The organism is Pseudomonas sp. H3_C08, assembly GCF_054669455.1.
In genome coordinates, this window is sequence record NZ_CP162803.1 from 1 (window position 1) to 57,075 (window position 57,075).

A 57,075-nucleotide genomic window follows, 5' to 3' on the forward strand; every position below is an offset into this window, starting at 1 on the left:
GTCAATCGCGAGCTTGAAGATCCGAGCGTCTGGAACAAACCTGAATACGCCCAGGAACTGGGCCGCGAGCGCGCTGCGCTGGCGCAGATCGTCGATACCCTCGATGAACTGAACGGCGGTCTGGCCGATTGCCGTGACCTGCTGGACATGGCCGTCGAAGAAAACGACGAAGGCGCAGTGGGCGATGTCGTCGCCGAGCTGGCCCGTCTCGAGGAGAATCTGGCCAAGCTGGAATTCCGCCGCATGTTCAGCCATGAAATGGACCCGAACAACGCCTACCTGGACATCCAGGCCGGTTCCGGCGGCACTGAAGCCCAGGACTGGGCCAACATCCTACTGCGCATGTACCTGCGCTGGGCGGATAAACGCGGTTTCGACGCGACCATCATGGAACTGTCGGCCGGTGAAGTCGCCGGTATCAAAGGTGCGACCGTGCACATCAAGGGCGAATACGCCTTTGGCTGGCTGCGTACCGAAATCGGCGTACACCGTCTGGTGCGCAAGAGCCCGTTCGACTCCGGCAACCGTCGTCACACCTCGTTCTCCGCGGTTTTCGTCTCGCCAGAGATCGATGACAAGGTGGAAATCGAAATCAACCCGGCAGACCTGCGGATCGACACCTATCGTTCCTCCGGTGCCGGTGGTCAGCACGTAAACACCACCGACTCGGCCGTACGTATCACTCACGTACCGACCAACACCGTGGTCAGCTGCCAGAACGAACGTTCCCAGCACGCCAACAAGGACACCGCCATGAAAATGCTGCGGGCCAAGTTGTACGAGCAGGAAATGCAGAAACGCAACGCCGCGTCGCAAGCGCTGGAAGACACCAAGTCGGACATCGGCTGGGGTCACCAGATTCGCTCGTACGTGCTCGATGCGTCGCGGATCAAGGATCTGCGCACCAACATCGAACGCAGCGACTGCGACAAGGTACTCGACGGCGATATCGACGAATACCTGGAAGCCAGCCTGAAATCCGGGCTGTAAAAGACGCATTACAGGATCGGCTGATTCAACCCGATCCCTGTAGGAGCCAGCCCTGCTGGCGATCCCCGGGCCGTAAGGCCCGGGGGCAACGAACCTGATGGAATATCTAAAGACATGAGCGACCAACAACTCGACCCGCAAGCCCTGCAACAGGAAGAAAACTCCCTGATCGCGCTGCGCAAGGAAAAGCTGGCTGCCGAGCGCGCCAAGGGCAACGCCTTCCCGAACGACTTCCGCCGCGAAAACTACTGCGAAGATCTGCAGAAGAAATACGCGGACAAGACCAAGGAAGAGCTGGCAGAGGCTGCAATCCCGGTCAAGGTTGCCGGTCGCATCATGCTCAACCGTGGCTCGTTCATGGTGATCCAGGACATGACCGGTCGCATCCAGGTCTACGTCAACCGTAAAACCCTGTCGGAAGACACCCTCGCCGCGGTGAAAACCTGGGACATGGGCGACATCATTGCTGCCGAAGGCACCCTGGCGCGTTCCGGCAAGGGCGACCTGTACGTTGAAATGACCAGCGTGCGTCTGCTGACCAAGTCGCTGCGTCCGCTGCCGGACAAGCACCACGGCCTGACCGACACCGAACAGCGCTACCGTCAGCGCTACGTTGACCTGATCGTCAACGAAGACGTGCGCCAGACCTTCCGCGTGCGTTCGCAAGTGATCGCGCACATCCGCAGCTTCCTGATGAAGCGCGACTTCCTCGAAGTCGAAACGCCGATGCTGCAGACCATTCCGGGCGGCGCTGCGGCCAAGCCGTTCGAAACCCACCACAACGCGCTGGACATGGAAATGTTCCTGCGTATCGCGCCAGAGCTGTATCTGAAGCGTCTGGTGGTCGGTGGTTTTGAAAAGGTTTTCGAGATCAACCGCAACTTCCGTAACGAAGGCGTTTCGACTCGTCACAACCCTGAATTCACCATGTTGGAGTTCTATCAGGCGTACGCCGATTACGAAGACAACATGGACCTGACCGAAGAACTGTTCCGTGAACTGGCGCAGCTGGTACTGGGCAGCACCGACGTGCCGTACGGCGACAAGGTGTTCCACTTCGGCGAGCCGTTCGTGCGCCTGTCGGTGTTCGACTCGATCCTCAAGTACAACCCTGAGCTGACCGCCGATGATCTGAACGACATCGACAAGGCGCGCGCCATCGCCAAGAAGGCCGGCGCCAAGGTGCTGGGCTTCGAAGGTCTGGGCAAACTGCAGGTGATGATTTTCGAAGAGCTGGTCGAGCACAAGCTGGAACAGCCGCACTTCATCACTCAGTACCCGTTTGAAGTGTCGCCGCTGGCGCGTCGCAACGACGACAACCCGAACGTCACCGACCGCTTCGAGCTGTTCATCGGTGGCCGTGAAATCGCCAACGCCTACTCCGAGTTGAACGACGCGGAAGACCAGGCCGAGCGCTTCATGGCGCAGGTGGCCGACAAGGACGCCGGCGACGACGAAGCCATGCACTACGACGCCGACTTCGTGCGCGCGCTGGAGTACGGCATGCCGCCAACGGCCGGTGAAGGTATCGGCATCGATCGTCTGGTGATGTTGCTGACCAACTCGCCGTCGATTCGCGATGTGATCCTGTTCCCGCACATGCGACCGCAAGCGTAAACGTTTCAGTTAAAAAGCCGCCTAAAACAGGCGGCTTTTTATTGCCTGTCTGGTACAAATGTATCAATTGGTTACTTTTGAATTGCAGAGGAAGTTCTGTCGTGATGGGTGCAATAGCTCAAGAAGGTGCAGCGGGTATCGCCACTGCGGTCGCTGAAAGCGTTCAGTACCAGGGTCGCAAGGCCAGCCGACAGGGCAGTGAGCAGCGTCGCCAGGACATTCTCGACGCGGCGATGCGCATTGTCGTGCGTGACGGTGTGCGTGCCGTGCGCCACCGCGCGGTGGCGGCCGAGGCCGGAGTGCCGCTGTCGGCGACCACCTATTACTTCAAGGATATCGACGACCTGCTCACCGATACCTTCGCTCAATACGTTGAACGCAGCGCGGCGTACATGGCCAAGCTGTGGGTCAACAACGAAGGTTTGCTGCGCGAAATGGTCGTCAGTGGGGACGGCAGCCCGGAGTCGCGCTCGCAACTGGCTGATGACATCGCGCGGTTGATGGCTGACTACGTGCATCGTCAGTTGGTTAACCGTCGTGAACATTTGATGGCTGAACAGGCGTTCCGTCAGGAAGCATTGCTTAATCCGCGTCTGGCGATTCTGGTGCGTTCGCATCAGCAGATTCTGTTGCAGGGCACCTGCCAGTTGTTCCAGGTGCTGGGCTCGCGTGAACCGCAACAGGATGCCAAGGTGTTGACGGCGATTATCGGTCGGATGGAATATCAGGGCCTGCTCAACGACGCCGAGCCTTTGGCCGAAGAGGACATGCTCGGCATTCTGACGCGCTATATGCATCTGGTGCTCGCGTCGGTCTGATCCTCTGGGGAAACATTGAACCCTGTTGGAGCGAGCTTGCTCGCGAAGACGGACTGACATTCAACATTAATGTTGGCTGTGCTGACGCTTTCGCGAGCAAGCTCGCTCCCACAGGTTCGGTGGCGTATTCAAGGGCGGCGAATGTTCATAGGGAGTATTGAATGAAAGCCTGGCGTGGCGTGCTGATCGCCTTGTCGTTCCTGCTGCTCAGTGGCTGTCTGGTGACCTTCAAGGAGCCGCTGACCGCCAGTGACCCGGCGCCCAAGGGCCTGCTCGGCAAATGGTCGAGCACCAACGCCTGGGGCGAGCCGATGAACCTTGAGTTGACGCGCCTGGGCAAGGACCGCTATCAGGCTGTCACGTACTTCAAGGCCAAACCCCGCGAACGCGAAGCCTATCCCTTCACTGTGTCGCGCCATGGCAGCCGCTGGTATCTGTCGGCGAAAGTCCCGGCGCAGTACGGTGGCCACTTCACCATCGCCGGCTTCGAACTCACCGACAAACACGAACTGGTGGTCTACAACCTCGATCTCGAGCAGATCAACCAGGCGATCAAACAAAAAGCCCTCGACGGTCAGGCCTTCCAGACCGACGATGGCGACGGCGTGCAAGTCGACAGTAACCTCGATAAGGTCTTTGCTTACCTCGATGATCCGGCCAATTCCGATGTCTTCGTGGAAGCCGTGCGCTACCAGCGCCAGGCCCGCGCCCAATAATTCATTACGTCAGGTTTTCTACAGGAGTTTCGGGTGGACGATTACCAGCAGACGATACGCATGTTGTCCGATCGCATTGTGCTGGCGCAGACGCCGATCCGTGTGCTCGACGCCGTCAAGTGGGACGAGAACATTCGCAAGGGGTTCCTCAAGGCCAAAGGCAAGGAAATGCCGGCGGTGGATCGCGACTATTACCTCAATCGGCCGCTGAGTTTCGATTCGAGCAAGGTCAAACTGGAGTTCCAGAACATCGAGCGCGACATCACCCGCCAGCTCGGTCAGTTCAACCCGGTCGGGCAGATCATGCGGCGCATGTGCAAGGAATACCGCATGGTGGTGCGCATGCTCGAAGCGCGCGGTACCGAAGATTTCGGTCTGATCTCCCAAGAGTTGTATGGCGCCGCGTCTGATGCGTTCCACGCCGGTGACCCGACCCTGGCCGACCTCGGCCTGATGATGTCCGACTACCTGAACAACATTGATGGCCGTGGCGATTTGAAGGACGAGCCGAAGATCCTCACCGCCAAGGACGCCGTGCATCTGCTGCAAACCCGTCTGAACAAAGTGTTCGGCGAGGCCGAAGAAACCATCCGCGTATTCGAGTCCGACGGCATTGTTGCCGACGCAGCGGCAGGCGCTGACTACATCAAGATCCGCACCGACGCGATGTTCAACGACCGTGACGTGCGCGCGCTGGAAGTCCACGAAGGCCTGGTCCACGTGGGCACCACGCTCAACGGTTTGAACCAGCCGATCTGCACCTTCCTGTCCAAAGGCCCACCGTCGTCGACGGTGACCCAGGAAGGCCTGGCGATCCTGATGGAAATCATCACCTTCGCCTCCTACCCGAGCCGCCTGCGCAAACTGACCAACCGCACCCGCGCCATTCATATGGTCGAGGAGGGCGCGGACTTCCTGCAGGTTTTCGAATTCTTCCGTGAGCAGGGCTTCGAGATGGCGGAAAGTTACGGCAACGCCAGTCGCGTTTTCCGTGGATCGACACCGACCGGTCTGCCATTTACCAAAGACTTGTCCTATCTCAAGGGCTTTATCATGGTTTACAACTACATTCAGTTGGCCGTGCGTAAGGGCAAGCTTGAGCAGATTCCGTTGTTGTTCTGCGGCAAGACCACGCTGGAAGACATGCGCACCTTGCGCCAGCTGGTGGATGAAGGATTGGTGGTGCCGCCGAAGTATCTGCCTGACCAGTTCCGCGATTTGAATGCGTTGTCGGCGTGGATGTGCTTCTCCAACTTCCTCAACCATTTGAGCCTGGACCGGATCGAAGCGGATTACTCCAATATCCTCTAGCCCACACAATAAACCCCTGTAGGAGTGAGCCTGCTCGCGATAGCGGTGTGTCAACCAACACAAATAGCGACTGACACACCGCTATCGCGAGCAGGCTCACTCCTACAGTTTTGATTTGTGTCTGACTCCCTATTTTCGCGAGGTTTCACCGGATGAGAATCCTCGGCATCATTTGCCTGCTCCTGACCCTCGGCGGTTGCAGTTCGCTGTTGTTCTACCCTGAGCCGGGCCAGATCTTCACCCCGGAAAAAGCCAAGCTCGAATACCGCACCGTCACCCTGGTCACGGCGGATGGCTTGAAGCTCAACGCCTGGTGGCTGCCGGCCAAACCCGGCGTAGAGGTCAAAGGCACCGTCCTGCACCTGCACGGCAATGGCGGCAATCTGCCTATGCATTTGGGCGGGAGCTGGTGGCTGCCAAAAAACGGCTATCAAGTGCTGCTGGTCGACTATCGCGGTTATGGCTTGTCCGAAGGCAAACCGAGCCTGCCGGCGATCTATCAGGACATCGACGCCGCGTTCGCATGGCTGGACAAGGCGCCGGAAGTCAAAGGCAAGCCGCTGATCCTGCTCGGCCAAAGCCTCGGCGGTTCGATGGCGGTGCATTGGCTGGTGCAGCATCCAGAGCGGCAAAAACAGCTGAAAGCGCTGGTGCTCGACGGCGTGCCCGCGAGCTATCGCAGCGTCGGCCAATACGCGCTCAGCACTTCGTGGCTGACCTGGCCATTTCAGGTGCCGTTGTCGTGGCTGGTGCCGGACAGCGACAGCGCGATCAACTCGATGCCGCAACTCAACGGCGTGCCGAAACTGATCTTCCACAGCATCGACGATCCACTGGTGCCGCTGTCCAACGGCATCTGTCTGTATCAAGCAGCGCCGCCACCGCGCGTGCTGCAACTGACCCGCGGCGGTCATGTGCAGACCTTCGGTGACCCGGTGTGGCGCCAGGTCATGCTGCGCTACCTCGACGATCCCGAGCACTTCAACGGCCTGCGCCGCCTCGGCGAAATCCCCAATTATCCGACACCCCCGAATTCTGAAGACGAGAGTCCGCAATGACTGAAGAACGTAACGCCATCCCGCTGATCATCACCGGTATCTGCAGCATCCTCGGCACCGTCGGGGCGCTGTGGTACTACGGCTACCTGCATTTCGCCAAACCCGAGGATGCGTTGCTGCTCAACGAATTCACCATGCTCAAGACTGTTCCGGGTGAGGATTACAAAGTCTCGCTGGACCCTGCGCCGCAAGTGGCGCAGTGCATTGATGGGGTGCTGGTGTTGTTCGATACCGAGCAGAAAGGTCTGACCGGTGTGTTGATCAACGCACAGAAAAAAGCCGTGCGCTGCATGGGCGAAGAAACCCCGCAGAAGCTTGAGCAGTGATTCTGCAGGACCAGCCCTCACCCTAACCCTCCCGAAACGTCGGACCGCCCAGAGGGAGAGGGGACTGACCGAGGTGTTCTTTCGCTATACGCCGACCTGAAAGATTGTGTCGATTACGGATTCAGCAAAGCACTCCCAGGTCGGCGTAGTTATTGAACATCCCCCAATAGGCTCCCTCTCCCTCGGGAGAGGGCTGGGGTGAGGGGCCACCATTTCAGCCCGCACAAAAAAGCCCCGCCTGACTCAGTCAGGCGGGGCTTTTGCGTTACAGCAGGGCGCTTAGTTCGAGCTAACAGCCGAACGTGGCATCACTGGCTGGTTGTCGTTGGAAATGGTCACTTCCACACGACGGTTCATCGCACGGCCGGAAGCGCTGCCGTTCTCGGCAACTGGGTATTCCTTGCCGTAGCCTTGGGTGACGATGCGCGCTGGATCAACGCCCATTTTCACCAGTGCGGTGCGCACGGAGTTGGCGCGACGCTCGGACAGCGACTGGTTGTGGCTGGCGGTCCCGGTGCTGTCGGTGTAACCCTCGACGATCACTTTGCGATCCGGGTTTTCCTGAAGGAACTGCGCCAGTTTGTTGATGTTGACCAGACCGCTGGACTTGAGGTCAGCACGGTCGGTCGCGAACAGTACGTCACCGAAAGTCACCAGCGTACCGCGATCGGTCTGCTTGGCGTTCAGGCTGTCCTGCAGCTGTTTGATCTGCTGATCGCGAGCATCCAGACGCGCCTGGGCACGTTGGGCGGCGGCGTTCTTCAGGTTATTTTCCGCAGTGCGCAGGGCGATGGTCTGCTTGGCCACTTCCACGCGCTGGTTGGTCAGGTAGGCCAGTTGGTCAACCTTGGCAGCGTCTTGCTTGTCCAGGTAGGCCTTGTCGGCCTTGTCCAGGTAATCGCTGGCGTCTTTGGTTTCCAGTGCCGCGACTTTGCTCGCCTGTGGGTTGGCTTGCAGGCCGGCGTAGTTGGTGCGCGCGTTTTCCAGGTTCGGATTAGGCGGGGTGGAGCAGGCAGCCAGAGCAACGCTTGCGGCGAGGAGAGCGGGGATCATCAGTTGCTTACGCATAATTTGTCGTCCTTTCTATCGGTAAGAGATTCAGCTTTGCGGTCGTGATGCGCGCTTACTGCACGGTGCGCTGACTTTCCTGACGCAGTTCCTGAACACCTTTCTGGGAATCCTTCACAGCCTGTTCGGCTTTAGCGGCCTGAGCCTTGCGTTCGGCGACGCGAGCGTCCCACTCGGCTTGCTCGGACAGGATGCGAGCTTCGTCATACTTCTTGTCGTGCATGGCGATTTCGGCTTGTTTCAGTTTGTCCTGCGCTTGCTTCATCTCAACCGCAGCGAACTCGGTACCGCCAGCGCTGACGGCGCTGTTCACCGCCGACTGGGTCACGGCGTATTGCTCGGTCGGTGGGTTACCGGCGCAACCGGCCAGTACGAAGCTGGTGCCGATGGCCAGAGCCGCCAGTTTCAGACCGCGCAGGTGGGTAAACGAGGTTTGGTTTTTCATGGTCTTCAACTCCATTAGGCATCTCCTGAAAACAACTGAATCCATCCTGGTCGAGGAGCCGAAAGCGTCGTGTGAAAGGCGTTTTTGAAACGCTCGTTCCAGGCGTGGTTACAGGTTCCGACCGGAGGCGTTTTTCAAAAGTTCAGAAAAGATGGCCTATCGCCAAAATATTTTTTGACCGAATGGACAAGGCTCTGGGCCGGGAACTTTGGCGGGATGAAGCGGTACGCGCGGAGTTTTCGGATCCCGAAAACACACTGATTTTGAACTGGAATACGATCTTTGTAGGAGTGAGCCTGCTCGCGATAGCGGTGTATCAGACAACAAAAATGTCGACTGAAAATCCGCCATCGCGAGCAGGCTCGCTCCCACAGTTTTGATCTGTGTGGTGTCAGTGTTTTTGCTTGCCTGCTGCGGCCGAGAGGTCATGCAAATGCCGGCGCGAAAGGGCCAGAAAACGCGGCGTAGGCCCGACATCTTCATACAGCGGATCACCTTCCTCATCGGTCGCCACCACCGTCGAACCTTTCACATACGGCAGGCTCGCTTCAAACTCTTCAAGCGCCGCGCCGATCAGTTCGCCAAGCAATTCTTCGACATGACGTTTGGGGTACATCTCGGTAATCGCTGCCAGACGCGCCGCAGCTTCAACGTCCAGATGAATCGCGTAGCCAGTGTCGGTCATACGACCTTTGGCGTTTTCTTCCCAATGCTGGGCGAGTTCACGAATTTTCATGATGACCTCATTTCGCACCTGCTCATGGCAGGTCTGGGTGAGTGTCCGCCGGGGCCGGCGGCAAGCCGTTGTGCGGCTTACTGTTGAGACTAGCTTTCGCCCACAAGGTTTAACGTCCCTTCGTCGGCTGCTTGTAAGAAGCGTCGTAGAGCGGCACTCTCTAGGTCATGCACTCGTTTCTAAGCCGTCCGGATTACTGCTGGGGAATTGCTGATGACCGATATTGATGCACGCTTGCGCGAAGACGTTCACCTGCTCGGAGAGCTGCTGGGCAACACCATTCGAGATCAGTACGGCGAGGCTTTCCTCGACAAGATCGAGCAGATCCGCAAGGGCGCCAAGGCCGATCGGCGTGGTTCTATGGACGCCGAACTGAGCGCCAGCCTCAATCAATTGAGCGAAGACGAATTGCTCCCCGTGGCGCGCGCGTTCAACCAGTTTCTCAACCTGGCGAACATCGCCGAGCAGTATCAGTTGATTCATCGTCGCGAGGAGTCGCAGCCGGCGCCGTTCGAATCCCGCGTGCTGCCGGAATTGCTCGCGCGTTTGCGCAGTGAAGGCCACAGCGCCGAATCGCTGGCCCGGCAACTGGCGCGGCTGGAAATCGAGCTGGTGCTTACTGCGCACCCGACCGAAGTGGCGCGGCGCACGCTGATCCAGAAGTACGACGCGATCGCCGGGCAACTCGCCGCGCAGGACCATCGCGACCTGACCAGCGCCGAACGCGAACAGATTCAAAACACCCTGCAACGGCTGATTGCAGAAGCCTGGCACACCGAAGAAATCCGCCGCACGCGCCCCACGCCAGTCGATGAAGCCAAATGGGGTTTCGCGGTGATCGAACACTCACTGTGGCAGGCGATTCCCAACCATATGCGCAAGGCCGACAAGGCGTTGTATGAAGCGACCGGTCTGCGTCTGCCACTGGAAGCGGCGCCGATTCGCTTCGCGTCGTGGATGGGCGGCGACCGTGACGGCAACCCCAACGTCACCGCTGCGGTGACCCGCGAAGTGTTGCTGCTGGCGCGCTGGATGGCCGCCGATCTGTACCTGCGTGATGTCGATCATCTTGCCGCCGAATTGTCGATGCAACAGGCCAGCGACGCCCTCAAAGCCAAGGCCGGCGACAGCGCCGAACCGTATCGTGCGGTGCTCAAGCAACTGCGCGAACGCCTGCGCGCCACGCGCAATTGGGCACACGCTGCGCTGACTGCACCGACGCCAGCGCCGACAGACGTGCTGCACAACAACCGCGATCTGCTCGATCCACTGGAGCTGTGCTTCAACTCGCTGCACGAGTGCGGCATGGGCGTGATCGCTGATGGTCCGTTGCTCGACTGTCTGCGTCGGGCGGTGACCTTCGGCCTGTTCCTTGTGCGTCTGGATGTGCGCCAGGACTCGTCGCGCCACAGCTCGGCGATGACTGAAATCACCGATTACCTCGGCCTCGGTCGCTACGAAGACTGGGACGAAGAGCAGCGCATCAGCTTCCTGACCCGCGAACTGAGCAATCGTCGGCCACTGCTGCCAGCGCATTTCAAACCGTCGGCCGACACCGCCGAAGTGCTCAACACCTGCAAGGAAATTGCCGCGGCGCCGGGCGCTTCGCTCGGTTCCTACGTGATCTCCATGGCCGGTGCAGCTTCCGATGTGCTCGCCGTGCAACTGCTGCTCAAAGAGTCTGGCGTGCTGCGGCCGATGCGCGTGGTGCCGTTGTTCGAAACCCTCGCCGACCTCGACAACGCCGGGCCGGTGATGGAGCGGCTGTTGCTGCTGCCGGGTTACCGCGCACGGCTGCAAGGTCCGCAGGAAGTGATGATCGGCTATTCCGATTCGGCCAAGGACGCCGGCACCACGGCGGCAGCGTGGGCGCAATATCGCGCGCAGGAACGCTTGGTGGAAATCTGCCGCGAGCAACAAGTCGAACTGCTGCTGTTCCACGGTCGCGGCGGCACCGTGGGCCGGGGCGGTGGCCCGGCGCATGCGGCGATTCTGTCGCAACCGCCGGGCTCGGTGGCCGGGCGTTTCCGCACCACCGAGCAGGGGGAAATGATTCGATTCAAATTCGGCCTGCCGGACATCGCCGAGCAAAACCTCAATCTGTATCTGGCGGCGGTGCTTGAAGCAACGCTACTGCCACCGCCGCCGCCGACACCAGAATGGCGTCACTTGATGGACGAGTTGGCGGCCGATGGCGTCAGCGCTTATCGCCAGGTCGTGCGGGAAAATCCGCAATTCGTCGAGTACTTCCGTCAGTCCACGCCAGAGCAGGAGTTGGGTCGCTTGCCACTGGGCAGTCGTCCGGCCAAACGCCGCGCCGGCGGGATCGAAAGTCTGCGGGCGATTCCGTGGATCTTCGGCTGGACGCAAACGCGGCTGATGCTGCCGGCGTGGCTGGGGTGGGAGTCGGCGCTGAGCAAGGCGCTGGAGCGCGGTGAGGGCGAGTTGCTCGGGCAGATGCGCGAACAATGGCCGTTCTTCCGTACGCGTATCGACATGCTGGAAATGGTCCTGGCCAAGGCTGATGCGGATATTGCGCTGTCCTACGATCAGCGTCTGGTCGAGCCTGATCTGCTGCCGTTGGGCGCGCAGTTACGCGACCTATTGTCGCAGGCGTGCGCGGTGGTGCTCGGCCTGACTGGCCAGTCGCAACTGCTGGCACATAGCCCTGACACCCTTGAATTCATCCGTCTGCGCAACACCTACCTCGACCCGCTGCATCTATTGCAGGCCGAACTGCTGGCCCGTTCGCGGCAGCAGGATGTCGAGCAGGGCAGCCCGGTGGAACAGGCGTTGCTGGTGTCTGTGGCGGGGATTGCCGCTGGTTTGCGAAATACCGGCTAAGGTTTTTGTCGGGTGCGCGGTAGCCGGACGAAGACTTGGCTGTCGCGTTGCCTGACCGGCGAAAGTGCCGCGAGGCGACAGTTAATGATGGGGTTGCGACTTGGGTTACCGCGTCGCGAGGTCGCGGGGGGCGTCGGTTTCTCCGACTTTTGGCGTCTTGTGTGGGCGCAGCCTGCTGTGTATCTTGATCAGCCTTTGGCCGTTTATGCGGCCACGACCCGTATTTTCAGGATTCGTCCCAAGAGGCGAATCCTTTGTTTTGTAAAAGCTTTTTATAAAAAAATTGAGGAGCACATCTAATGCGCGTCATTCTGCTGGGAGCTCCCGGGGCCGGTAAAGGTACTCAGGCTAAGTTCATCACCGAAAAATTCGGCATTCCACAAATTTCCACCGGCGACATGCTGCGTGCAGCGGTCAAGGCCGGTACTCCACTGGGCGTTCAAGCCAAGAGCATCATGGATGCCGGCGGCCTGGTGTCGGATGACCTGATCATCGCACTGGTTCAGGACCGCATCGCTCAGCCAGACTGCGCCAACGGTTTCCTGTTCGACGGCTTCCCGCGCACCATTCCGCAAGCTGAAGCTCTGGTTTCTGCCGGCGTCGAACTGGATGCAGTGGTTGAAATCGCTGTTGAAGACGAAGAAATCGTTCAACGCATCGCCGGCCGTCGTGTTCACGAAGCCAGCGGCCGCGTTTACCACATCGTCTACAACCCGCCGAAAATCGCAGGCAAAGACGACATCACCGGCGAAGAGCTGGTACAGCGCAAGGACGACACCGAAGAAACCGTGCGTCATCGCCTGTCGGTCTACCATTCGCAGACCAAGCCGCTGGTGGATTTCTACCAGAAGCTGTCGGCTGCCAACGGCAAGCCAAAGTACAGCCACATCGAAGGCGTTGGTTCGGTTGATGCAATCACCACCAAGGTGCTGGCAGCGCTGAGCTGAAAAGTCTGATCGGCTGCATCATCCACGGCCCGCTTGCGGGCCGTAGTTGTTTATACTGACGCCCTTTTTCCCACACCTGTTTTGGAAACATCGATGAGCACCTTGCTGGCCCTGGACACCGCGACTGAAGCTTGCTCCGTTGCCTTGCTGCATGACGGCAAGGTCACGAGCCATTACGAGGTGATCCCGCGCCTGCACGCGCAGAAACTGCTGCCGATGATCCAGCAACTGCTGGCCGACGCTGGCACCACGTTGCAAGCGGTCGATGCGATTGCTTTTGGTCGCGGGCCTGGCGCGTTCACTGGTGTGCGGATTGCCATCGGTGTGGTGCAGGGTCTGGCGTTTGCGCTGGATCGTCCGGTATTGCCGGTTTCCAACCTGGCCGTGCTGGCGCAGCGGGCGTTGCGCGAGCGTGGCGTGAGCCAGGTCGCGGCGGCCATTGATGCGCGGATGGATGAAGTGTATTGGGGCTGCTACCGCGAGACGGCGGGGGAGATGCGTCTGGTTGGTGCCGAGGCGGTGTTGCCGCCGGAAGTCGCGGCGCTGCCGGCCGATGCCAGTGGTGAGTGGTTCGGTGCTGGCACGGGTTGGAGTTATGCCGAGCGCATCGCGGTCAATCTGACCGGTTCCGATGCCGCCATGCTGCCCCACGCCGAAGACTTGCTGACCCTGGCGCGCTTCGCCTGGGAGCGCGGCGAGTCGATCCCGGCTGACGATGCGCAACCGGTTTACCTGCGCGATAAAGTCGCCACCCCGAAAGCCCGCTAACTCGCCACGAACCCTGTGGGAGCGAGCTTGCTCGCGAAGGCTTCGAGTCAGCCAATATCAATGTTGAATGTGCTGAACTCTTCGCGAGCAAGCTCGCTCCCACAGGGAATTAAGTCGCCCGCGAATCCGCCAATCGTCAGTTTCTAATCCCTCGCTTTAAACCTTTTGCGCTTTATGTGTTCTAGTTATCACTCGGCAGTTTGCTAAGTCGGTCAAGTGCCGCTAAATTGCCATCATCGATACCGAGCATGAAATTATGCGTATAGACGGCCTTTCCTCTCAGTCCTACCCCATCAAGCGCAAGCCTCGCAAAGGCCATGTGACTGTGGATGAGTCCGTCGATGACATCGACGGTGAGCTGGAATTTCCGACTGAAGAGCAACTGGCTGCCCGTGCTGCCGCCAAAGCCGCCGCGCAACGCCTGAGCAATCTGCCCGCCCGCCAACAAGACATGATTTACCACCGCGCCATGAGCAAAAGCGTAGCGATGGCCCTGGCCAGCTACCTGAGCACCGCCGGTTTTGTCGATTGGGATGCAGACGTGCTGGGCCTCGATCTGTATATCTGATGGGTCTGCCTTACTACCTCGGTTGTCCGTCCTGGAGCGAAAACGCCTGGCGCGAGTATCTGTACCCGGTAGACGCCAAAACCTCCGATTTCCTCGGTCTCTATTCCCAAGTGTTCAACGCCGTTGAAGGCAACACGACCTTCTACGCCAGCCCGTCGCCCGCCACGGTGCAGCGTTGGGCCGAGGTCATGCCCGAGCACTTCCGCTTCACCGCCAAATTCCCCGGCGACATCAGCCACAGTGGTGACCTGCGCGAGCAACTGACCGCCGCCGAAACATTTCTGCAATTACTCAAACCCCTCGGTGAGCGCGTCTCGCCGATGTGGTTGCAACTGTCGAAAAGCTTCACGCCGCAGCGGCTGCCGGAACTGGCGGCGTTTATTGATGCGCTGGATTGCCCGTTGGCGGTGGAAGTGCGCCATGAACAGTTCTTCGCCAAGGGCGAGAGCGAACGTCTGCTCAATCGCCTGCTGCTGGATCGTGGCGTTGAGCGCATCTGCCTCGACCCGCGTGCGCTGTTCAGTTGCTTGTCGACTGAATCTTCGGTAATCCACGCGCAATCGAAAAAGCCACGCGTGCCGACGCGCCCGGCGGCGTTCACCCAGTTCCCGCAAGTGCGTTTTATCGGCCATCCGGAACTGGAAGCCAACGACCCGTTCCTAGTGCCGTGGGTGGCGAAAATCGCCGAGTGGATCGAAGAGGGCCGCACGCCGTACATCTTCCTGCACACCGCCGATAACCTGCTGGCGGCGAAACTGGCGCAACGTTTTCACGCACAACTGATGCAACGTTTGCCTGGCCTGCCAGCGCTGCCTGCGCTATACAGAGAACCCGCCGCGGAGCAACTTGGCCTGCTCTGAAGCGGATTTTTTTCTGCCCAGGAGTCTGCCGATGGATGCCCAAGCCCGTAAAGCCCACGCCTTCAAAGCCCTGCATGACCAATCGGGGATTTTCGTGATTCCTAATCCGTGGGATGCGGGGTCGGCAAAAATGCTCGCCAGTCTTGGCTATCAGGCTTTGGCGACCACCAGTGCCGGTTATGCGTTTTCCCAAGGCAAGGCCGATGGCGCGTTGAGCCTTGATGAGACCTTGGCCAATGTCCGCGCGATTGTCGCTGCCACCGATTTGCCGGTAGCGGTGGATCTGGAAAACGGTTTCGCTGATGACCCGGCTGTATGCGCCAAGAGTCTGCTGCGTGCTGCCGAGGCCGGCGCTGTTGGTGGTTCGATTGAAGACGCCACGGGCCGCGCGGATGCGCCAATCTACTGCCTCGAACACGCTGTGGCGCGCATCGAGGCCGCTGTCGCTGCGGTGCGCTCGCTACCCTTTCCCTTCATTCTCACCGCGCGGGCGGAAAACTACCTGCACGGTAATCCCGATCTCAACGACACCATTCGCCGCCTGCAGGCCTTCGCCGAGGCAGGGGCCGACGTGTTGTATGCGCCAGGTTTGCGCAACGCCGAAGAAGTGCTGGCAGTGGTGCGTGCGGTGGCGCCGAAACCGGTCAATGTGCTGATGTCCGGCGGTTTGAAACTGACCGTGCAGGAGCTGCAAGAAATGGGCGTGCGGCGCATCAGTACCGGTTCGGCACTGGCGTTGGCGGCGTTCGGCGAATTCTTCCGTGCCGCTGAAGAAATCCAGCAATCCGGCACCTTCGGGTTTACCTCGCAGTCGATGCCGTACGCCAAAGCCAATCAATTCTTCAAAGGCTGAGCATGGGGCGGTGGATCGCACTGACCGTGTTGCTGATCACTGGCGGCGCATTGATCAGTGTGTGGCGCGGTTGGCTGGACGTGCCGCCGTCATGGAATCCATGGGCGCCACTGGACGTAAAAGCCGCGCCCAACTGGCTGACCGGCTACAAGCTGATGCGTTTGCGCAGTGACCCCGAACTCTGTGCCCAGGCGTTGAACAGCTCTGATCTTCGCGTCACGCGGCAAGCCGACAGTCCCGACGCCAAGTGCCCGCTGATCGGTGCCTTGCGCGTACAGGGCGGTGAGGTGGCGCTGAGCAGCAGTTTCCTCGCCAGTTGTCCGCTGGCGGTGGCCTACGCGATGTTTGAACAGCACACGCTGCAACCTGCTGCACAATCCGTGTACGGGCAGAAGGTCGCACGCCTTGATCACCTCGGCAGCTTCGCCTGTCGCAATATCTACAATCGCGAAAGCGGCGCGCTCAGCCGCCATGCCAGTGCCGATGCGCTGGACATCGCCGGGTTTCGTCTCGCCGACGGCCGCAGCATCAGTGTGCTCAAGGACTGGCCGAAGCAAAATCAAGACGCACAATTTCTGCGTCAGGTGCGCGATGGCGCCTGCGAGGCGTTCAGTGTGGTTTTGGGTCCGGATTACAACACCGCCCACCGCAATCACTTTCATGTCGATGTCGGGCGCTGGAGCGTGTGTCGCTGAGGCTTAGGCGGCGAGGCGCAGGTTCTGCAGAACGATCGGGCGGGCCCAGCCGTTATCAAAGTCCAGTGCTTTCTGTTGCTCGACGATTTCTTCCGGCGGGAACGGCGGGTAAGGCTTCTGCAGCAGATCCAGATCGAACTCGGCAATCGGCAGGTACAGCGGCTTCTTCTGCGGGGCCGGGCCAGGCTCTGGAACGGGCTGACCATTGTTGATCACCACCGGGCGAACCCAACTGCTGTCGAAATCCTGCTGCGCCTGCTGAGCTTGCAGTTCTTCTGGCGGGAATGGCGGGAACGGCTTGTCCAGCAGTTCCATTTCGAATTCGGCGATTGGCAGGAACAGCGGCTCTGGCGGACGCACTTCGGTTTCCACCACATCGCACTCGCGCTGGCTGACGATGTGCGCGTGCAGCTCGCTGCCGATGGTCGGTTCTTCCGGGCTGCTCAGGTCAACCGGCGGAAATGTACCGCAGGCAGGCACCACTTCACTCGTCTGTTCGGCCATCGCTTGGGCAAAGAAATCCTGCCACAGGTGACTGACGCCGCTCAGTGCTTGAGTGTTGTGACGGCTAAAGTCGCCATGGGGCGAGATGTAGCCAATCGATGTGGGAAGAATGCCTGACATTTTTTTCGGTTGACGCTCAGCTCTGGCAAAATGCGCGTTGAATGAATTATCGGCGGTTTTTGCCGATCCTTGAATTTTTGAGCGTGTTTTCCATGATCGAGCAACCCGCGGCCTGCCGCATCCATGTCCAGGCCCTCGGCCCGACGTTTGAAGCGCAAGCCGAGCAGTGGGCCGAACGCCTCGGTCTGCCGCTTGCAGTGGCGGACGGCGAGTTCGCCTTGCAGGTCGGCGACCAGGGTTTGCAGTTGCAACAGCTCGGCCCGGACGCACCGGGGCCGGTGCGGGTCGACTTTGTTGAGGGTGGCGCGGCGCATCGTCGGCTATACGGCGGCGGCAGCGGGCAGATGATCGCCAAGGCTGTCGGCATCGCTCAGGGCGTGCGCCCGCGGGTGCTGGATGCCACGGCGGGATTGGGCAAGGATGCGTTCGTGCTGGCCAGCCTCGGTTGCGAGATGAGCCTGATCGAACGCCAGCCGCTGATCGGCGCCTTGCTGGAGGATGGTCTGGCGCGCGCGGCGGAAGATTTCGACGTGGCGCCGATTGTGGCGCGGATGAAATTGCTCAAGGGCAACTCCATCGAGGTCATGCAGAACTGGGAGGGTGAGGCGCCGCAGGTGATCTACCTCGACCCGATGTTTCCGCACCGTGAGAAGACCGCGCTGGTGAAAAAGGAAATGCGTCTGTTCCGGCCGTTGGTGGGCGATGATCCGGATGCCCCGGCGTTGCTCGAAGCCGCGTTGGCGTTGGCGACGCACCGGGTGGTGGTCAAGCGACCGCGCAAGGCGCCGTGCATTGCGGGGCCGAAGCCGAGTCATGCGCTGGATGGCAAGTCCAGTCGATACGATATCTACCCGAAGAAAGCGCTCAAGCCTTAAACCGAGTTGCCCCCATTCGCGAGCAAGCTCGCTCCCACATTTGAAATGCATTCCAATGTGGGAGCGAGCTTGCTCGCGAAGGCGTCCCCTCAGACACCTTAAAAGTCAGGACCTGTAAGCACGCATAAACAACCCCACCACTTCCTGCACATGGCTCTCCGAAGCCTCTTCGCTCAACGGTTCACCACAGCCATACAACAAACGAAAATTCCCCGCGCCCTTGATCAGGCAGAAGAAATGCTCAGCAGCATTGCGCGGCAGATCGATGCTCAGCGCGCCGGTCTCGTGGATGCGCGTCAACAGCCGTTCCATGCCCTGCACCATGCGTTGCGGACCCGCCTCGAAGAAGATCAGCGACAGCTTCGGATCCTGACTGCCGAGCGCCATGATCAAACGGTGCAGATTCACCGATTCATCGCTGTTGATCAGGTGATGAAAGCCTCGCGCAATGTTCAGCAACACATTTTCGACGGCGATGCCTTCGGGCAATTCGAAGAACAGCGGCGGTAATTGCTCCTCGCATTTGGCCACCACGGCGGCGGAGAACAGCGTCTCCTTGTCGTTGAAATGGCTGTAGACCGTCAACTTCGACACGCCGGCCTCGCTGGCGACCGCGTCCATGCTGGTGTTGGCGTAGCCATGACTCAGAAACAGAATTTTCGCCGCGTCGAGGATCGCCTGGCGCTTGGCCAGATCCTTGGGGCGGCCCGGGCCGTTTGGAGCTGAAAGATTGTTCGACATTCTTCGCTTTTAATACTGGACTGGTGAGTTTGCTATTAATAACATACCCGCCAGTATAATTATTCCAAGCACCATTAGCGAAAGGTCCGTCACCATGTTCCGCCATGCGTTGTCCCTCGCGTTGCCAGTGAGTCTGGCGTTCCTTTTGTCAGCATGCGGTCAGGAAGAGGCGACGCAAGTCGCCGTGCGACCAGCCATGGTGGTGCAGCCAGAGCCTTCGGCACAGGCGATGGAAAGTTATCCGGGCGAGGTGCGCGCCCGCTACGAACCGGATCTGGCATTCCGCATTGGCGGCAAAGTCAGCCGACGACTGGTCGATGAAGGTCAGCGCGTGAAGGCTGATCAGCCACTCGCCGAACTCGATCCGCAGGACGTGCGCCTGCAACTGGAAGCCACCCGCGCCCAGGTGGCTGCCGCCGAAGCCAATCTCAATCTGGTCCGCGCCGAACGTGATCGCTACAAGACCCTGATGGATCGGCAGATGGTCAGCCGCTCGGCCTACGACAACGCCGAAAACCTTTACCGCTCCGGTGAAGCCCGCCTTAAACAGATCAAAGCCGAATTCAACGTGTCGACCAATCAGGCCAGTTACGCGGTGCTGCGCGCGCCGCAGGATGGCGTGGTGGCTAAACGCTCGGTGGAAGTCGGCCAAGTGGTTGCCGCCGGACAGACTGTTTTCACTCTTGCCACTGATGGCGAGCGCGAAGTACTGATCAGCCTGCCGGAGCAGAGCTTCGGGCGCTTCAAGGTTGGCCAGCCTGTGACCGTCGAACTGTGGACACAGCAGAACCAGCGCTTCGCCGGGCAAATCCGCGAACTGTCGCCCGCCGCCGATCCACGCTCGCGCACTTTCGCTGCGCGCATTTCTTTCGTCAGCGGCAAAGTCCCGGCCGAACTGGGGCAGAGCGCCCGGGTGTTTGTGCAATCGGCCGATAGCGTTTCCCTCTCGGTGCCGCTCTCGGCACTCACCGCCGAAAACGGTGTGACCTACGTCTGGGTCGTCAGCGCCAACAACACCTTGAAGAAAACCCCGGTGCGCATCGGCCCGTTCGGCGAGAAAACCGTGCCGGTGCTCGAAGGCTTGAACGCCAGTGACTGGGTGGTGGCTGCTGGCGTGCATGTGTTGCTCGAAGGGCAGCAGGTGCGTCCGGTGGATCGCTCCAATCGCGTGGTCAATCTGGCGAACAAGGAGTAAGCCCCGATGCGCTTCAACCTTTCCGAATGGGCGCTGCGTAATCGCCAGATCGTACTGTTCCTGATGCTTTTGCTGGCCATCGTCGGTGCGTTGTCCTACACCAAACTCGGCCAGAGTGAAGACCCGCCGTTCACGTTCAAAGCCATGGTGATTCAAACCCGTTGGCCGGGGGCGACCGCGCAGGAAGTCTCGCGGCAGGTCACCGAGCGTATTGAAAAGAAACTGATGGAAACCGGTGAGTACGAGCGCATCGTGTCGTTCTCGCGCCCCGGCGAATCGCAGGTCACGTTCATTGCCCGCGACTCGATGCATTCCAAGCAAATCCCCGACCTCTGGTATCAGGTGCGCAAGAAGGTCAGTGATATTCGCCAGACCTTGCCGCCGGATATTCAGGGGCCGTTTTTCAACGATGAGTTCGGCACCACGTTCGGCAATATCTATGCGCTGACCGGGGACGGTTTCGATTACGCGGTGCTCAAGGATTACGCCGACCGCATCCAGATCCAGCTGCAACGGGTCAAGGATGTCGGCAAGGTCGACTTGCTCGGTTTGCAGGACGAGAAAATCTGGGTCGAACTGTCCAACGTCAAACTGGCGACTCTCGGCCTGCCGCTGGCGGCGGTACAACAAGCGCTGCAAGAACAGAACGCGGTGTCGACCGCCGGGTTCTTTGAAACTGGTAGCGAGCGCTTGCAGCTACGGGTCTCGGGGAATTTTCAGACGGTCGAGGAGATAAAGAACTTCCCGATCCGCGTCGGCGATCGTACGTTCCGCATCTCCGATGTCGCCGATGTGCGTCGCGGGTTCAACGATCCACCGGCGCCGCGCATGCGCTTCATGGGCGAAGATGCGATTGGTCTCGCGGTGGCGATGAAGGATGGCGGCGACATTCTGGTGCTGGGTAAAGCGCTGGAAGGCGAGTTCTCGCGCATCCAGAAAAACCTTCCGGCCGGCATGCAATTGCGCAAGGTTTCCGATCAGCCGGCGGCGGTGAAAACCGGAGTCGGCGAGTTCGTCCAGGTGCTGGTCGAGGCGCTGGCGATTGTCTTGCTGGTGAGTTTCTTCTCCCTCGGCGTGCGCACCGGCATGGTCGTGGCACTGACCATTCCATTGGTGCTGGCGATGACCTTCGCCTGCATGTATTACCTCGGCATCGGCCTGCACAAGATCTCCCTTGGCGCGTTGGTGTTGGCGTTGGGCTTGCTGGTGGATGACGCGATCATCGCCGTGGAAATGATGGCGATCAAAATGGAGCAGGGCTTTGATCGCATCCGCGCGGCGAGTTATGCCTGGACCAGTACCGCGTTCCCTATGCTCACCGGTACGTTGATCACCGCCGCCGGGTTTCTGCCGATTGCCACGGCGCAATCCGGCACTGGCGAATACACCCGTTCGATCTTCCAGGTGGTGACCATCGCCTTGCTCGCGTCCTGGGTGGCGGCGGTGATGTTCGTGCCGTATCTGGGGGAAAAACTCCTGCCGGATCTGGCGAAAATTCATGCGGCCAAACATGGTACCGCCGATGGTCAGGCTGATCCGTACGGCACGCCGTTTTATCAGCGCGTTCGGCGCTTGGTGGAGTGGTGCGTGGCGCACCGCAAGACCGTGATCGTGCTGACGGTGGGGCTGTTTATCGCCTCGGTGATGTTGTTCCGTTTCGTCCCGCAGCAGTTTTTCCCGGCTTCCAATCGACTGGAGTTGATGGTCGATCTGAAGCTGGCGGAAGGCGCGTCGCTGGCCAATACCACCGGTGAGGTGAAACGTCTGGAGGCGATGCTCAAGGATCACGCCGGTATTGATAATTATGTGGCGTATGTCGGCACCGGATCGCCGCGCTTTTATCTGCCTTTGGATCAACAGTTGCCGGCGGCCAGTTTTGCGCAGTTTGTGGTGTTGGCGAAAACCATTGAGGAACGTGAAGCGCTGCGCAGTTGGTTGATCGAGACGCTTAACGAGCAATTCCCGGCCCTGCGTTCGCGGGTGACGCGTCTGGAGAACGGTCCTCCGGTTGGTTATCCGGTGCAGTTCCGCGTCACCGGTGAACATATCGAAGAAGTCCGGGCGTTGGCGCGCAAGGTCGCGGCCAAGGTTCGCGAGAATCCGCATGTGGTCAATGTGCATCTGGATTGGGAAGAACCGAGCAAGGTCGTGTACCTGAACATCGATCAGGATCGCGCGCGAGCATTGGGTGTAAGCACGGCCAATCTGGCGAAATTCCTGCAGAGTTCGTTGACCGGGTCGAGTGTCAGTCAGTATCGCGAAGACAACGAATTGATCGAGATTCTGCTGCGCGGCACGGTGCATGAACGCACTGAATTGTCCTTGTTGCCGAGTCTGGCGGTGCCGACGGATAACGGCCGCAGTGTGGCGTTGTCGCAGATTGCCACGCTGGAATATGGCTTTGAGGAAGGGATTATCTGGCATCGCAATCGTCTGCCGAACGTGACCGTGCGTGCGGATATTTATGGCAAGGAGCAGCCGGCGACATTGGTGAAGCAGATCATGCCGACGCTGGATTCGATTCGCGCCGAGTTGCCCGATGGTTATCTGCTGGATGTCGGCGGTACGGTGGAGGATTCCGAGCGTGGGCAGAAGTCGGTGAATGCCGGGGTGCCGATGTTCATCGTGGTGGTGCTGACCTTGCTGATGGTGCAGTTGCGCAGTTTTTCGCGCACGGTGATGGTGTTTTTGACGGCGCCGCTGGGGTTGATCGGGGTGACGTTGTTTTTGATGGTGTTCCGTCAGCCGTTCGGGTTTGTGGCGATGCTGGGGACGATTGCGTTGTCCGGGATGATCATGCGCAATTCGGTGATTCTGGTGGATCAGATCGAGCAGGACATTGCTTCGGGGCTTAAGCCTTGGCAGGCGATTATCGAGGCTACGGTTCGACGCTTCAGGCCGATTGTGTTGACGGCGCTGGCGGCGGTGCTGGCGATGATTCCGTTGTCACGTAGTGTGTTTTTTGGGCCGATGGCGGTGGCGATCATGGGTGGGTTGATTGTTGCGACTGCGCTGACGCTGTTGTTTTTGCCGGCGTTGTATGCTGCTTGGTTCCGGGTGCGTAAGGGCGCTTGATTCTTTTGTGACGTGGCGGCCTTTGGGCCGACCATGTTCTTGGGGTTTTGGGTGTATATCCGTTTCTGCGGGTGCTGCCGCTGGCGGTTTCGCTCTTACAGCGAGTCCCTTTGGCAAACGCCCCAAAGGAACCAAAGGTCTTTGCCCTGACGTTCGGCCCGCTCGCTGGGGCTCGGGGTTCCTTCGCTCCGGGATTGATCCGGGCGCATCGCCTACGGTTTGCTTCGCTGCACCTCCTCTCGATGTGTTCGACTTCGTCGAACGGTCGCTGCGCTCCCACCCCCCGGATCAATCCCTCCACTCAGCCTGCCGACGGGCCTTAAGATCAAAAGCTGCAGCCGAGCTAACGCTCATCCTGTTGAGTGGTGAGGAGCAGAAGCGATCTGCTCTCGCTTTTCTGTGGGAGTGAGCTTGCTCGCGAAGGCGGCCTGATAGCCGACCAGGTTTTTGCAGATGTACGCAATCCAACTGTGGGAGTGAGCCTGCTCGCGATGGCGGCCTGACAGCCGACCTGTTTTTTGCAGATGTACGCAATCCAACTGTGGGAGCGAGCTTGCTCGCGAAGGCGTTCTGAAATCCAACGATCCTCTGCCTGAATGCACCCAGTTCAAATTGTGGGAGCTGGCTTGCCAGCGATGACAGCACGTCAGTCGCTACCTGTCTGTCTGAATATCCATTGCTCGCTCTGCTCCCGCGACTTCCTACATCTTTTTCAGAAACCTCTGATATTGAGCCAGGGTGCCGCTAATGCTGTACTCAAGCCTCTGCTTTTCCAGAGTCCTTGAGTCCGCCTTGATGAAAAAGCCTCCATCCTTGAAGGGCCGATCCGACCCGGTGTTCGATTTGCTGGTGCGCCCGCCCCACAAGCATCGTCTGGCGGATTATCTTGCGCTGCTCAAGCCGCTCGATGATCAAGGGCGTTATCTGCCATTTGAAGCGTTGCGTTATCGCTGGGCGGCGGGGCTGGATGCCAAACTGTGTTGGGCGTTGGTCAAGAAGGCGCGGGCGGCCCAGTACATCGACCTTCTGCCGCTGGGCGAGCCGGTGCAGTGGGGCAAGTATCTGTTGACCCCTTTGGCACAGAAAACCATCTCCATCGTCGATCGGCAGGCCAGTACGGCCGCGCTGGAATTCATGACCAGCCAGATCGGCGAGCGGGCGCATTTCAGTTATCTGCTGAACGATCTGATCGAAGACGAGGCCATCGCCAGTAGTCAGTTGGAGGGCGCGGCGACCACCACGCGCGTAGCCAAGGACATGCTCAAGCAGCAGCGTCTGCCCCGTACTCCGGATGAACGCATGGTGATGGGTAATTACCGGATGATGAATTTTGCCTGGGAGAGACGTTACGAACCCATGAGCGTGGATCTGATCGCAGCGATTCATCGGGTGGGGGTCGAGGGCATTGATGACGAGCAGTATTCCCCCGGGGTGTTCAGGATCAATGACGAAGTGGTCGTTCAGGACGGGGCGGGCAACACCGTGCACCGACCACCACCTGCAGCAGGATTGGTATTGCGGCTGGAACGACTGTCGCAGTGGGTCAACCTGCCCGACGGCTCACCGCAAGAGAAGAGCTATCTGCATCCGCTGATCAAGGCAATTACGCTGCACTTTGCCTTGGGTTACGAACATCCCTTTCGTGACGGCAACGGGCGGGTCGCAAGGGCGTTGTTTTACTGGTTCATGTTCAAGAACGAGTTTGCGGCGTTTCGCTACGTTGCGATCAGTTTGTTACTGCGTAATGCGCCGGTGAAATACGGGCGCTCATATCTGCATACAGAGGCGGATGAGCTGGATCTGACTTATTTCATCGAGTTCCAGTGTTCGGTCATTCAGCGAGCGGTGCTCGGGTTTACGGATGTTTATCGCGAGAGCGTGGCCTACGCCGAAGAGTTCGAGCGCTGGCTGACGAATTCTGGCTGCTTCGATCAGATGACGAAAAAACAACACGCGGTGTATCAGGCGGCAAAAAACGGGGTGGCGAAGGAGTTCACAGCGAGCAATGTGGCGGAAAATTTTGTTTGCTCGCACCGCGAGGCGGCTTTGGTTCTGAAGGGGCTGGACCAGTTACAGGTTTTTGAGAAAAAAGAGGATGGGACGAGAGTGGGTGTTCTTTTTACGTAGTCCCTTACGTGGAGTGAAGCACAGGAGCGAGTGGATTCGCCCCCGTGCTCTGACTGCTTAGAGCGTGCCGAATACCTTCTTCGCCAAACTGGTCGCCGCAGCAGCCGGGTTCTGGCGGATGGTTTCTTCCTGTTTGCCGATCATCTCGAACAAGCCATTCAGCGCCTGCTCGGTCACGTAATTCTCAACGTTGGCGCTCTTCGCATCGACAACGCCAAACGCAGCAGCCTGACCAGCGAACGAGTTGTACTTCTGTGCTACGCCAACCTTGTCGGTCGCCTGTTTGACGATCGGCAGGAACTTGGCGCGGATCTGTTCGCGGCTGGATTTGTCGAGGTATTGCGTGGCCGAGTCCTTGCCGCCGCTGAGGATGCCTTTGGCGTCTGCCACGCTCATTTTCTTCACGGCGTCGACGAGGATGGGCTGGGCTTGAGTTACAGCGCTTTCCGCCGCTTTGTTCATCGCGGTTTCCAGTTCTTCAACCTGAGCACCCATGCCGAAGGCTTTCATTTTGCTCGCGGCTTTGCCGAGTTTGCCCGGCAGTTCGATCTTCACGTCGGGGTTGTTGCTGAAGCCGCCGGGTGTGCCCAGTTGCTTGACGGCGATTTGCGCGCCTTGGGTCAGGGCATCCTTGAGGCCGCCGGTGGCGTCTGTTTGCGACAGGTCACTGAGCGACAGGGCCAGCGCGCTGGCGGAGATCATCAGGCCTGCGCACAGGCCGGCGAAGCGAAGGGTAGGGCGGAGCATGGCGGCTTCCTTGTTGCAGAAAGTGAATTAACGAACGGCGTCGACGCGGATTTTCAGCGGCTGCGGGTCGTTGCCGTCGAGTTGCACGGCGTGGTTTTCGGCGGTGATGAACATCAACTCACCGTTGACTTCAATGCGCGCGCTGACCGAGTAACGGTGGCCAGGTTTGATCTGCGCTGGATCGTAGCTCAAGTGGAAGGGCAGCGGCACCTGGCCTTTGACCGGACCTTTTTGCTCGTCCAGTACCACGGCTGGCGCATCTGCCAGCGAGACGTCTTGCAGGCTCACGCTGAGGGTCGCGCTCGGAGGCAGAGCGATGCGCTGCAGGTAGAACACTTCACCGTCGAGGCCGACCTTGCCGGCAGGTGTGGTCGACTGGCAGGCGCTGAGCAGTGTTGCGGCGGCGAGCAGAGTCAGTTTTTTCATGATGTTCTCCATTCAATTGTAGGAGCGAGCCTGCTCGCGATAGCGGTTTAGCATTCAACATTTCAGTTGTCTGACACTCCGTCTTCGCGAGCAGGCTCGCTCCCACAGGGTTTGCATCAGGTCTCGGGTTGAGTGATGACCTGATCGGCAGCATCTTCACTGCGATGCAGCGCAACCTGGCGGATCGACAGTCGAATTTCCGCCGGCAACACGCGTTTGGCTGCACCTTCGGCAAGCTCGCCAAGCAGTTCGTGATAACTCAGTTTGCCGGCCTCGTCGCGGCGCAGCACGTCGAGGTCGAGCATTGTCTGGATGAAGTGACGGAACAGGCTCTTGTCGAAGAACTCCGGGGCATTCAAGCCATGGAGGATCGACAGGCGCTGGGCCATGACCGTGCAGAGGTCTTCCAGCTCTTCGGCGCTGATGCTGTTCTGGCCGCTGTTGAGCAGCAAGGACACGGTCATGTAGAAGCGCTGCAAGGTCTGCGCGATGCTCTTCGACAGCAGCGTCAGCAGGACGAAATGCCGCGAACTTGGTGCCGGACGCAGATAGACGTCTTTCTCGAAACGCAACAGGCCTTGTTCGACGAACGCTTCCAGCCACTGATCGACCACACCGTCCAGTTCGTCCAGCGTCCAGCGAATGAACAGCTCAGATTGCAGGTACGGATACAGCGCGCGGGTGTAGCGCAGGATCTGTTCGCGGCTCATGCGCGAAGCGCTCTGGAAGAAGCTCGCCAGCAGTGCAGGCAACGCGAAGATGTGCAGCACGTTGTTGCGGTAGTAGGTCATCAGGACGGCATTCTGCTCGTCCAGATAGAGAATCTTGCCCAGCGCATCGTTCTGCTCGGCGAGCAGGTCCATGTCTTTCACATGCTCGATCAGCGCACGGCCGTCGCCTTCCGGCAGCGTGGTGTGCGGCGAGTACGGGACTTTGCGCAGCAGCGCCAGATACAGATCCAGCACTCGCGCCATGGCGCGATCATCCAGCGCCAGACGCGTAGTCGACAGCAGTGCCAGCGCCACGAGGTTGACCGGGTTGATCGCAGCGGCTTCGTTCAAATGCTGCGCAACTTTTTCGCCGAGGCGATTGGTGGTCTCGTTGAGCCACGCCGGTTTGTACTGCGGGCCGAGTTCCTGCTGGCGCCAGTCCGGTTGCTCGGCGTCGAGGAACTCCGCCAGTTTGATCGGCTCACCGAAGTTCACCGCAACCTGACCGAAACGCTGCTTGAGCGCGCCGATGACTTTAAAAATGTCGAAGATCGATTCTTTCTTCTTGCTCGCGCCACGCAATTCGCCGAGGTAGGTGCGACCCTCCAGCACGCGCTCATAGCCGATGTACACCGGCACAAACACGATCGGCATCCGCGACGAACGCAGGAAGCTGCGCATCGTAATGGCGAGCATGCCGGTTTTCGGTTGCAGCATGCGCCCGGTGCGCGAGCGGCCACCCTCGACGAAGTATTCGACCGGGAAGCCTTTGGTGAACAGCGTGTGTAGATATTCGTTGAACACCGAGGTGTACAGCGGATTGCCCTTGAACGTGCGGCGCATGAAGAACGCACCGCCACGGCGCAGCAGGCTGCCGATCACCGGCATGTTCAGGTTGATCCCGGCGGCGATGTGCGGCGGGGTCAGGCCGTTGCGGAACAGCAGATATGAGAGCAGCAGGTAGTCGATGTGGCTGCGATGGCACGGCACGTAGATCACTTCGTGACCTTGCGCGACCTTCTGCACGCCTTCGATGTGGTTGACCTTGATGCCGTCGTAGATCTTGTTCCAGAACCAGCTCAGCACCACTTCGAGGAAGCGGATCGCGGTGTAGGTATAGTCCGAGGCAATCTCGTTGCCGTAGCGCAAAGCCTGGGCCTTGGCTTTCTCCGGCGAGATGTTTTCGCGCTCGGCTTCGTCGAGGATCGCTTGCTTGACCAGCGGCTGGTTGAGCAGGCCTTTGACCAGGTTGCGCCGGTGGGAAATGTCCGGGCCGATGACCGCTGCTTTGAGGTTGCGAAAGTGTACGCGCAGGATGCGCTGGGCCATGCGCACGGTGCGTTCGTGGCCCTTGTTGTGCTCGATCAGCTCACGCAGGTGAATCGGTGCGGAGAACTGCACGCGGGTTTTGCGCCCGAGGACGATGATGCTCAGCAGCCGACGCAGGCGCCCGGTGACCGCCCAGCTGTCGGCGAACAACAATTTCCAAGGACTGTTTTCGCTGTCCGGCGACTGGCCCCAGAACACGCTGACCGGAATGATCTGCGCGTCTTCGGCAGCGTTCTGCGTCAGGGCACTGACAAGGCGGGTCAGGGTCGGCGGTGCGCCGCGCTTGTCCTGGCGACCGAGCCAGTCCGGATCCGGCGTCAGGTAGAAAAACGCCGCCGGTTCGATCAGCGAACCCACCGACACTGGCAGCACCGGACGTGGCAGGCCGGCCTTGGTGCACTCGGTATCGACCACGGCCAGATCGGTCAGCGAAGGGTTTTGCAGGACGTAGAACACCGGACGACTGCGGTCGAGGTTGAGGGTGAGCGACGACTGGTTGATCGTTTCCGAGCGAACCCAGAGGTACAACAGTCGGCGCAAGGTGCCAAACACTAGACGGCGGAACGGGGAACGGGTCATACGGCTTCTGCGTGAGTGGATAAACCGAGCGGTTGCTCGGGAGGGCGACAGTTTGCCGTATTGGGCGAAAATCGGCAAAAAAGCGGCGAACTAATCTCCTGTTGAGACTTTCCGCACCTGTCATATACTCGGCGGTCTGTCGCCGGGGGCCTTTTATGGACGTCGGAAGCAGGCTGACGTTCCGCAAAGGCTTTCCTGCGAAAAGCCTGTCCAATAATAAAAAAGGAGTATGAACAGATGGCAACACGTGAAACCGGCAACGTGAAGTGGTTCAACGACGCCAAGGGCTACGGCTTTATCCAGCGCGAAGACGGGGTGGACGTGTTCGTGCACTACCGCGCGATTCGCGGCGAAGGGCATCGGTCGCTGACTGAAGGCCAGCAGGTTGAATACGCAGTGATTACTGGCGAGAAGGGTTTGCAGGCTGAGGATGTTGTAGGCCTGTAACCTTGAAGATCAAAAGATCGCAGTCTACGGGTGTGCACATGACCCTGAAGGCGCTGCCGCAGGCTGCGATCTTTTTTGGGGCGAGAAAGTCCTGAACTCAATGCTGTATAAACAATCACCCTGTCAGTTATGACAGTAGACGTCTTTTTTTCTCACGCTTACCTTCGCGGAACAAAATCCCTGTGAATCAGAGTTTCCAGGGCGTTGTCTGTTCGAGAGGAAAGCGGCCATGTGGAAGAGTGTTTCGATTTTTCTGATAATGGGAGTTGTTGGATGCTCGGTGCAACCCACTCCCTCAGAGGTTGCGCAACCCGGCTTCCGGGCAATGACGGTTCAGTCATCACCATCACAGAACGAAACTCAGAATACGTTTGACGCGCAATCTTCGATATTCAAAGTGGTTGAAGCGCCAGTCGGTGAGTTGAACGTCGACACGCTCGGCAGCGAAGCCAACGTCCAGGTCAGTTATCCGAGCCTGGCAGCGAAGGACACCGTCGGTGTACGCCTGACCGGTGTGGCGTTGCGTGATGCGCCGATCCAGACCGTGTCCACCGCAGGCACGCTGACCTTCAAGTTGCCCAAAGCCTGGATCAGCGAAAACAAGGGTCGTACGTTCAACCTCACTTATACCTACAAGGTAGGTGGCGCGGGCAGTCTGATTACCTCGTCGCCACTGAGCATTCGCGTGGTCAGTGCTCAGGGCCAGAACGTATTCAAGGTGGTCGAAGCACCGACGGGTGAGTTGAACGTCGACACGCTCGGTACCGAAGCCAACGTCCAGGTCAGTTATCCGAGCCTGGCAGCGAAGGACACCGTCGGTGTACGCCTGACCGGTGTGGCGTTGCGTGATGCGCCGATCCAGACCGTGTCCACCGCAGGCACGCTGACCTTCAAGTTGCCCAAAGCCTGGATCAGCGAAAACAAGGGTCGTACGTTCAACCTCACTTATACCTACAAGGTAGGTGGCGCGGGCAGTCTGATTACCTCGTCGCCACTGAGCATTCGCGTGGTCAGTGCTCAGGGCCAGAACGTATTCAAAGTGGTCGAAGCACCGACGGGTGAGTTGAACGTCGACACGCTCGGCACCGAAGCCAACGTTCAGGTCAGTTATCCGAGCCTGGCAGCGAAAGATACTGTCGGCGTGCGCCTGACCGGTGTGGCGTTGCGTGATGCACCGATCCAGACCGTATCCACCGCAGGCACGCTGACCTTCAAGTTGCCCAAAGCCTGGATCACCGAAAACAAGGGTCGTACGTTTAACCTCACTTACACCTACAAGGTGGGTGGCGCGGGCAATCTGATTACCTCGTCAGCGCTGCCCGTGCGGGTAATCGGTACGGAGCCGGGAGGAGATGGGCAACGCGTTGCCAATGATCTCAATGCACAGTACGCCGATACGCGACAAAATTGCGGCAGTGCTTCGCTACCAGCGGCGTTGTGCTCGGGTGTCATATTGCGGGCGACGATCAACGGTACGGCTTATCGCGCCTGGAACCCCAGTCCGCTTTCGCAGCAGAATGGAGGAGTTTCATTTTTTTACTTGCGTAAAGATGCGCACTTCAAAGGATTTCCCTCCAACTATCCAAACACCAGTGGTTTCGTCTTTTTTCCACTTCAGCAGCGCCCGGCGGGGAGTGTGGAAGTTCAGGTTCTATGCATTTTTCCCATAGACGGAGGCAGTGATATAAGGGGCGATCAGGGCTGTGGTGTATCCAGTAATTATCCGACGGTCAGTCGCTCATGCGAGCAGCAGGGAATTACCACTGCTGCAGGATGGCTCACCCATTACAACCAAGGACCCACAGGCTGGAAATACCAGCGGCAGTGTGGGTTCAATGTCCGACCCGGTCAGGGAACGCTTGCAGCCAATGCGTTTTATCAGGGAATACTGGCCATGAAGTTAATGGGGGCCGAGTCGTTCAACTCGTGGAATGAAATCCGTCTGGCGACATGGCCACAGAACATCCATACGACCATTCCAATCAAGGCATTCTTTTATACGAGTAATGGTTTGGCGGCTGCCCGGTTCAACCAGGAGGATTTTTACAAGTATTCCAGCAAGGCAATACCGATTATCAAGCTGACGATGGCCCGAACAACTGCCGATTCCGCACGGTTTGAATTCATAAAAGCCGATCAAGCGGTGGGCAACTGGAACTGAGGGAGCTATTCAGGGTGTAACTTGTAATTTCAAGGTCGAAAGATCGCTGTCCGAGACAGCGATCTTTTGCTTTCAGGCGGTTTTCCAGGTGATTTCTTCTTCACCGTCTGCGCTGATACGCATCCAGCGATCCGCCGTCTCTTCACCTTCTTCTTCAACCCACGTCCCCGGCGCGCAACGCACTTCGACGTTTAGCGCAGCAAAGGCGGCGCGGGCGCAGGCGATGTCGTCGTCCCATGGGGTCTGGTCGCTTTCGAGGTACAGGCTGTTCCACTTGCCCACGGCTTTCGGCAGCCAGGTCACCGGCACGTTGCCGGCTGTGCACTTGTAAGTCTGGCCTTTCTGTACCCAGTCACTGCACGGGCCCAACGCTTCGCCCAGCCAGGCCGAAATGGCCTTGTGGTCGACGTCGGCGTCTTTCAGGTAAATCTCGATGTCCGGTTGGCGCATGGATGTCCTCACTGCGGGTCTGAAAAATCCATTCGCGGATTTAGCCGGCCCCGGGCACTCGCCCGAGACCAAAAGTTATTGAAGAACGAAATAATCGTAGCGCATCGACACGGTGGTCACGAACGGCTCGGCCTGTTCGATCACCGCCGCACGACGCTCGGCACTGGCGCGCCAGCCGTGAGGTGTCATCGCCAACAGGTTGGCGCGATCCTCAGGCTTGTCCAGCGTCAGCTTGAATTCCAGGGTTTCGCTGTGCGCCAGCGCCATGCCTTCCGGCACCAGGGCCAGATGCTTGTCGTCGGTGTATTCACGCACTTCGTCATAAAGACGTTCGCGCAACTCCATCAGGTGGCCGCTCGTCGGGCCGACTTTCATCAGACCGCCGCCGACACTGAGCAGACGCTTGGCTTCTTCCCAGTCCAGAGGACTGAAAACGCTGGCGAGAAACTGGCAACTGCCCGACGCCAACGGCACGCGGGCCATGCTGGCGATCAACCAAGTGATCGCCGGATTACGTTTGCAGGCGCGTTTGATCGCTTCACGGGAAATATCCAGTGCGTAGCCATCCGCGTTCGGCAAGGCCTCGGCGATCTGCGCGGTGTAGTAACCCTCGCCACAACCAATATCGACCCAGCGATCCGGCGCATAACTCGCCGCCAACTCGGCCAGACGCTTGGCCACCGGCGCGTAATGCCCGGCGTTCAAGAAGTCCCGGCGTGCTTCGACCATGGCCTGGTTGTCGCCAGGATCACGGCTGTTCTTGTGCTGTACCGGCAGCAGGTTCAGATATCCCTGACGCGCTCGGTCGAAGCGATGCCCGGCGGGGCAGACCACGCCGTTGTCCACTGTGTTCAGCGGTTCACTGCAGATGGGGCAAGCGAGCATCAGGCGAGCAACTTGATCAGGGTCTGGTAGTAGATCTCGGTCAGCACATCGAGATCGGCGGCCAGAACGCGTTCGTTGACCTGGTGAATGGTCGCGTTGACCGGGCCCAGTTCAACCACTTGCGTGCCCATGGTCGCGATGAAACGGCCGTCGGACGTTCCGCCGCTGGTGGACGCTTTAGTCTCACGACCGGTGATGTCCTTGATGCTCGCCGACACCGCGTCGAGCAGCGCGCCCGGTTCGGTGAGGAACGGCAGGCCGGACAGTGCCCAGTCGATGTGCCAGTCCAGATCGTGCTTGTCGAGAATATCGGCCACGCGTTTCTGCAGGCCTTCGACGGTCGATTCGGTGGAGAAGCGGAAGTTGAACACCGCCACCAGATCACCCGGAATCACGTTGGTCGCGCCAGTGCCGGAATTGACGTTGGAGATCTGGAAACTGGTCGGCGGGAAGAAATCGTTGCCGTGATCCCAGTGCTCGGCAGCCAGTTCGGCCAGCGCCGGAGCAGCGAGGTGGATCGGGTTCTTCGCCAGATGCGGGTAAGCGACGTGACCCTGAATGCCTTTGACGGTGAGCTTGGCACCGAGCGAGCCGCGACGGCCGTTCTTCACCACGTCGCCAACCAAAGTGGTGCTCGATGGTTCGCCAACGATGCACCAGTCCAGACGCTCGTTACGCGCAGCAAGACGCTCGACCACAGCCTTGGTGCCATGGTGCGCCGGGCCTTCTTCGTCGCTGGTGATCAGGAACGCGACCTTGCCCTTGTGGTTCGGGTAGTCAGCGACAAAGCGCTCGGCGGCGACGGTCATCGACGCCAGGCTGCCTTTCATGTCCGCTGCGCCACGGCCGCAGAGCATGCCGTGTTCATCGATCAGCGCGTTGAACGGGTCGATCTGCCACGCCGTGACCGGGCCGGTCGGCACCACGTCGGTGTGGCCGGCGAAGCACAGCACCGGGCCGTCGTTGTTGCCGTGGGTGGCCCAGAAGTTATCCACATCTTCGATGCGCATCGGCTCGAGATTGAAACCGGCATCGCCCAGGCGCTGCATCATCTGCTTCTGGCAATCGGCGTCGACCGGCGTCACGGACGGACGGCGGATCAGGTCGATGGCGAGTTGGAGGGTCGGCGAAAGGTCGGCGTGGGCCGTCATGGAAAACTCCGAAGATCATGAATGTGGGCGCGGACTAACCTACAGGAATTGGGTTCGGCCAATGAGCCGAACGCCGCCAAGCCCCGCAAAATGGCGGTTATCTTAAAGCAAAACGGCGACCATTGGCCGCCGTTTAGTGCTTCGATGAGGATTTAGACGACCGGCGCCGGTTCCGCTGCAGCCGCCGGTTTCGGCAGCGACGACAGGAACGCCATGATCAGCGCCGCCAGATACGGCAGCGACTGCACCAGCAACATCACCACCCAGAAACGCATGTCGTTGCTCGGCATGCCGTTGACCAGGAAGATCCCCAGCGCCGCGCCCCACAACAGCAGCATGATGAACAGCTCTTCGCGCGCTTCGGAAATCGCCACCCAGAAACCATGGTTGTCGGCGTTTTTCGGCGTGCGGAAGAACGGAATGCTGCTGGTGAAGAAACCGTACAGCACCGCTTTGGCGATGGTGTGCGATAACGCCAGCCCAGCCAGTGCCGCGCAAAACGCATCTTTCAGGTTCACGCCGACCGCGCGACGGTAGAGGAATATGATCTTGCCGACCTTGAACACGAACAGCGCCAGTGGCGGGATTGCGAAGATCAGCAACGGCGGATCGACCCGCTGCGGCACGATGATCATCGCCGCCGACCACAACAGCGCGCCGACGGTGAAGAAGATGTTCATGCCGTCCGCGACCCACGGCAACCAGCCCGCGAGGAAGTGGTAACGCTGGCCACGGGTCAGCTCGGTGTCCTTGCCGCGCAACAGGCTGCCGGTGTGGCGCTTGATGATCTGAATCGCACCGTAGGCCCAGCGGAAACGCTGCTTCTTGAAGTCGATAAACGTATCCGGCATCAGGCCCTTGCCGTAGCTGTCGTGGTAATACGCCGCCGACAGGCCTTTCTCGAACACGCGCAGACCGAGTTCGGCGTCTTCACAGATGCACCAGTCAGCCCAACCCAATTCTTCCAGCACCGAGCGGCGGGTCATGGTCATGGTGCCATGCTGGATGATCGCGTCACGGTCGTTACGAGTGACCATGCCGATATGGAAGAAGCCTTTGTATTCGGCGTAGCAGAGCTTCTTGAAGGTGCTTTCGTTCTGATCGCGATAATCCTGCGGCGACTGCACCACGGCGATTTTCGGGTCGGCGAAGTGCGGCACCATGTGCTTGAGCCAGTTCGGGTGCACGCAGTAATCGGAGTCGATTACCGCGATGACTTCGGCATCCTTGGCCGTGTGCGGAATCAGGTAGTTCAGCGCGCCACCCTTGAAACCGGCCAGCGGCGAGACGTGGAAGAACTTGAAGCGTGGGCCGAGGGTTTCGCAGTAATCGCGCACCGGCTCCCACACCGCCGGATCCTTGGTGTTGTTGTCGATGATCAGGACTTCGTAGTCCGGATAATCGAGCGCGGCGAGGGCGTCGAGGGTCTGTTTGACCATGTCCGGCGGCTCGTTGTAGCACGGCACATGGATCGAGACTTTCGGGCGATAGCTGGAGTCGCCCTCGACCGGCAGGAACTCACGCCGCCGCTTGTGAATCCACACCGCTTCGGCCAGTTCATGCGCTTCGGTGAGCAAAACGATGAACACCCCGAGTGCACCCAGCGCCAAGAGGAAGCCGACGGTCAAACTGAACCACGTGCTGTATTGCAGGCTGTAGTCGTAACCGATCCACACCAGCACCGAACCACAGAGGAAGGCGATAAAGGTCAGGAAGATCCGCCCACGCTGACGCAATGCTGAGCCGTCGATCATCAGCAAGGTCAGCGACAACAGCGCCAGCACCACCGAACCGATCGCCAGCACGCGCCACTGCGGGATCGCGACCACCGGGCCTTCGAAGTTGAATTTTTGCTGACGCGCAGCGTTGAACACGCCCCAGTACGCGCCGACCGAGCCTTCGTCGCTGGCCTTCCACGGCTGGTCAAACGCCTCGATCACGAAGTAGTTGAAGCCTTGGCGGTTGAGCTTGTTGACCAGTGTGCGCAAGTAGATCGCCTGATCCGCCGGCGACGCATCGGCACCGCCACGCATGCGACCGTTGCTCGGCCAGCCGACCTCGGAGAGCAGCAGCGGTTTTTTCGGGAAGAGCTTTTTCAGATCGCGAGCGCGATCAAAAACGAACTGGCCGGCCTTGTCGACCGGAATGAACTCCCAGTACGGCAAAACGTGCGCAGCGATCAGGTCAACGTGTTTGGCCAGCTCCGGGTGTTCTTCCCAGACGTGCCATTGCTCGGAGGTGGTCACCGGCACTTTCACCGCTGCGCGCACGCGATCGAGCAGCACGCTCAGCTCTTGGGCGGTGATTTCCTTGCGGAAGATCGCTTCGTTACCGACCACCACGCGCACCACGCTGCGTGAAGTGTTGGCCAGTTCGATGGCACGGGTGATTTCCCGTTCGTTGCGTTCCTGATCCGGGCTGATCCAGATCCCCAGCGTCACGCGCAGGCCGAATTCTTCAGCCAGTTTCGGGATGTCTTGCAGCGAACCGTCGACCGAGTAGATGCGGATGTTATCCGTCAGCTTGCTCATGATCTCCAGGTCGCGGCGCATTTCGTCGTCAGTCGGGTACTGATCTTTTTGCGGATATTGTCCCTGCTGGAACGGCGAATAGGAGAAACCGGAGATCTGCTCCGGCCAGTTCGGCGCGGAAACCGGGCGATTGATCAGCGCCCAGAAACCGGTAAACAGGGCGGCGATTGCCAGAACCACCACCAGGTTGAGTCCAAATTTACGCGATGACATAGCTATTTCGGGTTCCAAAGGCTGTGGAACGGAGGATCGGTCGGCTATACGCCCGAGGGGCGCGCATCCTACACCGGCAGTTCGCAAGTCGTACATCAGACAGGGAAATGCCCGACATTGGGCAGCCGACTTTGACTTAAGTTCTTACACTTGTAGTTCGAAGCTTAAAACTTGTCGCTGTGTAGCCCTATAATGCGCGCCGGTTTTTGGGGTAATGGTCATGAGTACAGAAGATCCGCGGTTTGCAGGCATCGCCCGTTTGTATGGCATCGAAGGCATGGAGCGCTTGCGCGCGGCCCATGTGGCGATTGTCGGCGTCGGTGGCGTCGGTTCCTGGGCGGCGGAAGCCATGGCCCGTTGTGGCGTCGGCGAGATTTCGCTGTTCGACCTTGATGACGTTTGCGTCAGCAACGCCAACCGCCAGTTGCACGCGCTGGACAGCACCGTCGGCAAGCCCAAGGTCGAAGTGATGGCCGAGCGTCTGCGCGGGATCAACCCGGATTGCACGGTGCACGCCGTGGCGGATTTCGTCACCCGCGACACCATGGCCGAATACATCACGCCGAACATCGACTGCGTGATCGACTGCATCGACGCGGTCAACGCCAAGGCTGCGCTGATTGCCTGGTGCAAGCGCCGCAAGATCCAGATCATCACTACCGGCGGTGCGGGCGGGCAGATCGATCCGACGCTGATTCAGGTGTGCGATCTCAACCGCACGTTCAACGACCCGTTGGCCTCGAAAGTGCGTTCGACGTTGCGTCGTGATTATGGTTTTTCGCGCACCGTGACCCGCCATTACAGCGTGCCGTGTGTGTTCTCCACGGAACAACTGCGCTACCCGAAACCGGATGGCAGCATTTGCTTGCAGAAGAGTTTTGTCGGTGACGGTGTGAAGCTCGACTGCGCCGGCGGGTTTGGTGCGGTGATGATGGTGACGGCAACGTTCGGTATGGTTGCGGCGACCAAGGCTGTGGACAAGATTGTCGCGGGTGTGCGGCGCCCGGCGGATCGCATTAAGCCTGAGGTTTGATCGGTGAGGCTGATGACCTCTTCGCGAGCAGGCTCGCTCCTACAGGGGGAATGCGTTCCAATTGTAGGAGTGAGCCTGCTCGCGATGGCTGCGAAGCAGCCGCTTTAAAGTGCCAACTCATTCATCCGCTGGAGCACAGCATTCAGGCCATTGCTGCGCGATGGCGATAGCTGGCGCGACAGGCCGAGCTGATTAAACCAATCAGGCAAGTCGATTTGCTTTAAATCAGTCGCCGACAACCCGTTAACCCGCAACAGCAACAACGCCACCAACCCACGAATCATCCGCGCATCGCTGCTGGCGCTGAATTGCCAGTGACCGTCGTGCAGTTCACCAACCAGCCAGACCTGACTCTCACAGCCATGCACCCGGTTAGCCTCGCACTTTTCGGCTTCACTTAGTGGCGGCAAACGATCACCAAACTGCATCAACAACCGCGCCCGTTGTTCCCAGCCCGCTGCATTCTGAAAAGTCTGCAGCGCCTCGGCGGCCTCAACCGGCAAACTCATCGCAACAACTCCAGCGCCTGATCCAGCGCTTCAAAGAAGCGTTCCAGATCCTCGGAATCGTTGTACAGCGCCAGCGACACCCGAATCGCCCCAGCCAGTTCGAAGCTTTTCAGCAGCGGCATCGCGCAGTGATGCCCGGCGCGCACCGCGATCCCTTGCTCGGTCAAAAGATGCGCGAGATCGGCGTTATGCACACCCTCGACAACAAAACTCGCCAGCGCCAATTGCGGATTTCCGAGCAAACGAATGCCGTTACGGGCGGCGAGGCCACGCAGCAAATAGTCATGCAGCGCAGCCTCGTGGGCGGACACCGCGTCCTGATCCAGACCGGCCAGATAATCCAGCGTCGCGCCAAGGCCGATCACACTGGCAATCGGCGGCGTGCCCGCCTCGAAGCCCAGCGGCGCCGGGCGGAAACGCGCGTCGTGATAGTTGGCTTCCAGCACCATTTCGCCGCCGAACTGCCAGGGCTTCAGTTGTTCAAGCGCAGCGTTGCGTCCGAACAGCACGCCGAGGCCATCGGGGCCGTACAGCTTGTGGCTGGAAAACACGTAGAAGTCGCAACCCAGCGCCTGCACGTCATGCCGACCATGCACCACGCCTTGCGCGCCATCGACCACGGTCAGCGCGTTGTGCGCCTTGGCCATGCCCAGCAACGCCGGCAATGGCTGCCACGAACCGAGCACGTTGGACAACTGACTGACCGCCAGCAAGCGCGTGCGCGGGCCGATCAGGTGCACAGCGGCAGCAAGGTCGATCAGACCGTCGGCATCCAGCGGCAGGATCACCAGTTTGAGACTTCGCCGTTGGGCCAGTTGCTGCCACGGCAGCAGGTTGGCGTGATGCTCCAGGGCGCTGATGACAATTTCATCGCCCGGGTGGAAAAGAGGTTCCAGGCCATACGCCAGGAGGTTCAGCGCACTGGTGGCGCCGTGAGTAAAGATGATTTGCCCACTGTCATCGGCATTCAGCCACTGGGCAACCTTCAGCCGACTGTCCTCGAACGCCTGCGTGGCATGAGCGCCGGGCAGGTGTTGCGCACGATGCACATTGGCTGCGCCGTTGGCGTAGTAATGCGTCAGTGCGTCGAGCAGGGCTTGGGGTTTTTGCGTGGTGGCGGCGTTGTCCAGATAGGTCTGGTCTTGCCGTTGCAGCGCGGCGATGGCCGGGAAATCGGCACGCCACGGGGAGGGAATCATCATTTGTTCAGCCCTGTGAACTTGGGCGGGATGTACACAAGACACTGTGGGAGCGAGCTTGCTCGCGAAGGCGTCCTTGAGGACGCCAAAAGCTTCGCGAGCAGGCTCGCTCCCACAGGTTATCAATGTGCTGCTTAGTTGTGAGCGTGCAGCGCTTCGTTCAGTTCGATCGCCGATTTGTGGGTTTTGCACTCCACAGCACCGGTTTCCGAATTGCGACGGAACAGCAGGTCAGTCTGACCGGCCAGCTCACGCGCTTTCACAACTTTAACCAGATTGTTGTGCTCGTCCAGCAGGGCAACCTTGGTACCGGCCGTGACGTACAGGCCCGACTCAACGGTGTTGCGGTCGCCCAACGGGATACCGATACCGGCGTTGGCGCCGATCAGGCAGCCTTCGCCGACCTTGATCACGATGTTGCCGCCGCCCGACAGGGTGCCCATGGTCGAGCAACCGCCGCCCAGGTCCGAGCCCTTGCCGACGAATACGCCAGCGGAAACGCGGCCTTCGATCATGCCCGGGCCTTCGGTGCCGGCGTTGAAGTTGATGAAGCCTTCGTGCATCACGGTGGTGCCTTCGCCCACGTAAGCACCCAGACGCAGACGCGCGGCGTCAGCGATGCGCACGCCAGCCGGTACCACGTAGTCGGTCATTTTCGGGAACTTGTCTACCGAGAACACTTCCAGCAGCTCGCCACGCAGACGGGCCTCCAGTTGCATTTCCGCCAGTTCGCTCAGGTCGATGGCGCCTTGGCTGGTCCACGCTACGTTCGGCAGCAGCGGGAAGATCCCGGCCAGGCTCACGCCGTGCGGCTTGACCAGACGGTGCGACAGCAGATGCAGCTTGAGGTAAGCCTCAGGTGTCGAGGTCAGTTGCGCGTCTTCGGCCAGCAGGGTGGCGACCAGCGGCTTGTGGCTCTCGGCCAGACGGGTCAGCAGCTTGCCTTGTACGGCGTCGATGCCTTTCACGGCTTCAGCCAGTTGCGCAGCCTGCGCGGTGGTGAAGGTGATGGCCTGATTGCCTGCGGTGTAACCGAGGATCGGCGCAACGGCAGCGACCAGTTCGGCCGACGGATTGAGCAGTGGCTGGGCGTAGAACACTTCCAGCCAGGCGCCTTGACGGTTCTGAGTGCCGACACCAAAGGCGATGCTGAACAGGGAGTTGGACATGTGAATACCTCTAGCAATAAGTGACGGGCTGCTTATTTGAGTGCGGCCGCGTAGATGTCTGGCTTGAAGCCAATCAGGGTTCGGTCACCGAGATCGAGCACCGGGCGCTTGATCATCGAGGGTTGAGCGAGCATCAGTTCGATGGCTTTCGACTGGTCGAGATCGGCTTTGCGTTCGTCGTCGAGTTTGCGAAAGGTCGTGCCTGCGCGGTTCAACACCGTTTGCCAGCCGTGTTCGTCACACCATTGGGTCAGGTGTTCACGGTCGATGCCGGCGGTTTTGTAATCGTGAAAGTCGTAGCTGACAGCGTGTTCATCGAGCCAGGTGCGCGCCTTCTTCATGGTGTCGCAGGCTTTGATGCCGAAAAGGTGCAACGTTTTACTTGAAACGGTCAAGGAATCGCCCCCTTTACAGGTGCTGGAGAAAAATGGTGTCGGATTATGCCATGACCGAACCGGTTCGCGGCGCCTCAGGTCGATTTGGTAATGCAAAACCCTGTGGGAGCGAGCTTGCTCGCGAAGAGGCCCTGTCAGTCAATATCTCTGTTCGATGAACGACCGCATTCGCGAGCAGGCTCGCTCCCACAATGGGCGTTGTTCCAGGCTGCGACATAGGTGCAACGGTCAGACGCATCCTAAGCGGCTAATATGGCAGTTCAACGCTGTCGATTGTCTGAGATTTCCGCTATATGCAAACTGCTTACACCGTCCTGATCCTGCTGATGCTGGTTAGCGTTTCGCGTCTGGTCGGACGGGTCATCCCGTTGCCGCTGCCATTGGTGCAGATCGCCGCCGGCGCCTTGCTCGCCTGGCCGACCCTGGGTCTGCACGTGGCCCTCGATCCCGAATTATTCCTGTTTCTGTTCCTGCCGCCCTTGTTGTTTTCCGATGGCTGGCGCATGCCCAAGCGTGAGTTCTGGCAACTGCGCGGGCCGATTCTGACGCTGGCCGTCGGGCTGGTACTGTTTACCGTGGTCGGCGCCGGCTACTTCATTCATTGGCTGTTGCCGTCAATTCCGCTGCCGGTGGCCTTCGCCCTGGCGGCAGTGTTGTCGCCGACGGACGCTGTGGCGGTGTCGGCCATTTCACAAAACCGCTTGCCGACCCCGTTGATGCATATATTGCAGGGCGAGGCGCTGATGAACGATGCCTCCGGTCTGGTGACGTTCAAGTTCGCCCTGGTGGCGGCCATCACAGGCGTGTTCTCGCTGACCAATGCCAGCCTGACTTTCGTCCTGGTGGCGCTCGGCGGGTTGGCGGTCGGTGTGGCCTTGAGCTGGCTGGTCGGGCGCTTGCGGGCGTGGATGATTGCCCGTGGCTGGGATGATCCGGCGACGCACGTGGTGTTCATGTTGTTGCTGCCGTTCGCGGCTTATGTGCTGGCCGAGCGTCTTGGCGTCTCGGGCATTCTCTCGGCCGTGGCGGCAGGGATGATGCAGAGCTGGCTTGATCTGTTGCCTCGGCAGACCAGCACCCGCTTGCTCAATCGCAGCGTCTGGTCGCTGCTGGAGTTCGCTTTCAACGGTTTGATTTTCCTCCTGCTCGGCCTGCAATTGCCGGACATCATCAAAGCCGTGGTCAGTCACGAGCCGACGTTGTGGCCGACGTTGTTCTATCGCTGCCTCGATGTCGTGGCGATTTTTCTTGCGCTGGTGTTGTTGCGGTTTGTCTGGGTGCAGAGCATCTGGCGTTTATCGGTGCTGTTGCGACGCTTGCGCGGCAAGGACGAGCTGACGCAAGTCCCGACCGCGCGCTCCTGCTGGCTGCTGACTGTCGGCGGTGTGCGCGGTGCAGTAACGCTGGCCGGCGTGATGTCGGTGCCGATGTTGATGGGGACGGACGCGTTTCCCGAGCGTGATTTGCTGATCTTCATCGCCGCCGGGGTGATTCTGCTGTCGCTGATTTCGGCATGCATCGCGCTGCCTCTGCTGTTGCGCGGCATCGAAAAAAGCCCGGACGACAAGCGGCGCCAGGAAGTGCGCGATGCCTGGCGCAAAACCGCGGAAGCGGCGATTCATGCGCTCGAGACAGAGGAAACCACTCCGCAGGACGCTGCTCAGGCCGCTTTGTCCGCCGAGTTGAAGGCGCGGATCATGTCCGAATATCGTCATCAACTGGATGTCTTCAACGATTCCGCCGAAGCGCAGGCCCTCGCGTTTCAGATGGATTTACTCGAGCGGCGCATGCGCCTGAAAGCGCTCAGGGCACAGCGTCTGGAACTCTATAGCCTCAGTCGTCATCACCAGATAGGTGATGACGTCCTCAGAGAAGTGTTGGCCGATCTGGATTTGAGTGAGGCCAATCTGGGGAAGGTCAAATAACCCAGCAAGAGTCCGCACCAGATGGCTGGTGCGGACTCTTGATGATTACTGCTGGCGAGTGATGAAGGCGCGAATCCGTTCGGCGGCTTCGACGCATTCGGCCAGGGGGGCAACCAGCGCCATGCGTACACGGCCTGCGCCCGGGTTGACGCCATCGACATCACGGGACAGATACGAACCCGGCACCACGGTCACGTGCTCTTGCTCAAACAGGTCGCGGCAGAATGCGGCGTCATCACCTTGCACGTTCGGCCACAGATAGAAGCTGCCATCCGGACGCTGCACGTCCATCACCGGGCTGAGGATCTCCAGCACCGCATCGAATTTCTCGCGGTACAGCGCACGGTTGGCGCGCACATGCACTTCGTCATTCCACGCCGCCACGCTGGCCAGTTGCGTTTGTACCGGCATCGCGCAGCCGTGGTAGGTGCGATACAGCAGGAAGCCCTTGAGGATGTCGGCATCGCCGGCAACAAAGCCAGAGCGCAGGCCCGGCAGGTTGGAACGCTTGGACAGGCTGTGGAACACCACGCAACGCTTGAAATCCTTGCGACCCAGTTCAACACAGGCAGTCAGCAGGCCCGGCGGAGGGGTTTGTTCGTCGAAGTACAACTCGCTGTAGCACTCGTCGGCGGCGATCACGAAATCGTATTCGTCAGCCAGGGCGATCAGTTTTTTCAGGGTGTCGACCGGGATCAGTGCGCCGGTCGGGTTGCCCGGCGAGCAGAGGAACAGGATCTGGCAACGTTTCCAGATGTCCGGCGAAACGGCATCGAAATCCGGGTTGAAGCCGTTCTCGTCCAGGCACGGCAGGTAGTGCGGCTTGGCCCCGGCGAGGAACGCGGCGCCTTCGTAGATCTGGTAGAACGGGTTCGGGCTGACCACCAACGCATCGTCGCCACGGTTGACCACGGTCTGGGTGAACGCGAACAGCGCTTCACGGGTGCCATTGACCGGCAACACGTTGCGCGCCGGATCGATCCAGCCGCTTGGTACGCCGAAACGACGCTCGCACCAGCCGGCAATGGCCTCGCGCAGGGCGGGGATACCGAGGGTGGTCGGGTAGACGGCCATCTGATCCAGACTGTTGGCCAGCGCTTCGGCGACAAAGCTTGGCGAGCGATGTTTCGGCTCGCCGATCGACAGGGCGATCGGGCGTTTGTCCGGGTTCGGGGTCACGGTGCCGAGCAGGGCGCGGAGCTTTTCGAACGGGTACGGCTGGAGCTGGTTCAGAGCGTTGTTCATTGGGGCTGGGTCTCGTGCAAAGCCATTTGAATCCGGGGCGCCATCAAATACTGAGGCGCGACAGTTTGATATCGGGTTCCTGATTGACGCTCAGTTGCTCAACGATCGCATCCTGCAAACGGCTGCACAGCAACGGGTCGGACAACGGCTGGTTGTGGGCGTCGGTGATGAAGAAGACGTCCTCCACGCGCTCGCCGAGGGTCGCAATCTTGGCGTTCTGCAGCGACAGGTCGAACTCGAGGAAAATCCCGCCGATCCGTGCCAGCAGGCCCGGGCGATCAGGGGCGGTCAATTCCAGCACGGTCACCGGACGCTGCGCATCGTTGTGGATGGTGACCTGCGGCGCAAAGGCGAAATGCTTGAGCTGGCGCGGTACGCGGCGCTGGATGATCGTCGGGTAATCGTCCGGGTTGCGCAGGGCTTCGGTCAGGCCTTCGCGGATCTGCTTGACCCGTGCCGGGTTGTCGCCGATGGATTCGCCTTCGTTGTCGAGCACGATGTAGGTGTCGAGGGTGAACTGGCTGCTCGAGGTGATGACCCGGGCGTCGTGAATGTTCAGGTTCAACTGATCCATCGCCGCCACGGTCACGGCGAAAAAGTCGTGCTGGTCCGGTGCATAAATGAAGATCTGCGTGCCGCCCTCGAACTCGCGCTGGGTGGTTTCCTTGATCAGCACGAGCGGCCCGCCATCGACCGGTTGCTGCAGGATCGCATCGCTGTGCCAGGCCACGTCGCCGGCGGTGTGGCGCAGGAAATAGTCATCGCCCAATTGCGCCCACAACTGCTCGACGTCGTCCGGGTCGGTGCCACCACGCACCAGAATATCCAGCGCGGCGCTTTGGGTCTGGCGGATCTGCTCTTCGCGGTCCACCGGGTTTTCCAGGCCACGGCGCAAGGCGCGCTTGGTCTCGGTGTAGAGCTGGCGCAACAGGCTGGCGCGCCACGAGTTCCACAGTGTCGGGTTGGTCGCGTTGATGTCGGCCACGGTCAGCACGTAGAGATAGTCGAGGCGGGTTTCATCGCCAACGGCCAGGGCAAAGTCGTGAATCACTTGCGGGTCGGACAAGTCCTTGCGCTGCGCGGTGGTCGACATCACCAGATGGTTCTGCACCAGCCAGACAATCAGACGGCTATCCCACACCGGCAACTGATGACGCTGGCCGAACGCCTCGGCATCGACTGCGCCGATCTCCGAGTGATCGCCATGCCGGCCTTTACCGATGTCGTGGTACAGGCCCGCCATGTAGATCAGTTCGGGCTTAGGCAGTTTGGCCATGAGTTTGGCGGCCAGCGGAAATTTCTCCGAGACCTGGGTGTACTGCAATTTGCGCAGGTGCTTGATCAGGTTAAGCGTGTGCGCATCGACCGTATAGATGTGGAACAGGTCGTGCTGCATCTGCCCGACGATAAAACCGAACTCTGGCAGATAACGCCCGAGAATGCCGTAACGGTTCATCCGGCGCAGGTTGCGGTGGATGCCGATCTTGCACTTGAACAGCTCGATGAACAGGCTGGTGTTACGGATATCGTTGCGGAAGTTGTCGTCGATCAGGTGACGGTTTTCCCGCAGCAGACGAATGGTATCGGCGCGCACACCTTTGATTTCCGGCTGCTGGGCCATCAGCACGAAGATCTCGAGCATGGCGAATGGCGTGCGGCGGAACACGTTGTCGTTGCGTGCCTCGATATAACCGTCGTGCAACTGGAAGCGTGAGTTGATCGGCTGCGGCGCAGCTTCGTCTTCCGGCGCGAGAATGACTTCCTCGAAGTGCTGGATGATCAGGTCGCTGAGCTGGGCAATGCTCATCACCACACGGAAATATTGCTGCATGAAGTTTTCGACGGCCTGTTTGGCGTCGTCGCCTTCAAAGCCGAGCAATCCGGCGATGGTGCGCTGATGATCGAACAGCAAGCGGTCTTCTGAGCGGCCCGCCAGCATGTGCAGGGCGTAGCGCACTTTCCAGAGGAATTCCTGAGAGGAGGCGAGCAGGGCGTTTTCGCTTTCGACCAGGAAGCCTTCGCCGGCGAGGGCGCGCAGGTTCAGGGTGCCGTATTGACGCCGGGCCACCCACAGAATCGTCTGGATATCCCGCAGGCCGCCGGGCGAGCCTTTGACGTTGGGTTCCAGGTTGTATTCGGTGTCGTTGTATTTGTGGTGACGGGCTTTTTGCTCGGCGCGCTTGGCCAGGAAGAACTCTTTGGCCGGCCACATGTGCGCGGTGCTGGTGACATCGAGCATGCGCTGACGCAGACGCTCGGGACCGCAGATGGTGCGGCTTTCCATCAGGTTGGTGACGACGGTCAGGTCAGCACGGGCCTCTTCGGCGCATTCATCGACTGAGCGCACACTCTGACCGACTTCCAGGCCGATGTCCCACAGCAGCGTCAGAAAACGCTCGATGGAGTCGCGGAAAACTTCGTGGTCGGCGCTGTCCAGCAGGATCAGCAGATCGATATCGGAATAAGGGTGCAGCTCACCGCGACCGTAGCCGCCGACCGCGACCAGCGCGATGTCGGCGTCTTCGCTCCAGTTGAACTGCTCCCAGGCCTTTTGCAGGATGTTGTCGACGAACCAGGCGCGGTCTTCGATCAGGCGGCGGATGTCGCGGCCATTGCGAAAACGCGTGTCGAGCACCTCGCGAGCCTGGCGGATCGCCTTCTTGAACGCCGCGATAGGACTCGCTTTCAGGGCCAGTTCAGCCTGGAACTGGCCGCGGTCGAAGAGTTCGGGATCCACCTGCGGCATCGATTGGCTTTCCTTCTATAAGGCTGGGAGCGTTGTGTGGATCAGGCCGAGACGCGCGGGATGGTGTCATCGGCGCGCAGGGTGAAGATCTCGTAGCCGGTGTCGGTGACCAGCAGGGTGTGTTCCCACTGTGCCGAGAGCTTGCGGTCCTTGGTGATCGCGGTCCAGCCGTCGCCGAGTACTTTGGTGTCGGCCTTGCCCTGGTTGATCATCGGCTCGATGGTGAAGGTCATGCCGGCCTTCAGTTCCATGCCGGTGCCCGCGCGGCCGTAGTGGAGGATCTGCGGCTCTTCGTGGAAGACCTTGCCGATGCCGTGACCGCAGAACTCGCGAACCACGGAGAAGCCGTTCTTCTCGGCGTGCTTCTGGATCACTTCGCCGATGTCGCCGAGGCGGCAGCCGGGTTTGACGATCTCGATCGCCTTGTACATGCATTCCTGGGTGATCTGCGACAGACGCTCGGCCCAGACCGGCACTTCGCCGACGTGGAACATGCGGCTGGTGTCGCCGTGGTAACCGTCCTTGATCACGGTGACGTCGATATTCAGGGTGTCACCGTTTTTCAGCGGCTTGTCGTTCGGGATGCCATGGCAGACCACATGGTTGATCGAGGTGCAGATCGACTTCGGGTAGCCCTTGTAGTTGAGCGGGGCAGGGATGGCTTGCTGCACGTTGACGATGTAGTCGTGGCAGATCTGGTTCAGCTCATCGGTGGTGACGCCCGGTTTGACATGTTCGGCAATCATTTCCAGCACATCGGCGGCCAGTTTGCCGGCGACGCGCATGCCAGCGATGTCCTCGGGAGTTTTGAGGTTGACGGTCATACAGGCTCTCTCTGCGCTCGGCGGCGCTTGCTGATACGAATAGGGTGGCGAGTGTTCGATTGGCGACCCTGAAAAACGCGATTCTAACAGACGCACGGCGCAATTCAGCGCCCGCGTGCATCGCTTCTCTCTATACAATGGTGCGTTCGGGGCCGATTCCAAGGGGGCTGCGCCCATGTCCTTGGTGCGAATACAGATTCCGGGTTCCGTTTCTGCGCACCCTGTGGTATAAAATGCGCCGCTTTCCGGGGATACCCCGAAAAGCTTAAATCCACACACGTGTCGACACGATGACCTGGGTGCTTTTGGCTTTATGCCACTGGTTGGTCATTGGGATACGTGGAGGCCAAACCCGACTTATTAAGGAACTATCATGTCCCAAGTCAACATGCGCGATATGCTGAAGGCCGGTGTGCACTTCGGTCACCAAACCCGTTACTGGAATCCGAAAATGGGTAAGTACATTTTCGGCGCGCGTAACAAGATTCACATCATCAACCTTGAAAAAACCCTGCCAATGTTCAACGAAGCTCTGACTTTCGTAGAGCGTCTGGCCCAGGGCAAAAACAAGATTCTGTTCGTCGGCACCAAGCGTTCCGCTGGCAAGATCGTTGCTGAAGAAGCAGCACGTTGCGGTTCGCCGTACGTCGATCACCGCTGGTTGGGCGGCATGCTGACCAACTTCAAAACCATTCGTGCTTCCATCAAGCGTCTGCGTGACCTTGAAGTTCAAGCCGAAGACGGTACTTTCGCCAAGCTGACCAAGAAAGAAGCGCTGATGCGCTCCCGTGACCTGGAAAAGCTGGATCGTTCGCTGGGCGGCATCAAGGACATGGGCGGTCTGCCAGACGCACTGTTCGTGATCGACGTTGACCACGAGCGCATCGCGATCACCGAAGCCAACAAGCTGGGCATCCCGGTAATCGGCGTTGTCGACACCAACAGCAGCCCGGAAGGCGTTGACTACATCATCCCAGGCAACGATGACGCAATCCGCGCTATCCAGCTGTACATGGGTTCGATGGCTGACGCGGTGATCCGTGGTCGCAACAATGTTGCTGGCGGCACTGTAGAATTCGCAGCTGAAGAAACTCAGGCTGCAGCTGAGTAATTAACGCCCTGGCGTTGACTCAGTAAGCAAAAAGGGGGCTTGGCCCCCTTTTTGCCACCTCGAAAACCATTTGTCGGCGGCGCAGCTACAGCTCCTGTAACGTGCAGCAGCTACAAGGTGGGGCTCGGGACGAATTGAACGCCCGTTCGATCGGGTGGAATGGTTGAAAACCTATCCAAGAGGAATTTGAAAATGGCAGCAATTACTGCAGCGTTGGTTAAAGAACTGCGCGAGCGTACCGGCGAAGGCATGATGGACTGCAAGAAAGCCCTGGAAAAGGCTGACGGCGACATCGAAAAAGCCATTGATGACATGCGTGCTTCGGGCGCGATCAAGGCTGCGAAAAAGGCTGGCAACGTTGCCGCTGAAGGCGCAATCGCAATCAAGGACGACGGTAAAGCTGCCGTTATCCTGGAAGTGAACTCGCAGACCGACTTCCTGGCCCTGCAAGACGACTTCAAAAACTTCGTTGCTGCCAGCGTTGAAAAAGCCTTCGCTGACAAGCTGACCGACGCTGCTCCGCTGATCGCTTCGCAAGAAGCTGCTCGTGAAGCACTGGTTGCCAAAGTAGGCGAGAACGTCAACATCCGTCGTCTGACCCGTATCGAAGGCGACGTTGTAGGTTCGTACCTGCACGGCAACAAGATCGGTGTTGTTGTGGCTCTGAAAGGCGGTGACGTCGAGCTGGCCAAAGACATCGCGATGCACGTTGCTGCCAGCAACCCTGAGTTCCTGCTGCCTTCGCAAGTTTCGGCTGAAGCGATCGAGCGTGAAAAAGCTGTGTTCCTGCAGCTGAACGAAGAGAAGATCAAAGGCAAGCCAGAAAACATTGTTGAGAACATGGTCAAAGGCCGTATCAGCAAGTTCCTGGCAGAAGCAAGCCTGGTTGAGCAGGCGTTCGTCAAGAACCCTGAAATCAAGGTTGGCGAGCTGGCCAAGAAAGGCGGCGCAGAAATCGTTTCCTTCACTTACTACAAAGTAGGCGAAGGCATCGAGAAGCCGGTCGACAACTTCGCTGAAGAAGTTGCTGCCCAGCTGGCTGCCGCCAAGCAATAAGACGGTTTTTCAACTGTCGCCCGAAAGAGGCTGCCCGCTTACGCGCGCAGCCTCTTTTCAGATGGGGTTGCCAATTTTTAATTGGTTTCCACTTGGAACTGACTTACAAAGCCATGTTCCGATGGCGCTGAAGCAGCGCCAAGCTAGAGTGAACGCCAGCTGTAAACAGCTCGCAAAGAATTTTTAAATACGCCGCAGGAGAGATTCGCAATGGCTCAGCAGGGCAGTGGTTATCAGGCTCGCTATAAACGCATTCTACTCAAGCTTAGCGGCGAGGCCCTGATGGGCTCGGAAGAGTTCGGGATCGATCCAAAAGTGCTGGATCGGATGGCGCTGGAAGTCGGCCAACTGGTCGGCATCGGCGTGCAGGTCGGTCTGGTGATCGGTGGTGGCAACCTGTTCCGTGGCGAAGCGTTGAGCAAAGCCGGTATGGATCGGGTGACAGGTGACCACATGGGCATGCTGGCCACTGTGATGAACGCCCTGGCCATGCGCGACGCGCTGGAGCGTGCCAATATCTCGGCCATCGTGATGTCGGCCATTTCCATGGTGGGCGTGACCGATCACTATGATCGCCGCAAAGCCATGCGCCACCTGAACTCCAAAGACGTGGTGATTTTCGCGGCCGGTACCGGTAATCCGTTCTTCACCACGGATTCGGCAGCCTGCCTGCGTGCAATCGAAATCGATGCCGATGTCGTGCTCAAGGCGACCAAGGTCGATGGCGTCTACACCGCTGACCCGTTCAAAGACCCGCATGCCGAGAAGTTCGATCATCTGACTTATGATGAAGTACTGGATCGCAAGCTGGGTGTGATGGATCTGACCGCTATTTGCCTGTGCCGCGACCACAAGATGCCGCTGCGCGTATTCAACATGAACAAGCCCGGTGCCCTGCTGAACATCGTCCATGGCGGCGCTGAAGGCACCCTGATCGAGGAAGGTCAACAATGATCAACGAAATCAAAAAAGACGCTCAAGAGCGCATGCAGAAATCCCTGGACTCTCTGACCCACGCCTTTGGTCAGATTCGTACCGGCAAGGCTCACCCAAGCATTCTGGGTAGCGTGATGGTGCCGTATTACGGCGCAGACACCTCCATCACTCAAGTGGCGAACATAACCGTTAAGGACTCGCGTACCCTGCAAGTCGTTGCGTTCGAGCGCAACATGCTCGCCGCAGTCGACAAGGCAATCCAGAGCGCTGGCCTGAACCTCAACCCGACCAACCTGGGCGAGTTGTTGCTGATCTCCATGCCGGCCCTGACTGAAGAAACCCGCAAGGGCTTCACCAAGCAGGCGCGCAGTGCTGCCGAAGACGCGCGAGTTGCCGTGCGCAACATTCGTCGTGATGCCTTGGGTGAGCTGAAGAAGCTGGTCAAAGACAAAGAAATCAGCGAAGACGAAGAGCGTCGTGCTGCTGCCGATATTCAGAAAATCACCGACAAGGCTGAAGCTGATATCGACGCGGCTACCAAGCAAAAAGAAGCGGATCTGATGGCCGTATAAGGTTCGAGCTTTTAATGGACAAGACCAAGCAGACTGCGCCGTCCGCGGTGCCGCGCCATGTCGCGATCATCATGGATGGCAACAATCGCTGGGCGAAAAAACGCTTTATGCCGGGTGTCGCCGGGCATAAAGCGGGCGTGGATGCTGTGCGGGCCGTCATCGAGGTGTGCGCCGAGGCCAAGGTCGAGGTGCTCACCCTGTTCGCGTTTTCCAGTGAAAACTGGCAGCGCCCGGCCGATGAAGTCAGTGCCTTGATGGATCTGTTCTTCAAGGCATTGCGTCGTGAGGCCAAGCGCCTCAACGACAACAACATCAGCCTGCGCATCATCGGCGATCGTTCACGCTTTCATCCGGAGCTTCAGGCAGCAATGCGTGAAGCTGAAGCGATGACGGCCGGTGCCGACCGTTTCATCCTGCAGATCGCCGCCAATTACGGCGGTCAGTGGGATATTGCACAGGCTGCCCAGCGTCTGGCGCGTGAAGTCCAGGCCGGGCACCTGCGCCCGGAAGACATCACCCCGGATCTGTTGCAAACCTGTCTGGCGACCGGCGATCTGCCATTGCCGGACCTGTGCATCCGTACCGGTGGCGAACACCGCATCAGCAACTTCTTGCTGTGGCAACTGGCTTACGCCGAGTTGTACTTCTCCGACCTGTTCTGGCCGGACTTCAAACACGATGCCATGCGTAATGCGCTGGCCGATTTCGCTTCGCGCCAGCGTCGCTTCGGTAAAACGAGCGAACAGGTCGAAGCTGGAGCCCGGGTTTAATGCTTAAACAACGAATCATCACTGCGCTGATCCTGCTGCCGATCGCCTTGTGCGGTTTTTTCCTGCTCGAAGGTTCGGGTTTTGCCCTGTTCATCGGTCTGGTCGTGAGTCTGGGCGCCTGGGAATGGGCGCGTCTGGCGGGCTTTACCGCTCAATCGTTCCGCGTCGGGTATGCCGCGGTCGTCGCATTGATGTTGTTCGTCATGTATGTGCTGCCGGGCCTGGCACCTTGGGTGCTGGGGGCTTCGGTGCTCTGGTGGGCGGTGGCGACTTATCTGGTGCTGACATATCCGCGTTCCAGCGAGCATTGGTCCACGGCTGCCACCAAACTGGTCATTGGCTTGCTGATTCTGTTGCCGGCCTGGCAAGGTCTGGTGCAGATCAAGCAGTACCCGCTGGGTAACTGGCTGATCATGGCGGTGATGGTCTTGGTCTGGGGTGCCGATATTGGTGCTTACTTCTCCGGGCGCAAATTCGGCAAGCGCAAGCTCGCCCCGCAAGTCAGTCCGGGGAAAAGCTGGGAAGGCGTGTACGGTGGTCTGGTGCTGAGTCTGCTGATTACCGCCATTGTCGCGTTTGTCCGCGACTGGACCGTCGCCGAGTTGCTTAAAGGCTTGATTGGCGCTGCGCTGATCGTCTTCATCTCCGTGGTTGGCGATCTGACCGAAAGCATGTTCAAGCGTCAGTCCGGTATCAAGGACAGCAGTAATCTGCTGCCCGGTCATGGCGGCGTGCTTGATCGTATCGACAGTCTGACCGCGGCCATTCCGGTATTCGCCGTGCTGCTGTGGATGGCTGCACCGTGAGTCGCCCACAACAGATTACCGTTTTGGGTGCGACGGGCTCGATCGGCCTGAGCACGCTTGATGTCATTGCCCGTCATCCTGAGCGTTATCAGGTTTTCGCGTTGAGTGGTTTCACGCGTTTGAGCGAGCTTTTCGCCTTGTGCGTGCGCCACGTGCCGCAATTCGCTGTGGTGCCCGAGGCAGCTGCCGCGCGCAGTTTACAGGACGATTTGCGTGCCGCCGGTTTGCCGACCCGCGTATTGGTAGGGGAAGAGGGCCTGTGTCAGGTCGCTGCTGCTCCGGAAGTCGATGCGGTGATGGCAGCAATCGTTGGTGCAGCAGGGCTGCGTCCGACCTTGGCGGCCGTTGAAGCAGGCAAGAAGATTCTTCTGGCCAATAAAGAGGCGCTGGTGATGTCCGGCGCCTTGTTCATGCAAGCGGTGCGCAAGAGCGGTTCAGTGCTGCTGCCGATCGACAGTGAACACAACGCGATTTTCCAGTGCATGCCACCGGATTTTGCTCGTGGATTGAGCTCGGTCGGTGTCCGTCGGATTTTACTCACAGCCTCTGGTGGTCCGTTCCGACAGACGCCCATGAGTGAATTGGCGCATGTTTCACCTGATCAGGCGTGTGCGCACCCGAACTGGTCCATGGGGCGTAAGATTTCGGTCGATTCGGCCAGCATGATGAATAAAGGTCTTGAGCTGATCGAGGCTTGTTGGTTGTTCGATGCAAAGCCTTCGCAGGTCGAGGTGGTGATTCACCCGCAGAGCGTGATTCACTCGCTGGTCGATTATGTCGACGGTTCGGTACTGGCGCAGTTGGGCAATCCCGATATGCGTACGCCGATTGCCAATGCCCTGGCCTGGCCGGAGCGCATTGATTCCGGTGTAGCACCACTGGATCTGTTCGCCGTCGCGCGTCTGGATTTCGAGGCGCCGGATGAAGAACGCTTCCCTTGCCTGCGTCTGGCGCGGCAAGCTGCCGAGGCTGGCGACAGCGCTCCGGCGATGCTCAATGCGGCCAATGAAGTGGCGGTGGCGGCGTTTCTCGACGGACGGGTCCGTTACCTGGAAATCGCGAGTATCATCGAGGAAGTCTTGAGCCTCGAGCCGGTTGTTGCATTGGCAGATCTCGAGGCCGTGTTTACGGCTGATGCCAAGGCGCGAGTCCTGGCTGAGCAATGGTTGAAGCGTCACGCTCGATAAAATTTGCAACACAATGGCTACACGCGGCACTGAACAGGATTGCGGAGAAAGTAGATGAGCGCGCTCTATATGATTGCCGGCACCCTGATCGCCTTGGGTGTGCTGGTCACCTTTCACGAATTCGGCCATTTCTGGGTCGCGCGTCGCTGTGGCGTCAAGGTTCTGCGCTTTTCCGTAGGCTTCGGCATGCCGTTGCTGCGCTGGCATGACAAGCAAGGCACCGAATTTGTAATCGCGGCGATACCGTTGGGTGGCTACGTCAAGATGCTCGATGAGCGCGAAGGCGAAGTGCCAGTCGATCAGCTTGACCAGTCATTCAACCGCAAATCCGTGCGTCAGCGTATCGCCATTGTTGCCGCCGGCCCGATTGCCAACTTCCTGTTGGCGTTGGTGTTCTTTTGGGTATTGGCCATGCTCGGCAGCGAGCAGATTCGCCCGGTCATTGGTGCAGTTGAATCCGGCAGTATCGCCGCCACTGCCGGTTTGAACGCTGGTCAGGAAATTGTTGCTGTCGATGGTGAGCCGACTACCGGTTGGGCTGCCGTCAATCTGCAATTGGTCCGGCGCCTTGGTGAAAGCGGTTCCCTGCAGTTGCTGGTGCGCGAACAGGGCACGACTGTCGATTCGCCGCGTGAGCTGAAGCTGGATAACTGGCTCAAAGGCGCAGATGAGCCGGATCCGATCCGCTCCCTGGGGATTCGCCCGTGGCGCCCGGCCTTGCCGCCGGTACTCGCCGAACTTGATCCGAAAGGTCCGGCCCAGGCGGCCGGCTTGAAGACCGGCGATCGTCTGTTGGCGCTCGACGGTCAGGCGTTGAATGACTGGCAGCAAGTGGTTGATACGGTACGTACGCGTCCTGATACCAAAATCATGCTGCGTATCGAGCGCGACAATGCTCAAATCGACGTCCCTGTGACCCTGGCAGCGCGCGGTGAAAGCAAATCGCCCAGCGGATATCTGGGGGCGGGCGTAAAAGCTGTCGACTGGCCACCGGAGATGATCCGCGAGGTCAGTTACGGGCCGTTGGCTGCAATTGGCGAGGGTGCCCGTCGCACTTGGACCATGAGCATTCTGACGCTCGATTCACTGAAGAAAATGCTGTTCGGCGAGCTCTCGGTAAAAAACTTGAGTGGACCGATAACCATTGCTAAAGTGGCGGGCGCTTCTGCCCAGTCGGGCGTCGCTGATTTCCTGAATTTCCTTGCTTATCTGAGTATTAGCCTGGGCGTTCTGAATTTGCTGCCCATTCCTGTACTGGATGGGGGGCATTTGTTGTTTTATCTGATCGAGTGGGCGCGTGGTCGTCCCTTGTCGGATCGGGTGCAAGGTTGGGGGATACAGATCGGTATCAGTTTGGTGGTCGGGGTGATGTTGCTTGCTCTGGTCAACGATCTGGGTCGTCTGTAACGCTTCGCTGAATTGCGAATCTGCCGCATTTTGCGGCAGTTTGTTTATTGCCAGTTGGAATAAGAAAGGACTTCATGAAACGTCTGCTGCTAACTGCGGTTCTCACCGTATTGATGATCGCCGAAGTTCACGCCGAGTCCTTCACTATCTCTGATATTCGCGTCAATGGCCTCCAGCGGGTCTCCGCGGGTAGCGTCTTTGGTGCCTTGCCGTTGAACGTCGGTGAGCAGGCGGATGATCGTCGCCTGGTGGAATCCACTCGTGCGTTGTTCAAAACCGGTTTCTTTCAAGATATCCAGCTGGGCCGCGAAGGCAACGTTCTGGTAATCACGGTCGTTGAACGCCCGTCGGTCGCCAGTATCGAGATCGAAGGCAACAAGGCGATCTCCACTGAAGACTTGATGAAAGGTCTCAAACAGTCCGGTCTGGCCGAAGGCGAGATCTTCCAGCGTGCCACCCTTGAGGGTGTGCGTAACGAACTGCAACGTCAGTACGTCGCGCAAGGTCGCTACTCGGCTACCGTTGATACCGAAGTGGTATCGCAGCCGCGTAACCGCGTGGGCCTGAAGGTGAAGATCAACGAAGGCACCGTTGCGGCCATTCAGCACATCAACGTGGTAGGCAACACGGTTTTCCCCGAGGAAGACCTGACCGACCTGTTCGAGCTGAAAACCACCAACTGGCTGTCGTTCTTCAAGAACGATGACAAGTACGCCCGTGAAAAACTGTCCGGTGACCTGGAGCGTCTGCGTTCCTACTACCTGGACCGTGGCTATATCAACATGGATATCGCTTCGACCCAGGTGTCCATCACCCCGGACAAGAAGCACGTCTACATCACTGTCAACGTCACTGAGGGCGAGAAGTACACCGTTCGTGACGTCAAGCTCAGTGGTGATCTGAAAGTCCCTGAAGATCAGGTCAAGTCCCTGCTGTTGGTGCAGAAGGGGCAGGTGTTCTCGCGCAAGCTGATGACTACCACATCCGAGCTGATCACCCGTCGTCTGGGTAACGAGGGTTACACCTTCGCCAACGTCAACGGCGTACCTCAGCCACACGATGATGATCACACTGTAGACATCCTGTTCGCTGTTGATCCGGGCAAGCGTGCCTACGTCAACCGCATCAATTTCCGTGGCAACACCAAGTCCGAAGACGAAGTGCTGCGTCGTGAAATGCGTCAGATGGAAGGCGGCTGGGCTTCGACTTACCTGATCGACCAGTCTAAAACCCGTCTTGAGCGTCTGGGCTTCTTTAAAGAAGTCAACGTTGAAACCCCGGCTGTTCCGGGTGTCGACG

General features: G+C 59.3%; 50 protein-coding genes and 1 pseudogene (1 of these 51 only partly in view). 32 read left to right on the forward strand and 19 right to left on the reverse strand.

The window, feature by feature from the left end; translation table 11 throughout:
* From prfB to AB4N74_RS00035, 7 genes are all read left to right on the forward strand, one after another.
* Nucleotides 1-990, forward strand: a 990-nt coding sequence (gene prfB, locus AB4N74_RS00005; RefSeq protein ID WP_460097958.1) for a peptide chain release factor 2, incomplete at its 5' end; no start/stop codon positions are given.
* Between the two features lie 114 nt (nucleotides 991-1,104).
* Nucleotides 1,105-2,607, forward strand: coding sequence for a lysine--tRNA ligase (gene lysS / locus AB4N74_RS00010; RefSeq protein ID WP_007908910.1), 1,503 nt, complete (start codon nucleotides 1,105-1,107; stop codon nucleotides 2,605-2,607).
* Nucleotides 2,608-2,711: 104 nt separating this feature from the next.
* On the forward strand, nucleotides 2,712-3,425 hold the full coding sequence (locus tag AB4N74_RS00015; RefSeq protein WP_034154855.1) for a TetR/AcrR family transcriptional regulator: 714 nt from the start codon (nucleotides 2,712-2,714) through the stop codon (nucleotides 3,423-3,425).
* Nucleotides 3,426-3,586: 161 nt separating this feature from the next.
* Nucleotides 3,587-4,141: a hypothetical protein gene (locus AB4N74_RS00020; protein ID WP_093436706.1), complete on the forward strand. Its 555-nt coding sequence runs from the start codon at nucleotides 3,587-3,589 to the stop codon at nucleotides 4,139-4,141.
* A gap of 60 nt (nucleotides 4,142-4,201) precedes the next feature.
* On the forward strand, nucleotides 4,202-5,452 hold the full coding sequence (locus tag AB4N74_RS00025; protein ID WP_175559644.1) for a flavohemoglobin expression-modulating QEGLA motif protein: 1,251 nt from the start codon (nucleotides 4,202-4,204) through the stop codon (nucleotides 5,450-5,452).
* A gap of 152 nt (nucleotides 5,453-5,604) precedes the next feature.
* Nucleotides 5,605-6,510 (forward strand): alpha/beta hydrolase, encoded by a 906-nt coding sequence (locus AB4N74_RS00030; RefSeq protein WP_460097959.1) that lies wholly within the window; start codon nucleotides 5,605-5,607, stop codon nucleotides 6,508-6,510.
* Entirely contained in the window at nucleotides 6,507-6,836 is a 330-nt protein-coding gene (locus AB4N74_RS00035) for a hypothetical protein (RefSeq protein ID WP_034154859.1), read from the forward strand. The genes AB4N74_RS00030 and AB4N74_RS00035 overlap by 4 nt, the downstream gene beginning before the upstream one ends.
* A 279-nt stretch (nucleotides 6,837-7,115) precedes the next feature.
* Here AB4N74_RS00035 and AB4N74_RS00040 read toward each other — a convergent pair whose 3' ends face one another.
* Nucleotides 7,116-7,904, reverse strand: coding sequence for an OmpA family protein (locus AB4N74_RS00040; protein WP_007908901.1), 789 nt, complete (start codon nucleotides 7,902-7,904; stop codon nucleotides 7,116-7,118).
* Nucleotides 7,905-7,959: 55 nt separating this feature from the next.
* Complete coding sequence (locus AB4N74_RS00045) at nucleotides 7,960-8,364, reverse strand: DUF4398 domain-containing protein (protein WP_093436697.1); 405 nt, start codon at nucleotides 8,362-8,364, stop codon at nucleotides 7,960-7,962.
* Nucleotides 8,365-8,420: 56 nt separating this feature from the next.
* On the opposite strand from AB4N74_RS00045, the gene AB4N74_RS00050 reads away from it, so the two are divergent.
* Nucleotides 8,421-8,729 carry a hypothetical protein gene (locus tag AB4N74_RS00050; RefSeq protein ID WP_460097960.1) on the forward strand — a complete coding sequence of 103 codons (309 nt, stop codon included), beginning with the start codon at nucleotides 8,421-8,423 and terminating at the stop codon, nucleotides 8,727-8,729.
* A gap of 11 nt (nucleotides 8,730-8,740) precedes the next feature.
* Here AB4N74_RS00050 and AB4N74_RS00055 read toward each other — a convergent pair whose 3' ends face one another.
* A complete protein-coding gene (locus AB4N74_RS00055) occupies nucleotides 8,741-9,085 on the reverse strand; it encodes a pilin assembly protein (protein WP_099758109.1) in 345 nt (114 codons plus the stop codon).
* Between the two features lie 213 nt (nucleotides 9,086-9,298).
* On the opposite strand from AB4N74_RS00055, the gene ppc reads away from it, so the two are divergent.
* The 7 genes from ppc to AB4N74_RS00090 all read left to right on the forward strand — a co-directional run bounded on the left by ppc (nucleotide 9,299) and on the right by AB4N74_RS00090 (nucleotide 16,620).
* Entirely contained in the window at nucleotides 9,299-11,929 is a 2,631-nt protein-coding gene (gene ppc, locus AB4N74_RS00060; RefSeq protein ID WP_414926617.1) for a phosphoenolpyruvate carboxylase, read from the forward strand.
* A 299-nt stretch (nucleotides 11,930-12,228) separates the two neighbouring features.
* Nucleotides 12,229-12,876, forward strand: a complete 648-nt coding sequence (adk, locus tag AB4N74_RS00065) for an adenylate kinase (RefSeq protein WP_093436683.1) — start codon at nucleotides 12,229-12,231, stop codon at nucleotides 12,874-12,876.
* A gap of 93 nt (nucleotides 12,877-12,969) precedes the next feature.
* The gene (gene tsaB, locus AB4N74_RS00070) at nucleotides 12,970-13,644 is read left to right on the forward strand and encodes a tRNA (adenosine(37)-N6)-threonylcarbamoyltransferase complex dimerization subunit type 1 TsaB (protein WP_099758111.1); all 675 of its coding nucleotides are present in this window, start codon (nucleotides 12,970-12,972) and stop codon (nucleotides 13,642-13,644) included.
* A 256-nt stretch (nucleotides 13,645-13,900) separates the two neighbouring features.
* A complete protein-coding gene (locus AB4N74_RS00075) occupies nucleotides 13,901-14,212 on the forward strand; it encodes a hypothetical protein (RefSeq protein WP_093436677.1) in 312 nt (103 codons plus the stop codon).
* The gene (locus tag AB4N74_RS00080) at nucleotides 14,212-15,072 is read left to right on the forward strand and encodes a DUF72 domain-containing protein (RefSeq protein WP_093436674.1); all 861 of its coding nucleotides are present in this window, start codon (nucleotides 14,212-14,214) and stop codon (nucleotides 15,070-15,072) included. The genes AB4N74_RS00075 and AB4N74_RS00080 overlap by 1 nt, the downstream gene beginning before the upstream one ends.
* 31 nt (nucleotides 15,073-15,103) lie before the next feature.
* Nucleotides 15,104-15,925, forward strand: coding sequence for an isocitrate lyase/PEP mutase family protein (locus AB4N74_RS00085; RefSeq protein ID WP_460097961.1), 822 nt, complete (start codon nucleotides 15,104-15,106; stop codon nucleotides 15,923-15,925).
* 2 nt (nucleotides 15,926-15,927) lie between these two features.
* On the forward strand, nucleotides 15,928-16,620 hold the full coding sequence (locus AB4N74_RS00090) for an extensin-like domain-containing protein (protein ID WP_150792465.1): 693 nt from the start codon (nucleotides 15,928-15,930) through the stop codon (nucleotides 16,618-16,620).
* 3 nt (nucleotides 16,621-16,623) lie between these two features.
* On the opposite strand, the gene AB4N74_RS00095 is transcribed toward AB4N74_RS00090, so the two are convergent.
* A complete protein-coding gene (locus tag AB4N74_RS00095) occupies nucleotides 16,624-17,244 on the reverse strand; it encodes an energy transducer TonB (protein ID WP_093436665.1) in 621 nt (206 codons plus the stop codon).
* Between the two features lie 92 nt (nucleotides 17,245-17,336).
* On the opposite strand from AB4N74_RS00095, the gene AB4N74_RS00100 reads away from it, so the two are divergent.
* Complete coding sequence (locus AB4N74_RS00100; protein WP_093437040.1) at nucleotides 17,337-18,119, forward strand: class I SAM-dependent methyltransferase; 783 nt, start codon at nucleotides 17,337-17,339, stop codon at nucleotides 18,117-18,119.
* A 105-nt stretch (nucleotides 18,120-18,224) separates the two neighbouring features.
* On the opposite strand, the gene AB4N74_RS00105 is transcribed toward AB4N74_RS00100, so the two are convergent.
* Nucleotides 18,225-18,860: a TetR/AcrR family transcriptional regulator gene (locus tag AB4N74_RS00105; protein WP_093436662.1), complete on the reverse strand. Its 636-nt coding sequence runs from the start codon at nucleotides 18,858-18,860 to the stop codon at nucleotides 18,225-18,227.
* A 94-nt stretch (nucleotides 18,861-18,954) separates the two neighbouring features.
* Between AB4N74_RS00105 and AB4N74_RS00110 the strand changes: the two genes are divergently transcribed.
* The 3 genes and pseudogenes from AB4N74_RS00110 to AB4N74_RS00120 all read left to right on the forward strand — a co-directional run bounded on the left by AB4N74_RS00110 (nucleotide 18,955) and on the right by AB4N74_RS00120 (nucleotide 25,318).
* Nucleotides 18,955-20,055: an efflux RND transporter periplasmic adaptor subunit gene (locus tag AB4N74_RS00110; RefSeq protein ID WP_093436658.1), complete on the forward strand. Its 1,101-nt coding sequence runs from the start codon at nucleotides 18,955-18,957 to the stop codon at nucleotides 20,053-20,055.
* A 6-nt stretch (nucleotides 20,056-20,061) separates the two neighbouring features.
* The gene (locus tag AB4N74_RS00115) at nucleotides 20,062-23,130 is read left to right on the forward strand and encodes an efflux RND transporter permease subunit (RefSeq protein WP_093436655.1); all 3,069 of its coding nucleotides are present in this window, start codon (nucleotides 20,062-20,064) and stop codon (nucleotides 23,128-23,130) included.
* 795 nt (nucleotides 23,131-23,925) lie between these two features.
* A pseudogene (locus AB4N74_RS00120) lies at nucleotides 23,926-25,318 on the forward strand (Fic family protein).
* Here the strand turns inward: AB4N74_RS00120 and AB4N74_RS00125 are convergent.
* The 3 genes from AB4N74_RS00125 to plsB all read right to left on the reverse strand — a co-directional run bounded on the left by AB4N74_RS00125 (nucleotide 25,315) and on the right by plsB (nucleotide 29,048).
* Nucleotides 25,315-26,004 carry a DUF4197 domain-containing protein gene (locus tag AB4N74_RS00125; protein WP_093436645.1) on the reverse strand — a complete coding sequence of 230 codons (690 nt, stop codon included), beginning with the start codon at nucleotides 26,002-26,004 and terminating at the stop codon, nucleotides 25,315-25,317. The pseudogene AB4N74_RS00120 and the gene AB4N74_RS00125 overlap by 4 nt on opposite strands.
* Before the next feature lie 27 nt (nucleotides 26,005-26,031).
* Nucleotides 26,032-26,430 (reverse strand): YbaY family lipoprotein, encoded by a 399-nt coding sequence (locus AB4N74_RS00130; protein ID WP_320335712.1) that lies wholly within the window; start codon nucleotides 26,428-26,430, stop codon nucleotides 26,032-26,034.
* Nucleotides 26,431-26,546: 116 nt separating this feature from the next.
* A complete protein-coding gene (gene plsB, locus AB4N74_RS00135) occupies nucleotides 26,547-29,048 on the reverse strand; it encodes a glycerol-3-phosphate 1-O-acyltransferase PlsB (protein ID WP_093436637.1) in 2,502 nt (833 codons plus the stop codon).
* 237 nt (nucleotides 29,049-29,285) lie between these two features.
* Between plsB and AB4N74_RS00140 the strand changes: the two genes are divergently transcribed.
* Both AB4N74_RS00140 and AB4N74_RS00145 read left to right on the forward strand, forming a co-directional pair.
* On the forward strand, nucleotides 29,286-29,495 hold the full coding sequence (locus tag AB4N74_RS00140; protein ID WP_007908870.1) for a cold-shock protein: 210 nt from the start codon (nucleotides 29,286-29,288) through the stop codon (nucleotides 29,493-29,495).
* A gap of 229 nt (nucleotides 29,496-29,724) precedes the next feature.
* Nucleotides 29,725-31,656, forward strand: coding sequence for a hypothetical protein (locus AB4N74_RS00145; RefSeq protein ID WP_460097962.1), 1,932 nt, complete (start codon nucleotides 29,725-29,727; stop codon nucleotides 31,654-31,656).
* 72 nt (nucleotides 31,657-31,728) lie between these two features.
* Here the strand turns inward: AB4N74_RS00145 and AB4N74_RS00150 are convergent, their stop codons facing one another.
* The 4 genes from AB4N74_RS00150 to AB4N74_RS00165 form a co-directional block, all read right to left on the reverse strand.
* Nucleotides 31,729-32,106: a hypothetical protein gene (locus AB4N74_RS00150; RefSeq protein ID WP_093436628.1), complete on the reverse strand. Its 378-nt coding sequence runs from the start codon at nucleotides 32,104-32,106 to the stop codon at nucleotides 31,729-31,731.
* Between the two features lie 75 nt (nucleotides 32,107-32,181).
* Nucleotides 32,182-32,991 carry a putative RNA methyltransferase gene (locus AB4N74_RS00155; protein WP_460097964.1) on the reverse strand — a complete coding sequence of 270 codons (810 nt, stop codon included), beginning with the start codon at nucleotides 32,989-32,991 and terminating at the stop codon, nucleotides 32,182-32,184.
* Entirely contained in the window at nucleotides 32,991-34,142 is a 1,152-nt protein-coding gene (dapE, locus tag AB4N74_RS00160) for a succinyl-diaminopimelate desuccinylase (protein WP_093436622.1), read from the reverse strand. The genes AB4N74_RS00155 and dapE overlap by 1 nt, the downstream gene beginning before the upstream one ends.
* A gap of 152 nt (nucleotides 34,143-34,294) precedes the next feature.
* Entirely contained in the window at nucleotides 34,295-36,886 is a 2,592-nt protein-coding gene (locus tag AB4N74_RS00165; RefSeq protein WP_093436619.1) for a glycosyltransferase, read from the reverse strand.
* Between the two features lie 214 nt (nucleotides 36,887-37,100).
* On the opposite strand from AB4N74_RS00165, the gene tcdA reads away from it, so the two are divergent.
* Nucleotides 37,101-37,919, forward strand: coding sequence for a tRNA cyclic N6-threonylcarbamoyladenosine(37) synthase TcdA (gene tcdA, locus AB4N74_RS00170; RefSeq protein WP_093436616.1), 819 nt, complete (start codon nucleotides 37,101-37,103; stop codon nucleotides 37,917-37,919).
* A gap of 104 nt (nucleotides 37,920-38,023) precedes the next feature.
* Here the strand turns inward: tcdA and AB4N74_RS00175 are convergent, their stop codons facing one another.
* The 4 genes from AB4N74_RS00175 to AB4N74_RS00190 all read right to left on the reverse strand — a co-directional run bounded on the left by AB4N74_RS00175 (nucleotide 38,024) and on the right by AB4N74_RS00190 (nucleotide 41,137).
* Entirely contained in the window at nucleotides 38,024-38,428 is a 405-nt protein-coding gene (locus tag AB4N74_RS00175; RefSeq protein WP_460097965.1) for a SufE family protein, read from the reverse strand.
* Nucleotides 38,425-39,630, reverse strand: a complete 1,206-nt coding sequence (locus tag AB4N74_RS00180) for an aminotransferase class V-fold PLP-dependent enzyme (RefSeq protein ID WP_460097966.1) — start codon at nucleotides 39,628-39,630, stop codon at nucleotides 38,425-38,427. The genes AB4N74_RS00175 and AB4N74_RS00180 overlap by 4 nt, the downstream gene beginning before the upstream one ends.
* Nucleotides 39,631-39,761: 131 nt before the next feature.
* Nucleotides 39,762-40,796, reverse strand: coding sequence for a 2,3,4,5-tetrahydropyridine-2,6-dicarboxylate N-succinyltransferase (gene dapD / locus AB4N74_RS00185; protein WP_093436607.1), 1,035 nt, complete (start codon nucleotides 40,794-40,796; stop codon nucleotides 39,762-39,764).
* 32 nt (nucleotides 40,797-40,828) lie between these two features.
* Nucleotides 40,829-41,137, reverse strand: coding sequence for an arsenate reductase (locus tag AB4N74_RS00190; RefSeq protein ID WP_042607053.1), 309 nt, complete (start codon nucleotides 41,135-41,137; stop codon nucleotides 40,829-40,831).
* Between the two features lie 347 nt (nucleotides 41,138-41,484).
* Here AB4N74_RS00190 and AB4N74_RS00195 point away from each other — a divergent pair, with 347 nt between their 5' ends.
* A complete protein-coding gene (locus AB4N74_RS00195; protein ID WP_460097967.1) occupies nucleotides 41,485-43,116 on the forward strand; it encodes a Na+/H+ antiporter in 1,632 nt (543 codons plus the stop codon).
* Nucleotides 43,117-43,161: 45 nt separating this feature from the next.
* Here AB4N74_RS00195 and dapC read toward each other — a convergent pair whose 3' ends face one another.
* From dapC to map, 3 genes are read right to left on the reverse strand one after another with little or no spacing between them, the layout of a single operon-like run.
* A complete protein-coding gene (gene dapC, locus AB4N74_RS00200; RefSeq protein WP_093436601.1) occupies nucleotides 43,162-44,361 on the reverse strand; it encodes a succinyldiaminopimelate transaminase in 1,200 nt (399 codons plus the stop codon).
* A gap of 43 nt (nucleotides 44,362-44,404) precedes the next feature.
* The gene (locus tag AB4N74_RS00205; RefSeq protein ID WP_460097968.1) at nucleotides 44,405-47,107 is read right to left on the reverse strand and encodes a [protein-PII] uridylyltransferase; all 2,703 of its coding nucleotides are present in this window, start codon (nucleotides 47,105-47,107) and stop codon (nucleotides 44,405-44,407) included.
* A gap of 41 nt (nucleotides 47,108-47,148) precedes the next feature.
* Nucleotides 47,149-47,931 (reverse strand): type I methionyl aminopeptidase, encoded by a 783-nt coding sequence (gene map / locus AB4N74_RS00210; RefSeq protein WP_007908857.1) that lies wholly within the window; start codon nucleotides 47,929-47,931, stop codon nucleotides 47,149-47,151.
* 373 nt (nucleotides 47,932-48,304) lie between these two features.
* Between map and rpsB the strand changes: the two genes are divergently transcribed.
* From rpsB to bamA, 9 genes are all read left to right on the forward strand, one after another.
* Nucleotides 48,305-49,042, forward strand: a complete 738-nt coding sequence (gene rpsB / locus AB4N74_RS00215; RefSeq protein ID WP_003222119.1) for a 30S ribosomal protein S2 — start codon at nucleotides 48,305-48,307, stop codon at nucleotides 49,040-49,042.
* 192 nt (nucleotides 49,043-49,234) lie between these two features.
* Nucleotides 49,235-50,098 (forward strand): translation elongation factor Ts, encoded by an 864-nt coding sequence (gene tsf / locus AB4N74_RS00220; protein WP_093436595.1) that lies wholly within the window; start codon nucleotides 49,235-49,237, stop codon nucleotides 50,096-50,098.
* A gap of 210 nt (nucleotides 50,099-50,308) precedes the next feature.
* Nucleotides 50,309-51,052 (forward strand): UMP kinase, encoded by a 744-nt coding sequence (pyrH, locus tag AB4N74_RS00225; RefSeq protein ID WP_003222124.1) that lies wholly within the window; start codon nucleotides 50,309-50,311, stop codon nucleotides 51,050-51,052.
* Nucleotides 51,049-51,606, forward strand: coding sequence for a ribosome recycling factor (gene frr, locus AB4N74_RS00230; protein WP_034156333.1), 558 nt, complete (start codon nucleotides 51,049-51,051; stop codon nucleotides 51,604-51,606). Before pyrH ends, frr begins: the two co-directional genes overlap by 4 nt.
* Nucleotides 51,607-51,620: 14 nt before the next feature.
* Entirely contained in the window at nucleotides 51,621-52,376 is a 756-nt protein-coding gene (gene uppS / locus AB4N74_RS00235) for a polyprenyl diphosphate synthase (protein ID WP_186622028.1), read from the forward strand.
* Nucleotides 52,376-53,182 (forward strand): phosphatidate cytidylyltransferase, encoded by an 807-nt coding sequence (locus AB4N74_RS00240; protein ID WP_093436592.1) that lies wholly within the window; start codon nucleotides 52,376-52,378, stop codon nucleotides 53,180-53,182. Before uppS ends, AB4N74_RS00240 begins: the two co-directional genes overlap by 1 nt.
* Nucleotides 53,179-54,369 carry a 1-deoxy-D-xylulose-5-phosphate reductoisomerase gene (gene ispC / locus AB4N74_RS00245; protein WP_093436589.1) on the forward strand — a complete coding sequence of 397 codons (1,191 nt, stop codon included), beginning with the start codon at nucleotides 53,179-53,181 and terminating at the stop codon, nucleotides 54,367-54,369. The genes AB4N74_RS00240 and ispC overlap by 4 nt, the downstream gene beginning before the upstream one ends.
* 54 nt (nucleotides 54,370-54,423) lie before the next feature.
* Entirely contained in the window at nucleotides 54,424-55,776 is a 1,353-nt protein-coding gene (gene rseP / locus AB4N74_RS00250; RefSeq protein ID WP_093436586.1) for a sigma E protease regulator RseP, read from the forward strand.
* Between the two features lie 74 nt (nucleotides 55,777-55,850).
* Nucleotides 55,851-57,075, forward strand: the 5' portion of a protein-coding gene (gene bamA, locus AB4N74_RS00255) for an outer membrane protein assembly factor BamA (protein WP_093436583.1). 1,151 nt of this gene lie beyond the right edge of the window; only the first 1,225 of its 2,376 coding nucleotides appear in the window; the start codon lies at nucleotides 55,851-55,853; the stop codon falls past the right edge of the window.

Coding starts and splice junctions, on each gene's coding strand:
- dapC (WP_093436601.1), bottom strand. CDS start 44,361: ATGAACAACGCTCTGAACCAGCTCCAGCCGTACCCGTTCGAAAAGCTC.
- AB4N74_RS00095 (WP_093436665.1), bottom strand. CDS start 17,244: ATGTCAGGCATTCTTCCCACATCGATTGGCTACATCTCGCCCCATGGC.
- tsaB (WP_099758111.1), top strand. CDS start 12,970: ATGAGCACCTTGCTGGCCCTGGACACCGCGACTGAAGCTTGCTCCGTT.
- AB4N74_RS00205 (WP_460097968.1), bottom strand. CDS start 47,107: ATGCCGCAGGTGGATCCCGAACTCTTCGACCGCGGCCAGTTCCAGGCT.
- AB4N74_RS00150 (WP_093436628.1), bottom strand. CDS start 32,106: ATGCGCCAACCGGACATCGAGATTTACCTGAAAGACGCCGACGTCGAC.
- tsf (WP_093436595.1), top strand. CDS start 49,235: ATGGCAGCAATTACTGCAGCGTTGGTTAAAGAACTGCGCGAGCGTACC.
- AB4N74_RS00020 (WP_093436706.1), top strand. CDS start 3,587: ATGAAAGCCTGGCGTGGCGTGCTGATCGCCTTGTCGTTCCTGCTGCTC.
- AB4N74_RS00025 (WP_175559644.1), top strand. CDS start 4,202: ATGTTGTCCGATCGCATTGTGCTGGCGCAGACGCCGATCCGTGTGCTC.
- AB4N74_RS00155 (WP_460097964.1), bottom strand. CDS start 32,991: ATGCTCGCTTGCCCCATCTGCAGTGAACCGCTGAACACAGTGGACAAC.
- AB4N74_RS00035 (WP_034154859.1), top strand. CDS start 6,507: ATGACTGAAGAACGTAACGCCATCCCGCTGATCATCACCGGTATCTGC.
- rpsB (WP_003222119.1), top strand. CDS start 48,305: ATGTCCCAAGTCAACATGCGCGATATGCTGAAGGCCGGTGTGCACTTC.
- rseP (WP_093436586.1), top strand. CDS start 54,424: ATGAGCGCGCTCTATATGATTGCCGGCACCCTGATCGCCTTGGGTGTG.
- AB4N74_RS00055 (WP_099758109.1), bottom strand. CDS start 9,085: ATGAAAATTCGTGAACTCGCCCAGCATTGGGAAGAAAACGCCAAAGGT.
- AB4N74_RS00140 (WP_007908870.1), top strand. CDS start 29,286: ATGGCAACACGTGAAACCGGCAACGTGAAGTGGTTCAACGACGCCAAG.
- AB4N74_RS00110 (WP_093436658.1), top strand. CDS start 18,955: ATGTTCCGCCATGCGTTGTCCCTCGCGTTGCCAGTGAGTCTGGCGTTC.
- AB4N74_RS00175 (WP_460097965.1), bottom strand. CDS start 38,428: ATGAGTTTGCCGGTTGAGGCCGCCGAGGCGCTGCAGACTTTTCAGAAT.
- dapD (WP_093436607.1), bottom strand. CDS start 40,796: ATGTCCAACTCCCTGTTCAGCATCGCCTTTGGTGTCGGCACTCAGAAC.
- AB4N74_RS00100 (WP_093437040.1), top strand. CDS start 17,337: ATGATCGAGCAACCCGCGGCCTGCCGCATCCATGTCCAGGCCCTCGGC.
- AB4N74_RS00090 (WP_150792465.1), top strand. CDS start 15,928: ATGGGGCGGTGGATCGCACTGACCGTGTTGCTGATCACTGGCGGCGCA.
- tcdA (WP_093436616.1), top strand. CDS start 37,101: ATGGTCATGAGTACAGAAGATCCGCGGTTTGCAGGCATCGCCCGTTTG.
- AB4N74_RS00105 (WP_093436662.1), bottom strand. CDS start 18,860: ATGTCGAACAATCTTTCAGCTCCAAACGGCCCGGGCCGCCCCAAGGAT.
- AB4N74_RS00015 (WP_034154855.1), top strand. CDS start 2,712: ATGGGTGCAATAGCTCAAGAAGGTGCAGCGGGTATCGCCACTGCGGTC.
- AB4N74_RS00240 (WP_093436592.1), top strand. CDS start 52,376: ATGCTTAAACAACGAATCATCACTGCGCTGATCCTGCTGCCGATCGCC.
- map (WP_007908857.1), bottom strand. CDS start 47,931: ATGACCGTCAACCTCAAAACTCCCGAGGACATCGCTGGCATGCGCGTC.
- plsB (WP_093436637.1), bottom strand. CDS start 29,048: ATGACCCGTTCCCCGTTCCGCCGTCTAGTGTTTGGCACCTTGCGCCGA.
- AB4N74_RS00125 (WP_093436645.1), bottom strand. CDS start 26,004: ATGCTCCGCCCTACCCTTCGCTTCGCCGGCCTGTGCGCAGGCCTGATG.
- AB4N74_RS00080 (WP_093436674.1), top strand. CDS start 14,212: ATGGGTCTGCCTTACTACCTCGGTTGTCCGTCCTGGAGCGAAAACGCC.
- lysS (WP_007908910.1), top strand. CDS start 1,105: ATGAGCGACCAACAACTCGACCCGCAAGCCCTGCAACAGGAAGAAAAC.
- AB4N74_RS00040 (WP_007908901.1), bottom strand. CDS start 7,904: ATGCGTAAGCAACTGATGATCCCCGCTCTCCTCGCCGCAAGCGTTGCT.
- dapE (WP_093436622.1), bottom strand. CDS start 34,142: ATGACGGCCCACGCCGACCTTTCGCCGACCCTCCAACTCGCCATCGAC.
- uppS (WP_186622028.1), top strand. CDS start 51,621: ATGGACAAGACCAAGCAGACTGCGCCGTCCGCGGTGCCGCGCCATGTC.
- AB4N74_RS00115 (WP_093436655.1), top strand. CDS start 20,062: ATGCGCTTCAACCTTTCCGAATGGGCGCTGCGTAATCGCCAGATCGTA.
- AB4N74_RS00145 (WP_460097962.1), top strand. CDS start 29,725: ATGTGGAAGAGTGTTTCGATTTTTCTGATAATGGGAGTTGTTGGATGC.
- pyrH (WP_003222124.1), top strand. CDS start 50,309: ATGGCTCAGCAGGGCAGTGGTTATCAGGCTCGCTATAAACGCATTCTA.
- AB4N74_RS00045 (WP_093436697.1), bottom strand. CDS start 8,364: ATGGAGTTGAAGACCATGAAAAACCAAACCTCGTTTACCCACCTGCGC.
- AB4N74_RS00085 (WP_460097961.1), top strand. CDS start 15,104: ATGGATGCCCAAGCCCGTAAAGCCCACGCCTTCAAAGCCCTGCATGAC.
- ppc (WP_414926617.1), top strand. CDS start 9,299: ATGACCGATATTGATGCACGCTTGCGCGAAGACGTTCACCTGCTCGGA.
- AB4N74_RS00130 (WP_320335712.1), bottom strand. CDS start 26,430: ATGAAAAAACTGACTCTGCTCGCCGCCGCAACACTGCTCAGCGCCTGC.
- frr (WP_034156333.1), top strand. CDS start 51,049: ATGATCAACGAAATCAAAAAAGACGCTCAAGAGCGCATGCAGAAATCC.
- adk (WP_093436683.1), top strand. CDS start 12,229: ATGCGCGTCATTCTGCTGGGAGCTCCCGGGGCCGGTAAAGGTACTCAG.
- AB4N74_RS00165 (WP_093436619.1), bottom strand. CDS start 36,886: ATGTCATCGCGTAAATTTGGACTCAACCTGGTGGTGGTTCTGGCAATC.
- AB4N74_RS00190 (WP_042607053.1), bottom strand. CDS start 41,137: ATGAAGAAGGCGCGCACCTGGCTCGATGAACACGCTGTCAGCTACGAC.
- AB4N74_RS00075 (WP_093436677.1), top strand. CDS start 13,901: ATGCGTATAGACGGCCTTTCCTCTCAGTCCTACCCCATCAAGCGCAAG.
- AB4N74_RS00030 (WP_460097959.1), top strand. CDS start 5,605: ATGAGAATCCTCGGCATCATTTGCCTGCTCCTGACCCTCGGCGGTTGC.
- AB4N74_RS00195 (WP_460097967.1), top strand. CDS start 41,485: ATGCAAACTGCTTACACCGTCCTGATCCTGCTGATGCTGGTTAGCGTT.
- AB4N74_RS00180 (WP_460097966.1), bottom strand. CDS start 39,630: ATGATGATTCCCTCCCCGTGGCGTGCCGATTTCCCGGCCATCGCCGCG.